Annotated in this window: 46 protein-coding genes (1 of these 46 running past the window's edge); 15 read left to right on the top strand and 31 right to left on the bottom strand. The window is 71.2% G+C overall.

The genetic code is table 11. From position 1 onward, the window contains the following. Window positions 1-138 precede the first annotated feature (138 nt). The 3 genes from ACWC2B_RS12800 to thyX all read right to left on the bottom strand — a co-directional run bounded on the left by ACWC2B_RS12800 (window position 139) and on the right by thyX (window position 3,804). Window positions 139-1,824: a ribonuclease J gene (locus ACWC2B_RS12800; RefSeq protein ID WP_189970733.1), complete on the bottom strand. Its 1,686-nt coding sequence runs from the start codon at window positions 1,822-1,824 to the stop codon at window positions 139-141. Between the two features lie 127 nt (window positions 1,825-1,951). Then, window positions 1,952-2,851, bottom strand: a complete 900-nt coding sequence (gene dapA / locus ACWC2B_RS12805; RefSeq protein ID WP_450716498.1) for a 4-hydroxy-tetrahydrodipicolinate synthase — start codon at window positions 2,849-2,851, stop codon at window positions 1,952-1,954. 212 nt (window positions 2,852-3,063) lie between these two features. After that, window positions 3,064-3,804 carry an FAD-dependent thymidylate synthase gene (gene thyX / locus ACWC2B_RS12810; RefSeq protein WP_450716499.1) on the bottom strand — a complete coding sequence of 247 codons (741 nt, stop codon included), beginning with the start codon at window positions 3,802-3,804 and terminating at the stop codon, window positions 3,064-3,066. 200 nt (window positions 3,805-4,004) lie between these two features. Here thyX and ACWC2B_RS12815 point away from each other — a divergent pair, with 200 nt between their 5' ends. Both ACWC2B_RS12815 and ACWC2B_RS12820 read left to right on the top strand, forming a co-directional pair. After that, on the top strand, window positions 4,005-4,244 hold the full coding sequence (locus tag ACWC2B_RS12815) for a hypothetical protein (protein ID WP_053728979.1): 240 nt from the start codon (window positions 4,005-4,007) through the stop codon (window positions 4,242-4,244). A 126-nt stretch (window positions 4,245-4,370) separates the two neighbouring features. Next, on the top strand, window positions 4,371-4,931 hold the full coding sequence (locus ACWC2B_RS12820; protein ID WP_450716500.1) for a hypothetical protein: 561 nt from the start codon (window positions 4,371-4,373) through the stop codon (window positions 4,929-4,931). A 27-nt stretch (window positions 4,932-4,958) separates the two neighbouring features. On the opposite strand, the gene ACWC2B_RS12825 is transcribed toward ACWC2B_RS12820, so the two are convergent. From ACWC2B_RS12825 to eccD, 6 genes are all read right to left on the bottom strand, one after another. After that, window positions 4,959-5,411, bottom strand: a complete 453-nt coding sequence (locus tag ACWC2B_RS12825) for a hypothetical protein (RefSeq protein ID WP_450716501.1) — start codon at window positions 5,409-5,411, stop codon at window positions 4,959-4,961. A 17-nt stretch (window positions 5,412-5,428) separates the two neighbouring features. Continuing rightward, on the bottom strand, window positions 5,429-6,181 hold the full coding sequence (dapB, locus tag ACWC2B_RS12830; RefSeq protein ID WP_450716502.1) for a 4-hydroxy-tetrahydrodipicolinate reductase: 753 nt from the start codon (window positions 6,179-6,181) through the stop codon (window positions 5,429-5,431). 19 nt (window positions 6,182-6,200) lie between these two features. After that, complete coding sequence (locus tag ACWC2B_RS12835; protein ID WP_053728975.1) at window positions 6,201-7,580, bottom strand: M16 family metallopeptidase; 1,380 nt, start codon at window positions 7,578-7,580, stop codon at window positions 6,201-6,203. Beyond that, window positions 7,577-9,796 carry a polyribonucleotide nucleotidyltransferase gene (locus ACWC2B_RS12840; RefSeq protein WP_450716741.1) on the bottom strand — a complete coding sequence of 740 codons (2,220 nt, stop codon included), beginning with the start codon at window positions 9,794-9,796 and terminating at the stop codon, window positions 7,577-7,579. Before ACWC2B_RS12840 ends, ACWC2B_RS12835 begins: the two co-directional genes overlap by 4 nt. A 325-nt stretch (window positions 9,797-10,121) precedes the next feature. Beyond that, window positions 10,122-10,412: a 30S ribosomal protein S15 gene (rpsO, locus tag ACWC2B_RS12845; RefSeq protein ID WP_344078972.1), complete on the bottom strand. Its 291-nt coding sequence runs from the start codon at window positions 10,410-10,412 to the stop codon at window positions 10,122-10,124. Window positions 10,413-10,612: 200 nt separating this feature from the next. Then, on the bottom strand, window positions 10,613-12,115 hold the full coding sequence (gene eccD / locus ACWC2B_RS12850; RefSeq protein WP_450716503.1) for a type VII secretion integral membrane protein EccD: 1,503 nt from the start codon (window positions 12,113-12,115) through the stop codon (window positions 10,613-10,615). A gap of 248 nt (window positions 12,116-12,363) precedes the next feature. Here eccD and eccCa point away from each other — a divergent pair, with 248 nt between their 5' ends. Continuing rightward, a complete protein-coding gene (eccCa, locus tag ACWC2B_RS12855) occupies window positions 12,364-16,329 on the top strand; it encodes a type VII secretion protein EccCa (RefSeq protein WP_450716504.1) in 3,966 nt (1,321 codons plus the stop codon). 194 nt (window positions 16,330-16,523) lie between these two features. After that, window positions 16,524-16,829 (top strand): DUF397 domain-containing protein, encoded by a 306-nt coding sequence (locus ACWC2B_RS12860; RefSeq protein WP_450716505.1) that lies wholly within the window; start codon window positions 16,524-16,526, stop codon window positions 16,827-16,829. 75 nt (window positions 16,830-16,904) lie between these two features. Here ACWC2B_RS12860 and ACWC2B_RS12865 read toward each other — a convergent pair whose 3' ends face one another. From ACWC2B_RS12865 to eccB, 7 genes are all read right to left on the bottom strand, one after another. Then, window positions 16,905-17,207 (bottom strand): WXG100 family type VII secretion target, encoded by a 303-nt coding sequence (locus tag ACWC2B_RS12865; protein WP_450716506.1) that lies wholly within the window; start codon window positions 17,205-17,207, stop codon window positions 16,905-16,907. 80 nt (window positions 17,208-17,287) lie between these two features. After that, entirely contained in the window at window positions 17,288-17,653 is a 366-nt protein-coding gene (locus tag ACWC2B_RS12870; RefSeq protein ID WP_450716507.1) for a WXG100 family type VII secretion target, read from the bottom strand. A gap of 68 nt (window positions 17,654-17,721) precedes the next feature. Next, window positions 17,722-18,981 (bottom strand): S8 family serine peptidase, encoded by a 1,260-nt coding sequence (locus tag ACWC2B_RS12875; protein ID WP_450716508.1) that lies wholly within the window; start codon window positions 18,979-18,981, stop codon window positions 17,722-17,724. A 24-nt stretch (window positions 18,982-19,005) separates the two neighbouring features. Continuing rightward, window positions 19,006-20,709 (bottom strand): hypothetical protein, encoded by a 1,704-nt coding sequence (locus ACWC2B_RS12880; protein WP_450716509.1) that lies wholly within the window; start codon window positions 20,707-20,709, stop codon window positions 19,006-19,008. Between the two features lie 2 nt (window positions 20,710-20,711). Beyond that, window positions 20,712-21,140 carry a hypothetical protein gene (locus ACWC2B_RS12885; protein ID WP_450716510.1) on the bottom strand — a complete coding sequence of 143 codons (429 nt, stop codon included), beginning with the start codon at window positions 21,138-21,140 and terminating at the stop codon, window positions 20,712-20,714. 345 nt (window positions 21,141-21,485) lie between these two features. Next, window positions 21,486-22,727, bottom strand: a complete 1,242-nt coding sequence (gene mycP / locus ACWC2B_RS12890) for a type VII secretion-associated serine protease mycosin (RefSeq protein WP_450716511.1) — start codon at window positions 22,725-22,727, stop codon at window positions 21,486-21,488. 14 nt (window positions 22,728-22,741) lie between these two features. Beyond that, on the bottom strand, window positions 22,742-24,268 hold the full coding sequence (gene eccB / locus ACWC2B_RS12895) for a type VII secretion protein EccB (protein WP_450716512.1): 1,527 nt from the start codon (window positions 24,266-24,268) through the stop codon (window positions 22,742-22,744). Between the two features lie 183 nt (window positions 24,269-24,451). Between eccB and eccE the strand changes: the two genes are divergently transcribed. The 8 genes from eccE (at window position 24,452) to ACWC2B_RS12935 (ending at window position 36,475) form a co-directional block, all read left to right on the top strand. Then, window positions 24,452-25,813, top strand: a complete 1,362-nt coding sequence (gene eccE, locus ACWC2B_RS12900; protein WP_450716513.1) for a type VII secretion protein EccE — start codon at window positions 24,452-24,454, stop codon at window positions 25,811-25,813. Continuing rightward, window positions 25,813-26,541, top strand: coding sequence for a hypothetical protein (locus tag ACWC2B_RS12905; protein ID WP_450716514.1), 729 nt, complete (start codon window positions 25,813-25,815; stop codon window positions 26,539-26,541). Before eccE ends, ACWC2B_RS12905 begins: the two co-directional genes overlap by 1 nt. A gap of 395 nt (window positions 26,542-26,936) precedes the next feature. After that, window positions 26,937-30,398, top strand: coding sequence for an SCO5717 family growth-regulating ATPase (locus ACWC2B_RS12910; RefSeq protein ID WP_450716515.1), 3,462 nt, complete (start codon window positions 26,937-26,939; stop codon window positions 30,396-30,398). Between the two features lie 219 nt (window positions 30,399-30,617). Continuing rightward, on the top strand, window positions 30,618-32,465 hold the full coding sequence (locus ACWC2B_RS12915) for an ABC transporter substrate-binding protein (RefSeq protein ID WP_450716516.1): 1,848 nt from the start codon (window positions 30,618-30,620) through the stop codon (window positions 32,463-32,465). 3 nt (window positions 32,466-32,468) lie between these two features. Further along, window positions 32,469-33,536: an ABC transporter permease gene (locus tag ACWC2B_RS12920; protein ID WP_450716517.1), complete on the top strand. Its 1,068-nt coding sequence runs from the start codon at window positions 32,469-32,471 to the stop codon at window positions 33,534-33,536. Window positions 33,537-33,612: 76 nt separating this feature from the next. Beyond that, window positions 33,613-34,521 carry an ABC transporter permease gene (locus ACWC2B_RS12925; protein ID WP_450716518.1) on the top strand — a complete coding sequence of 303 codons (909 nt, stop codon included), beginning with the start codon at window positions 33,613-33,615 and terminating at the stop codon, window positions 34,519-34,521. Next, a complete protein-coding gene (locus ACWC2B_RS12930) occupies window positions 34,518-35,486 on the top strand; it encodes an ABC transporter ATP-binding protein (RefSeq protein WP_450716519.1) in 969 nt (322 codons plus the stop codon). Before ACWC2B_RS12925 ends, ACWC2B_RS12930 begins: the two co-directional genes overlap by 4 nt. Continuing rightward, window positions 35,483-36,475 (top strand): oligopeptide/dipeptide ABC transporter ATP-binding protein, encoded by a 993-nt coding sequence (locus ACWC2B_RS12935; protein ID WP_450716520.1) that lies wholly within the window; start codon window positions 35,483-35,485, stop codon window positions 36,473-36,475. The genes ACWC2B_RS12930 and ACWC2B_RS12935 overlap by 4 nt, the downstream gene beginning before the upstream one ends. On the opposite strand, the gene ACWC2B_RS12940 is transcribed toward ACWC2B_RS12935, so the two are convergent. The 10 genes from ACWC2B_RS12940 to rimP form a co-directional block, all read right to left on the bottom strand. Next, the gene (locus tag ACWC2B_RS12940; protein WP_450716521.1) at window positions 36,462-36,899 is read right to left on the bottom strand and encodes a hypothetical protein; all 438 of its coding nucleotides are present in this window, start codon (window positions 36,897-36,899) and stop codon (window positions 36,462-36,464) included. The genes ACWC2B_RS12935 and ACWC2B_RS12940 overlap by 14 nt on opposite strands. 282 nt (window positions 36,900-37,181) lie before the next feature. Then, window positions 37,182-38,141: a bifunctional riboflavin kinase/FAD synthetase gene (locus ACWC2B_RS12945; RefSeq protein ID WP_450716522.1), complete on the bottom strand. Its 960-nt coding sequence runs from the start codon at window positions 38,139-38,141 to the stop codon at window positions 37,182-37,184. A gap of 75 nt (window positions 38,142-38,216) precedes the next feature. After that, window positions 38,217-41,789 carry a trypsin-like peptidase domain-containing protein gene (locus tag ACWC2B_RS12950; RefSeq protein WP_450716523.1) on the bottom strand — a complete coding sequence of 1,191 codons (3,573 nt, stop codon included), beginning with the start codon at window positions 41,787-41,789 and terminating at the stop codon, window positions 38,217-38,219. Window positions 41,790-41,997: 208 nt separating this feature from the next. After that, window positions 41,998-42,903, bottom strand: a complete 906-nt coding sequence (gene truB / locus ACWC2B_RS12955; RefSeq protein WP_450716524.1) for a tRNA pseudouridine(55) synthase TruB — start codon at window positions 42,901-42,903, stop codon at window positions 41,998-42,000. Next, window positions 42,900-43,343: a 30S ribosome-binding factor RbfA gene (gene rbfA, locus ACWC2B_RS12960; protein WP_450716525.1), complete on the bottom strand. Its 444-nt coding sequence runs from the start codon at window positions 43,341-43,343 to the stop codon at window positions 42,900-42,902. Before rbfA ends, truB begins: the two co-directional genes overlap by 4 nt. A gap of 33 nt (window positions 43,344-43,376) precedes the next feature. Continuing rightward, window positions 43,377-43,670 (bottom strand): DUF503 domain-containing protein, encoded by a 294-nt coding sequence (locus ACWC2B_RS12965; RefSeq protein ID WP_114041264.1) that lies wholly within the window; start codon window positions 43,668-43,670, stop codon window positions 43,377-43,379. A gap of 154 nt (window positions 43,671-43,824) precedes the next feature. Continuing rightward, window positions 43,825-46,962: a translation initiation factor IF-2 gene (gene infB / locus ACWC2B_RS12970; protein WP_450716526.1), complete on the bottom strand. Its 3,138-nt coding sequence runs from the start codon at window positions 46,960-46,962 to the stop codon at window positions 43,825-43,827. A gap of 148 nt (window positions 46,963-47,110) precedes the next feature. Then, the gene (locus ACWC2B_RS12975; RefSeq protein ID WP_078966750.1) at window positions 47,111-47,389 is read right to left on the bottom strand and encodes a YlxR family protein; all 279 of its coding nucleotides are present in this window, start codon (window positions 47,387-47,389) and stop codon (window positions 47,111-47,113) included. 125 nt (window positions 47,390-47,514) lie between these two features. After that, a complete protein-coding gene (nusA, locus tag ACWC2B_RS12980; RefSeq protein ID WP_053728946.1) occupies window positions 47,515-48,504 on the bottom strand; it encodes a transcription termination factor NusA in 990 nt (329 codons plus the stop codon). A gap of 2 nt (window positions 48,505-48,506) precedes the next feature. Further along, the gene (gene rimP, locus ACWC2B_RS12985) at window positions 48,507-49,055 is read right to left on the bottom strand and encodes a ribosome maturation factor RimP (protein ID WP_450716527.1); all 549 of its coding nucleotides are present in this window, start codon (window positions 49,053-49,055) and stop codon (window positions 48,507-48,509) included. Between the two features lie 225 nt (window positions 49,056-49,280). Here rimP and ACWC2B_RS12990 point away from each other — a divergent pair, with 225 nt between their 5' ends. Genes ACWC2B_RS12990 through ACWC2B_RS13000 form a run of 3 tightly spaced genes read left to right on the top strand, consistent with a single transcriptional unit; the run spans window position 49,281 to window position 51,166 of the window. Next, on the top strand, window positions 49,281-49,769 hold the full coding sequence (locus ACWC2B_RS12990) for a hypothetical protein (RefSeq protein WP_450716528.1): 489 nt from the start codon (window positions 49,281-49,283) through the stop codon (window positions 49,767-49,769). Further along, window positions 49,769-50,227, top strand: coding sequence for a ferritin-like domain-containing protein (locus tag ACWC2B_RS12995; protein WP_450716529.1), 459 nt, complete (start codon window positions 49,769-49,771; stop codon window positions 50,225-50,227). Before ACWC2B_RS12990 ends, ACWC2B_RS12995 begins: the two co-directional genes overlap by 1 nt. A 39-nt stretch (window positions 50,228-50,266) precedes the next feature. Further along, window positions 50,267-51,166 carry an aminoglycoside phosphotransferase family protein gene (locus ACWC2B_RS13000; RefSeq protein ID WP_450716530.1) on the top strand — a complete coding sequence of 300 codons (900 nt, stop codon included), beginning with the start codon at window positions 50,267-50,269 and terminating at the stop codon, window positions 51,164-51,166. Between the two features lie 528 nt (window positions 51,167-51,694). On the opposite strand, the gene ACWC2B_RS13005 is transcribed toward ACWC2B_RS13000, so the two are convergent. From ACWC2B_RS13005 to ACWC2B_RS13025, 5 genes are all read right to left on the bottom strand, one after another. Beyond that, window positions 51,695-53,395 carry a proline--tRNA ligase gene (locus tag ACWC2B_RS13005; protein ID WP_450716531.1) on the bottom strand — a complete coding sequence of 567 codons (1,701 nt, stop codon included), beginning with the start codon at window positions 53,393-53,395 and terminating at the stop codon, window positions 51,695-51,697. A gap of 73 nt (window positions 53,396-53,468) precedes the next feature. Then, window positions 53,469-54,032, bottom strand: a complete 564-nt coding sequence (locus ACWC2B_RS13010; protein WP_450716532.1) for a GNAT family N-acetyltransferase — start codon at window positions 54,030-54,032, stop codon at window positions 53,469-53,471. Between the two features lie 43 nt (window positions 54,033-54,075). After that, window positions 54,076-54,921: a GNAT family N-acetyltransferase gene (locus tag ACWC2B_RS13015; protein ID WP_450716533.1), complete on the bottom strand. Its 846-nt coding sequence runs from the start codon at window positions 54,919-54,921 to the stop codon at window positions 54,076-54,078. A gap of 520 nt (window positions 54,922-55,441) precedes the next feature. Beyond that, window positions 55,442-56,599 carry a flavodoxin-dependent (E)-4-hydroxy-3-methylbut-2-enyl-diphosphate synthase gene (ispG, locus tag ACWC2B_RS13020; RefSeq protein ID WP_450716534.1) on the bottom strand — a complete coding sequence of 386 codons (1,158 nt, stop codon included), beginning with the start codon at window positions 56,597-56,599 and terminating at the stop codon, window positions 55,442-55,444. A gap of 210 nt (window positions 56,600-56,809) precedes the next feature. Beyond that, window positions 56,810-57,671, bottom strand: the 3' portion of a protein-coding gene (locus ACWC2B_RS13025) for a M50 family metallopeptidase (protein WP_450716535.1). It continues 440 nt past the right edge of the window; only the last 862 of its 1,302 coding nucleotides appear in the window; the start codon falls outside the window, past its right edge; it ends in the stop codon at window positions 56,810-56,812.

The following is a 57,671-nucleotide window of genomic DNA, read 5'->3' on the forward strand; positions in this document are numbered from 1 at the left end:
AGGACCGAGCCGCCGGGCTGAAGAAGTCGGGCGCCGCGGTACGGGTGTCCTTCGGCGGGCAGGCCGGCAAGGAGCTGGCGCTCACCTGCACCCCGATTTGCATCGGGGCGCCCCGCTCCGAGTACAGACCTGTGGGCGTCAGACCTCGACGACCACGGGGAGGATCATCGGACGCCTGCGGTAGGTGTCCGAGACCCACTTGCCGACCGAGCGGCGGATCAGCTGCTGGAGCTGGTGGGGCTCGACGACGCCGTCCTGAGCGGACCGGTTCAGCGCTTCCTCGATCTTCGAGACCACCGGCGTGAACGCCGAGTCGTCGATGCCGGAACCGCGCGCCTGGATGTGCGGGCCACTGGTGATCTTGCCGCTGCTGGAGTCCACCACCACGTACACCGAGATGATGCCCTCGTCGCCGAGGATGCGGCGGTCCTTCAGGGAGGACTCCGTCACGTCGCCGACCGAGAGGCCGTCCACGTAGACATAGCCCGCCTGGACCTTGCCGACGATGCGCGCTGTGCCGTCGACCAGGTCGACGACCACGCCGTCCTCTGCGATGACGATGTGGTTCTTCGGGACGCCCGTGAGGGCTCCGAGCTCCGCGTTCGCCCGCAGGTGGCGCCATTCGCCGTGCACCGGCATGAGGTTCTTCGGCTTGCAGATGTTGTAGAAGTACAACAGCTCGCCGGCCGAGGCGTGGCCCGAGACGTGAACCTTGGCATTGCCCTTGTGGACGACGTTGGCGCCCCAGCGGGTCAGGCCGTTGATGACGCGGTAGACCGCGTTCTCGTTGCCCGGGATGAGCGACGACGCCAGGATCACGGTGTCGCCCTGGACGATCCGGATCTGGTGGTCGCGGTTGGCCATGCGGGACAGCGCGGCCATCGGCTCGCCCTGCGAACCCGTGCAGACCAGTACGACCTCGTCGTCCGGCAGGTCGTCCAGCGTCTTGACGTCGACGACAAGGCCGGCCGGGACCTTCAGGTAGCCGAGGTCGCGCGCGATGCCCATGTTGCGGACCATCGAGCGGCCGACGAAGGCGACCCGGCGGCCGTACTCGTGGGCCGCGTCCAGGATCTGCTGGATGCGGTGCACATGGCTGGCGAAGCTGGCCACGATGATGCGCTTGTCGGCGTTCGCGAAGACGTTGCGCAGGACGTTGGAGATGTCCCGCTCCGGCGGCACGAACCCGGGGACCTCGGCGTTCGTCGAGTCGGAGAGGAGGAGGTCGATGCCCTCCTCGCTCAGCCGGGCGAAGGCGTGCAGGTCGGTGAGGCGGCCGTCCAGCGGGAGCTGGTCCATCTTGAAGTCGCCGGTCGCGACGGCCATGCCCGCGGGGGTGCGGATGGCGACCGCGAGGGCGTCCGGGATGGAGTGGTTGACGGCGACGAATTCGCAGTCGAAGGGGCCCAGGCGCTCGCGGTCGCCCTCGGCGACCTCCAGCGTGTACGGGCGGATGCGGTGCTCCTGGAGCTTGGCCTCGATGAGCGCGAGGGTCAGCTTGGAGCCGATCAGCGGGATGTCGGGCTTCTCGCGAAGCAGGTACGGCACACCACCGATGTGGTCCTCGTGGCCGTGCGTCAGGACGATGCCCTCGATGTCGTCGAGGCGGTCCCGGATCGAGCTGAAGTCCGGCAGGATCAGGTCGATGCCGGGCTGCTCCTCCTCGGGGAAGAGGACGCCACAGTCGACGATGAGCAGGCGGCCGCCGAACTCGAAGACGGTCATGTTCCGGCCGATTTCGCCGAGACCGCCGAGCGGTGTGACGCGCAGGCCGTTCTTGGGAAGCTTCGGCGGGGTGCCGAGTTCAGGATGCGGATGACTCAAAAGACTCTCCTCACCACACGCGCCACGTACCTGTAGGGCACGTGGCGCGTATGTCATTCGTGCACTTGCTGTTGTGTATGGGTTTTCGCGCGTTCGTCTGGCGCGTATTCAGTTGTGAAGTCTGTGGTTAGAGCTGTACCCCACCGGCTGCCAGATCGAGCGCCAGCTGGCTGGATTCTTCCGCCGTGAGCTCGACCAGGGGCAGGCGCAGCGGCCCGGCGGGGAGGCCCTGAAGGGCGAGGGCCGCCTTGGTGGTGATGACTCCCTGGGTGCGGAACATGCCCGTGTAGACGGGGAGCAGCTGCTGGTGGATCTCGGTGGCCTTGCGCACGTCACCGGCGAGGTAGGCCTCCAGGAGGGCGCGCAGCTCGGGGGTGACGAGGTGGCCGACCACGGAGACGAAGCCGCAGGCGCCGACGGAGAGCAGCGGCAGGTTGAGCATGTCGTCGCCGGAGTACCAGGCGAGGCCGGAGCGGGCGATGGCCCAGCTGGCGCGGCCGAGGTCGCCCTTGGCGTCCTTGTTGGCGACGATCCGGGGGTGCTCGGCGAGCCGGACGAGGGTCTCGGTGTCGATCGGGACGCCGCTGCGGCCGGGGATGTCGTACAGCATCACCGGGAGTTCGGTGGCGTCGGCGATGGCCGAGAAGTGCCGGAACAGGCCCTCCTGCGGGGGCTTGTTGTAGTACGGCGTGACGGCGAGCAGGCCGTGTGCGCCGGAGCGTTCGGCCGTACGGGCGAGTTCGAGGGTGTGGCGCGTGTCGTTGGTGCCGATTCCGGCGACGACGTGGGCCCGGTCTCCAACGGCCTCCAGTACGGCTCGTACGAGCTGGTCTTTCTCCGCGTCGCTGGTGGTCGGGGACTCGCCGGTGGTGCCGTTGACGATGAGCCCGTCGTTGCCTGCGTCGACCAGATGGGCCGCCAGTAGCTGGGCGCCGTCGAGGTCGAGTGCGCCGTCCGCCGTGAAGGGCGTGATCATGGCGGTGAGGACCCGCCCGAAGGGGGTCTGCGGAGTGGAGATCGGAGCCATGGGTAACACGCTACTCGCTGCTCAGCGCCAGGTGCCCCCTCGGGGGCCGGTGGCTGAGGGAGCCCGGCACTGCCTGCTCGGGGGTTCAAGCAGTGCCGGGTCCGTTTGATCAGCCTAGATGAACTTCACGAAACGCCGCAATACGGACACTTTGCGCGGCCTATCCGCACATCTGTGCCGGTATGTGCGCGACGCCCGGCCGACTGATGCGGCTACGGGGCCACCCTGCCGTTGGTGTTGAACGCCGCGTAGGTGAGCGGCATCAGGCGGGCCCACTCCCGCTCCATCTTCTCGCCGACCATCTCGATCTCCCGCTGCGGGAAGGACGGAACCTTCGCGAGCTCGTGCTGGGTGCGCAGGCCAAGGAAGTGCATCAGCGAACGCGCGTTGCACGTCGCGTACATCGAGGAGAAGAGGCCGACCGGGAGGGTGGCGCGGGCGACTTCGCGGGCGACGCCGGCCGCCAGCATCTCCTGATACGCCTCGTAGGAGCGGCGGTAGGAGTCCTCCATGACGCGGGAGGTCAGCTCCTGCTGCTCGGCCGAGCCGTCGACGAACTCGTACTTGCCGGGGCGTCCCTGCTGGACGAGCTTGCGCTCGGCGCCCGGGACGTAGAAGACCGGCTGGAGCTCCCTGTACCGGCCCGACTCCTCGTTGTACGACCAGCCCACGCGGTGCCGCATGAACTCGCGGAAGACGAAGATCGGGGCGCTGATGAAGAAGGTCATCGAGTTGTGCTCGAAGGGGCTGCCGTGCCGGTCCCGCATCAGGTAGTTGATGAGGCCCTTGGAGCGCTCGGGGTCCTTCTGGAGCTCCTCAAGGGACTGCTCGCCCGCCGTGGAGACGCGGGCTGCCCACAGCACGTCCGAGTCGGATGCCGAGTGCTTCACCAGCTCGACGGTGACGTCGCTGCGGAAGCTGGGCTTGAGGTCTGGGGCGGGGGTGTCGGTCACCGGCGGGTCCTTCCAAATTTCGTCGCTCGGGCGGCGCCCACTCTACGGCCCGGCACTGACAACTCCGCCCCTGACGGGTCGTCACCATATTCTTCGGCCAATTCGGGGAATTCGGGCACCAATCGGCACTGCTGTGCGTCTGTACCAGTAAGCAGCAGTCAGTTCGACAGCCCCTCAAGTTTCCCAGGAGATGTGCCCCCATGTTCCGCCGGCGTGAGCCCGTTCCGTTCGCATTCGTCGCCGAGGCCGACCGCTACCGCAGCAATGTCGAGCCGCCGCCTCGCGAGCGTGCGAGCGCAGGTCAGCTCGTCGGGCGAACGCTGGTGGGGCTCACCGTCATAGCCGGGCTCACCGGTGCGCTGCTCTTCGGGCTGCCCGCCATGGAGAGCCCCCAGTCCCCCGCGCACAGCCAGCAGTCCGAGGCCTCCAACGGGCGTTGACGGCCGCTGACCGGCGTCGGACGCGCCGACGCGCGCCCGGACCCCCGGAGGTGGCCGCAGGGTGACCTCCTGGGTAGCCTCACCCCGCACAGCCCAATCGAGCGTGCTTGTGAGTGAGGATCAGTCGTGCCCCTGCCCTTCCTGACGGCCGACCGCGCAGTTGACGCACCCGGTGAGTACTCCGACGAGGTCGCTCTGCCCTTCGACGACCACGATCGCTGGCGGCGGCCCTACCGGCCGGGCCCGTGGCGGGTCGGCGTGGCGGCCGTGCTGCTGCTCCTCGCCTCGTTCGTGCTGCTCGCCGCCGTGATCATCGCCGCCGCCGGGGAGCCGACGGGCGCGGTCGTCGTCCTGTTCATCGCCGTGCTGGTGATCGCCTCGTCGCTGCGGCTGCTCAGGCTCGGCGTCTGGGTGAGCAGGGCCGGGCTGCGGCGGGTCGCGTTCTTCTCCACCACCACCGTGGCGTGGCCGCGGATCCGCGGCGTACGCACGGTGCAGCAGCCGGTGCGCTGGCTCGGGCTGCCGCGGACCGTGCAGGGGCAGGCGTTGATCGCCGAGCGCCAGGGCGGTGAGGCGCTCGGGGCGCTGCTCACCGACCACAACGCGGACTTCCTGGGGCGTGGCGAGGCTTTCGACCGGGCCGCCGATCTGGTGGAGGCCTGGGGCGACGAGTACCGCCGCGGCTGACCGGGCTCCCGGCGCCCCACCGGCGCTCTAGACGCCGGCGGGCTTGTTCTCGTGCAGGGCGATCGCCCGCTGCATCGCCTTGCGGGCCCGCGGGGTGTCGCGGGCGTCCTGGTAGGCGATGGCGAGGCGGAACCAGCAGCGCCAGTCGTTCGGGGCGTCCTCCGTCTCCTCCTTGCGGCGGGCGAAGACGGCGTCGGCCGAGTCGCGGTCGATGCGGCCGCCCTCGGTGCGGACCAACTCGTCGACGGGCAGGCCCCCTTCGGCGTCCAGCTCGGCCGCGAGCTTGTTGGCCTTGGTCACGAAGCGGGTGTTCGCCCAGAGGAACCAGATGCCGATCAACGGCAGGATCAGCACGGCCGCGCCCATGGTGACGGTGATCCAGGTGCCCTGTTCGAGGAGCAGCACGCCACGGCTACCGGCCAGGACGAAGTAGAAGACCAGGACGGCGGCCGTGACGAGATAGGTGATTTTTGCGCGCATGAGGCCGACGGTGCCGCTCAGTTGAGGTCGAGGAAGTGTTCCAGGCCGAAGGTGAGGCCCGGGGTGGTCACCACACGGCGGGCGCCGAGCAGGATGCCCGGCATGAAGCTGCTGTGGTGCAGGGAGTCGTGGCGCACGGTCAGGGTCTCGCCCTCGGCGCCGAGCAGCACTTCCTGGTGGGCCAGGAGGCCGCGCAGCCGGACGGCGTGCACCGGGATGCCGTCCACGTCGGCGCCCCGGGCGCCGTCGAGCGCCGTGGTCGTGGCGTCCGGGGCGGGGCCGACCCCCGCCTCGGCGCGGGCCGCCGCGATCAGCTGGGCGGTGCGCGTCGCGGTGCCGGAGGGGGCGTCGACCTTGTTGGGGTGGTGCAGCTCGACGACCTCGACCGACTCGAAGTACGGGGCCGCGAGCTGCGCGAACTTCATCGTCAGGACGGCGCCGATGGAGAAGTTCGGGGCGATGAGCACGCCGGTCTCCGGGGAGGCGGAGAGCCAGGAGTTCAGCTGCGCGAGGCGGTCCTCGGTCCAGCCCGTGGTGCCGACGACCGCGTGGATTTTGTGGCGTACACAGAATTCCAGGTTGTCCATCACCGAGGCGGGGGTGGTCAGTTCGACCGCGACCTGGGCGCCCGTCTCGACGAGCGTCTCCAGCTTGTCGCCGCGGCCCAGGGCCGCGACCAGCTCCATGTCCTCGGCGGCCTCCACGGCCTGTACCGCTTCGGAGCCGATCCGGCCCTTGGCACCGAGGACCGCCACGCGCAGCTTGCTCATTCGCTTGTTTCCTTAGGGGTTACGAGACCGCTTCGTGGAGGCGGTCGGCCTGCTTGTCCTTCAGCGGGCCGATGACGGACAGCGAGGGACGCTGCCCCAGGACATCACGTGCCACCTCGCGGACGTCGTCCGGGGTGACCTCGGCTATCCGGGTCAGCATGTCGTCGACCGACATCTGCTCGCCCCAGCACAGCTCGCTCTTGCCGATGCGGTTCATCAGCGCGCCGGTGTCCTCAAGGCCGAGGACGGTGGAGCCGGAGAGCTGGCCCACCGCGCGCCCGATCTCGTCGTCCGAGAGGCCCTCGTTCGCGACCCGGTCCAGTTCGTCCCGGCAGATCTTCAGGACGTCGTGGACCTGGCTGGGGCGGCAGCCCGCGTACACGCCGAACAGTCCGCAGTCGGCGAAGCCCGAGGTGTACGAGTACACGCTGTAGGCCAGGCCGCGCTTCTCGCGGACCTCCTGGAACAGCCGGGACGACATGCCGCCGCCCAGTGCCGTGTTCAGGACGCCCAGCGCCCAGCGGCGCTCGTCGGTGCGGGCCAGGCCCGGCATGCCGAGGACCACGTGGGCCTGTTCCGTGCGGCGGTTGAGGAGCTCCATCCGGCCGGCGGCCTTCAGGGTGCGGGCTCCGCTGCGCGGGGTGAGGGGGACGGCGTCCGTGCGGGACAGCGCGCCGGCCTTCTCGAAGGCCTTGCGGACCTGGCGTACGACGGTGGCGTGGTCGACGTTTCCGGCGGCCGCGACGACCAGGTGGCGCGGGTCGTAGTGCTTCTTGTAGAAGCGCGAGATCTGCGCCTGGGTAAGGGAGTTGATCGTGTCCACGGTGCCCAGGACCGGGCGGCCGAGGGGGGTGTCGCCGAGCATGGTGTGCGCGAACAGGTCGTGCACGCAGTCGCCCGGGTCGTCCTCGGTCATCGCGATCTCTTCGAGGATCACGCCGCGCTCCGCGTCGACGTCCTCGGCGAGGATCAGCGAGTCCGTCAGCATGTCGCACACGACGTCGATCGCCAGCGGCAGATCGGTGTCGAGCACCCGCGCGTAGTAGCAGGTGTACTCCTTCGCCGTGAAGGCGTTCATCTCCCCGCCGACCGCGTCGAGCGCGGAGGAGATGTCGAGGGCACTGCGCTTCTTGGTGCCCTTGAAGAGGAGGTGCTCCAGGTAGTGCGTCGCGCCGTTCAGCGTCGGCGTCTCGTCGCGCGAACCCACCTGGACCCAGATGCCGAAGGTCGCGGACCGTACGGAGGGAAGGGTTTCGGTGACGACCCTGAGGCCGCCGGGGAGGGTCGTACGGCGGACGGTGCCGATGCCGTTCTGACCCTTCAGAAGCGTTTGGGTACGGGCGACGGCCCGCCCCTCCGAAGAGGGGCGGGCCGTCGTCGCGGAACTACGGGACGTCACTTGGCAGCGTCGTCCTTGTCACTCTCGGCGGCCTCTTCACCCTCGACCACGGGGATCAGGGAGAGCTTGCCGCGGGAGTCGATCTCGGCGATCTCGACCTGGACCTTGGAGCCCACGGCCAGGACGTCCTCGACGTTCTCCACCCGCTTGCCACCGGCGAGCTTGCGGATCTGCGAGATGTGCAGCAGACCGTCCTTGCCCGGGAGCAGCGACACGAACGCGCCGAAGGTCGTCGTCTTCACGACGGTGCCCAGGTAGCGCTCGCCGACCTCCGGCATGGTCGGGTTGGCGATGCCGTTGATCGTGGCGCGGGCGGCCTCGGCCTGCGAGCCGACCTGGGCACCGATGTAGATGGTGCCGTCGTCCTCGATCGTGATCTCGGCGCCGGTGTCCTCCTGGATCTGGTTGATCATCTTGCCCTTGGGGCCGATGACCTCGCCGATCTTGTCCACGGGGATCTTGACGGTGATGATCCGCGGGGCGTTGGGGGACATCTCGTCCGGCGTGTCGATCGCTTCCATCATCACGTCGAGGATGTGGAGGCGGGCGTCGCGGGCCTGCTTGAGGGCGGCGGCCAGGACCGAGGCCGGGATGCCGTCGAGCTTGGTGTCGAGCTGGAGCGCGGTGACGAACTCCTTCGTACCGGCGACCTTGAAGTCCATGTCGCCGAACGCGTCCTCGGCACCGAGGATGTCGGTGAGGGCCACGTAGTGCGTCTTGCCCTCGATCTCCTGGGAGATCAGACCCATGGCGATACCGGCGACGGGGGCCTTGAGCGGCACACCGGCGTTCAGGAGCGACATGGTGGAGGCGCAGACCGAGCCCATGGACGTCGAGCCGTTGGAGCCGAGGGCCTCGGACACCTGACGGATCGCGTAGGGGAACTCCTCGCGCGTCGGCAGGACCGGCACGATGGCGCGCTCGGCGAGCGCGCCGTGGCCGATCTCGCGGCGCTTGGGCGAGCCCACGCGGCCGGTCTCGCCGACCGAGTACGGCGGGAAGTTGTAGTTGTGCATGTAGCGCTTGCGGGTCACCGGGGAAAGAGTGTCCAGCTGCTGCTCCATGCGGAGCATGTTGAGGGTGGTGACGCCCAGGATCTGGGTCTCGCCACGCTCGAACAGCGCCGAGCCGTGCACGCGCGGGATGGCCTCGACCTCGGCGGCCAGCGTACGGATGTCCGTGATGCCACGGCCGTCGATGCGGACCTTGTCCGTGATGACGCGCTCGCGGACCAGCTTCTTGGTCAGCGCGCGGTACGCGGCGGAGATCTCCTTCTCGCGGCCCTCGAACTGCGGGAGCAGCTTCTCGGCGGCCAGACCCTTGACGCGGTCCAGCTCGGCCTCGCGGTCCTGCTTGCCGGCGATCGTCAGCGCCTGGGCGAGCTCGCCCTTGACGGCGGTGGTGAGCGCCTCCAGGACGTCGTCCTGGTAGTCGAGGAAGATCGGGAACTCGCCGGTCGGCTTGGCAGCCTTGGCGGCCAGGTCGGACTGGGCCTTGCAGAGCACCTTGATGAAGGGCTTCGCGGCGTCCAGACCGGAGGCGACGACCTCCTCGGTCGGCGCCTCGGCGCCGCCCTTGACCAGCTGGATGGTCTTCTCGGTGGCCTCGGCCTCGACCATCATGATCGCGACGTCGCCGTCCTCCAGGACGCGGCCGGCGACCACCATGTCGAAGACGGCGTCTTCGAGCTCGGTGTGCGTCGGGAACGCGACCCACTGGCCGTTGATCAGCGCGACGCGGACGCCGCCGATCGGGCCGGAGAAGGGCAGGCCGGCCAGCTGGGTGGACGCGGACGCGGCGTTGATCGCGACGACGTCGTACAGGTGGTCGGGGTTGAGCGCCATGATCGTCGCGACGACCTGGATCTCGTTGCGCAGGCCCTTCTTGAAGGACGGGCGCAGCGGGCGGTCGATGAGGCGGCAGGTGAGGATCGCGTCCTCGGAGGGCCGGCCCTCGCGGCGGAAGAAGGAGCCGGGGATCTTGCCGGCTGCGTACATCCGCTCCTCGACGTCCACCGTGAGGGGGAAGAAGTCGAGCTGGTCCTTGGGGTTCTTGGACGCCGACGTGGCCGAGAGGACCATCGTGTCGTCGTCCAGGTACGCCACGGCGGAGCCGGCGGCCTGCTTGGCCAGGCGGCCCGTCTCGAAGCGGATGGTGCGGGTGCCGAAGGAGCCGTTGTCGATGACGGCCTCGGCGTAGTGGGTCTCGTTCTCCACTAGCGTTTTCTCCATTTACTTGGATGCAATGTCGTCTTTTCGTCCGCGGGCCCGTGTGGCCCGGGGACGGTGGGGTGACGGCGGAGAAGCGCTCCTGGGGGCGGGCCGGTCTTCGATCGAAGCACCCGGTCTTCGTTGCGTTCCGGGGGCCACTACCGAGGACCGGCGGCGGTAGGAGGGCTTCTGCTCGCTCGTCGCGGTGAAGCGTCTTCGGTGAAGCTTGTTCTGTTGTGCGTACCAGACTACTGAGCGTTCGGTACGTCTCGCATGTACAGCAAAGGGAGCGGCCCCCTAATAGGTGGGAACCGCTCCCTCGACAGCATGCTTACTTGGCGCCGCCGGCCGCACCGCGGCGGATGCCCAGGCGGTCGACCAGCGTACGGAAGCGCTGGATGTCCTTCTTGGCCAGGTACTGCAGAAGGCGGCGGCGCTGGCCGACGAGGATCAGCAGACCACGGCGGGAGTGGTGGTCGTGCTTGTGGGTCTTGAGGTGCTCGGTCAGGTCCGAGATGCGGCGGGAGAGCATGGCGACCTGAACCTCGGGGGAGCCGGTGTCGCCCTCCTTCTGGCCGAACTCGGACATGATCTGCTTCTTCGTAGCGGCGTCGAGAGACACTCGGTACTCCTCGGTGGTGTTCGTGCGCCCACGAGTGCCCCTGGTCTGGATCTCAGGGGAGCTTCCGTGACTCGGAGGCGAAGGTCCGATGAGCGCAGCTCCCAGATGTTCCGGAAGCGCGTACACAAACGGCCGTCACACAGCGTACCAGTACGCCGGGTGGCGGTTGACCCGCGGTGAACGGGGGCGGCGAAGGCGGCTCAGCTGGTCAGGGCGCGGGCCCGGGCGTACACGTCGAAGACGGCGAGGGTCAGCGGGAGGAGCGTGAGCAGGACGAATCCCTCGGCGATCTCCAGGAAGCGGCCCCAGAACGGGGTGACGCCCCGGTTCGGCACGATGAGCGCGATCGCGGTGACCAGCGCGCCGGCGACGGCGATCGCGGCGACCAGCCACAGGGTGCGGATGTCCAGGGGCGCGGTGTCGCCCTTGAGTGCGTCGGCCATCAGGCCGCGCGGCGCGTTGATGCACAGTCCGAGGCCGAGCAGGACGAGCGCGCCGAGGCCCGCGGTCAGGATGGCGGCGACCTGTGCGGTGTAGCGGAAGAGGTGGGCGCGCATCAGCAGGGCGACGCCGGTGGCCAGGGCGAGCAGCCGGCCCCAGTGGTTGTCGCCGAAGCCGAGTACCGCCGAGCCCGCGACGGCGAGCAGGGCGCAGCCGCCGACGAGGCCGACGAGCAGTTCGTGGCCGCGCCGGGCCTGGGCGGCGATGCGCTCGGCGTCGACGGGCTGCGGGGCCACGTCCTCGCCGAGGTCGCGCTGGGCGGAGTGCGGCGCGTCGAAACCGATGGGCAGCCGGGCGAAGCGCATGGACAGGCCGGGCAGGAAGGCGAGCGCGCCGACGGCGAGCTGGGTGCAGACCGCGGCGGTCTCGGTGGGCTTCATGCCGGTCAGGATCGAGACGAACACGACGAGCGCGCCCACCGCGGAGGCCAGCACGAACGCGACGAAGGGCCCGTCGCCGCGGGGCGAGAGCAGGGTGAGCACCAGCGAGGCGGTCAGGACCGCGGCGCAGGCGAGCAGCATCTGGAGCCGGCCGATGCCGTGGTGGGCGGCGAGCGGCAGCAGCCCGGAGCCGGCCACCGCGATGTTGGGCAGCGAGCCGAGGCCGAGGGCGACGGCGGAGAGCTGGTCGTCGTAGATCCGGGCGCGTACGGCCGCGAGGGTGAGCAGGAGCACACCGGCGACGGCGGCGAGGATGCCGGGCAGGCCGTGCATGTCGTGGCGCGGGTCGCCGGTCCAGGCCGCGAAGGCGAGCAGCGCGGGCAGCACGCCGCCGCCGATGAGGCCGGCGGCCCGGGTGAGCTCGGTGTTCCACAGGGTGCGGTCCTGGGTGACCGCGGAGGCGACGGCCTCGGACACGTCGTCGAAGACGGCGGGGGGCAGCGACTCGGAGAACGGGCGCAGGGTGAGCAGCTCGCCGTCGAGGATCGACTGGGCGGCGAAGGAGCGGGCGCTGTCGAGGACGGTGCCGTCGCGGCGCACCAGCGAGTAGCCGACGGGGGCGCCTTCCTCGGGGCTCTGCTGGGAGAGCCGCAGGATCTCGGGGTAGATGTCGGCGACCGGGATGTCGTCGGGCAGCGCCACGTCGATGCGGCCGTCCGGCGCGACGATCGTCACCCGGCAGAAGCCGAGGCCCGCGGCCCCGGTTGTCTGGCCGGGCCGGTTCGGCTCGGCGGCCGTCGTCGCGGTGGTCGTCGTGCTCACCCTCGGCTCCCCCTTCGTCTGGCTTCACTGGTTGTGCTCGCGGTGCCCGGTCGCCCGGTGCCGGGCGGCCCGCCGTCGCGTCAATTGCCCGGTTTTCTTCGCTCTGTTCGCGGGTGCTTACGCGAACAGACGGCACCTTATCGCCAGCCGATCACATCGGATGTCAGTAGGATCCCACCGCGGTCGGCGTTCGCCGGACACGGGGCGGCGGGCTGAACTTCTTCGACTGCCAAAAGAATTGGTGCGTTGTGAGCCACATCATCGTCAAGCGCCCGCCACGGGCTCTGCCGTCCGAGGTGCCCACGGAGGAGGTCGTTCTCCAGCCTCCGCCGGAGCTGCCGCGCGGACAGCAGGAGGGTGCGCTGATGCAACTCCTGCCCATGCTGGGCATGGGCGGCTCCGTGGTGTTCTTCTTCATGCCGAATTCGCAGCCGTTCATGAAGGTCATGGGCATGGTGATGGTCGCCTCGACGGTGGCCATGTCGGTGGCGATGATCGTGCGTTACCGCAAGGGATCGCAGGGTCAGTTGGGGGACCTGCGCCGTGACTACCTGCGCTATCTCGGCCAGACCCGGCGCTCGGCCGCCGAGGCCGCGCGCAGGCAGCGCGACGCGCAGTACTACCTGCACCCCTCCCCCGAGCAGCTGTGGGCGCTGGTCGCCGAGGGCAGCCGGGTGTGGGAGCGGCGGGCGGGCGACGAGGACTTCGGGCAGGTGCGCATCGGGCTCGGTCCGCAGGCGCTTGCCACCCCGCTGGTGCCTCCGCAGACCGCGCCGGTCGACCAGTTGGAGCCGCTGACGGCGGGCGCCATGCAGCGTTTTCTGGCCACCCACCAGACGGTGGAGGACCTGCCGATGGCGGTCTCGCTGCGCGCCTTCTACCACCTGACGGTCAGCGGCGAGGCGCAGACGGTACGCGCCTCGGCCCGCGCGCTGACCGCCTCGCTCGCCTCCCTGCACTCCCCCGAGGACCTGGTGATCGCGGTCGCCGCGTCCGCGTCCGCCTCGGCGCACTGGGAGTGGACGAAGTGGCTGCCGCACACCCAGGCGGCGGGCCTCAGTGACGGCGCGGGCAGCCGGCGTCTGATCAGCCGCAGCGCGGCCGAACTCGAAGAGTTGCTCGCGGCCCGCCTCACCGGCCGCCCCCGCTTCCATCCGGAGGGCGCGCCGCTGCCGGAGGAGCCGCACATCGTCGTCGTACTCGACGGCGCTTCACCGCCCCCGATGTCGGTCCTCGCCTCGGCCGAGGGCCTGCAGGGCGTCACGGTCGTCGAGGTCGTCCCCGGTGAACTCACCGGCGCCCGAGGCGACTTGGCGATCGTCGTGCATCCCCGCACGCTGCGCCTGGAGTCGGGCCACGGCCTCGTGTACGAGGGCACGCCCGACCTCCTCTCCTACGAGTCCGCCGACGCGCTGGCCCGTCAGCTCGCCCCGCTGCGCATGGCCTCCGGTGGGGACGACGACGAACCGCTGCTCGCCAACCTGGAGTTCACCGATCTGCTGAGCCTCGGCGACGCGGACTCGGTGGACACCGCCCGCACCTGGCGGCCACGTTCCGCCTCCGAGCGGCTGCGGGTGCCGATCGGTGTCGGCGAGGACGGCCGTCCCGTCATGCTCGACCTGAAGGAGGCCGCGCAGGACGGCATGGGCCCGCACGGCCTGTGTGTCGGCGCGACCGGTTCCGGCAAGTCGGAGCTCCTTCGCACCCTGGTCCTCGGCCTCGCGGTGACCCACTCCTCCGAGACGCTGAACTTCGTCCTCGCCGACTTCAAGGGTGGCGCGACCTTCGCCGGCATGGCGCAGATGCCGCACGTCGCGGCCGTCATCACCAACCTGGCCGACGACCTCACGCTGGTCGACCGCATGGGCGACTCGATCCGCGGCGAGCTCAACCGCCGCCAGGAGATGCTGCGCGACGCGGGCAACTACGCCAACATCCACGACTACGAGCGGGCCCGGCTCGCCGGCGCCCCGCTCCAGCCCGTCCCCTCGCTCGTCCTGGTCATCGACGAGTTCAGCGAACTGCTCACCGCCAAGCCGGACTTCATCGAGATGTTCGTGCAGATCGGCCGCATCGGCCGGTCCCTCGGCGTGCATCTGCTGCTCGCGTCCCAGCGCCTGGAGGAGGGCCGGCTGCGCGGCCTGGAGACCTACCTCTCCTACCGGATCGGTCTGCGCACCTTCTCCGCCGCCGAGTCGCGCGCTGCCCTCGGCGTCCCCGACGCCTACCACCTGCCGAGCATCCCGGGCTCCGGCTACCTCAAGTTCGGCACCGACGAGATGACCCGCTTCAAGGCTGCGTACGTCTCCGGCGTGTACCGCACCGGCGCCGACCGGTCCGCCGCGCTCGGCGGCCCGGTGCCCGTCGACCGGCGCCCGGTGCTGTTCACCGCGGCCGAGGTGCCGGTGACGTACGCCCCGCAGACCGTGCCGGGGCCGCGCGCCGAGACCGGGCCGCGCACCGACGACGCGCTCGCCGACACGGTGCTCGACGTCATCGTGCGCCGCCTCGAAGCGCGCGGCCCGGCCGCCCACCAGGTGTGGCTGCCGCCGCTCGACAGCCCGCCGGCGCTCGACACGCTGCTGCCCGGCCTCGCGCCGGTGGAGGGCCGCGGGCTCACGCAGCCCGGCTACGAGGGCGCGGGGCGGCTCGTCGTGCCGCTCGGCCTCGTCGACAAGCCGTACGAGCAGCGCCGCGACCCGCTGTGGTGCGACTTCTCGGGTGCGGCCGGCCATCTGCAGATCCTGGGCGGCCCGCAGTCCGGCAAGTCGACGCTGGTGCGCACCCTGCTCGCGTCGTTCGCGCTCACGCACACTCCGCAGGAAGTGCAGTTCTACGGGCTCGACTTCGGCGGTGGCGGCATGGCCGCGGTCGCCGGTCTGCCGCACGTCGGTGGCGTCGCGTCCCGTCTGGATCCCGAGCGGGTGCGGCGTACGGTCGCCGAGGTGTACGGCGTGCTGACCCGCCGCGAGGAGTACTTCCGCTCGGCGGGCATCGCCTCGATCGCCGACTTCCGGGCCCGCCGGGCGCGCGGCACCATCTCGGTCGCCGACCAGCCGTGGGGCGACGTGTTCCTCGTCATCGACGGCTGGGGCAACTTCCGTACCGAGTACGAGGGTCTGGAGCAGGTCGTCCTGGACATCGCGGCGCGCGGCCTCGGCTACGGCATCCACCTGGTGCTGACCGCGTCGCGCTCGATGGAGGTCAGGGCCAACCTCAAGGACCACCTCATGAACCGCCTGGAGCTGCGGCTCGGCGACACCATGGACTCGGAGTTCGACCGCAAGGTCGCCGCCAACGTGCCCGTCGGCGTGCCCGGACGCGGCCAGTCCCCGCAGAAGATGCACTTCATGGCGGCCGTGCCGCGCATCGACGGCCTCCAGTCCGACACCGACCTCGCCGAGGCCACGGCCGCCCTGGCCACCGAGGTCTCCCGGCACTGGACGGCCCCGGGCGCACCAGCGGTACGCCTGTTGCCGCGCGAACTCCCGGCATCCCAACTCCCGCCGGGCTACGCCTCACCCGACCGCGGCATCGCCTTCGCACTGGACGAGAACAACCTGGAGCCGGTGTTCGTCGACTTCGAGCAGGACCCGTTCTTCCTCATCTTCGGCGAGGGCGAGTCCGGCAAGTCGAACCTGCTGCGCCTCCTGATCACCCAGCTCACACAGCGGTACGAGGGTGACGCGTGCAAGCTGTTCGTGGTGGACAACAGGCGCGCCCTGCTGGATGTGACCCCGGCCTCGCACCTGGCCGAGTACATCCCGATGTCCAACGCCATGGACCACCACATGGACGCCCTGGCCGACCTGATGCAGCGCCGCGCGCCCAGCGCGGAGGTGACCGCGCAGCAGCTGAGGGACCGCAGTTGGTGGCGCGGCCCCACGGTGTACGTGGTGGTCGACGACTACGACCTGGTGTCGACGTCGAGCGGCAATCCGCTGGGCAAGCTGACAGAGCTCCTGCCGTTCGCCCGCGACGTCGGCGTCCGCTTCATCATCGCCCGCTCCACGGCGGGCGCGGGCCGCGCCGCGTACGAGCCGTTCATCCAGCGCATGAAGGAACTGGGCGCCCAGGGCGTGGTGCTGGCCGGCGACCCCGGCGAGGGCGACATCCTGGCCGGCGTCCGCCCCCGCCCGATGCCGACGGGCCGCGGCACCTTCGTCTCCCGCAAGCGGGGGAAGCCGCTGGTGCAGACGGGGTTGATGGAGTAGGGACTGCGGGAGGGACGCGCCCGTATCGGACCGGACCGGACTGGACTGGGCGCCCCCTCCTTCGTACTCGTGAATCCTGCCGGGCCCCCTGCCCATCGGGCGGCGCCAAGTAGGCTGAGCGGACAGCTGGTTGATGTCGTATTGGCTGCGCTTGGCACGTCCGGGTCGGCACGTCTGGAAGGAATCGCTCCGTCATGGCTGAGGAACAGGACAGGGAACTCCAGGAGCGCAAGGAGCGCGAGAAGAACGAGCTGTACGCCCTCGACATCTCGGGGGTCGAGTGGCACAGCGCCCCGGGCACGTCCGAGGACGAGGAGCGCGTCGAGATCGCCTATCTGCCGGCCGGCGCCGTGGCGATGCGGTCCTCCGTGGACCCCGAGACGGTGCTGCGGTACACCGAGGCGGAGTGGCAGGCGTTCGTACTGGGCGCGCGGGACGGGGAGTTCGACCTGGAGCCGTCGGTGCGCAACGGCGGTATCGAGGCGGGCTCGGCGCAGTAGTCACCGCTCGCGGAACGCAGAACGGGGTGGGCGCCTCCCGCGCGCGCCCACCCCGTTCGCCGTTGCCCGGAACTCCTACTGGAAGTAGCCGGCCGCCTTGCGGTCCCCGGCCCGGTAGATCGGGCCCGCCTCGGCTACGGCGTCGCCGATCTGCTTCAGGGAGTTGTGGACGCTCAGGGCCCTCTTGTCCCATTCCTGCTGGCTCGCCTCGTAGACCTGCTTGGCCTCGCCGTGCCAGTCTTGGGCCGCCGTCTTGACCAGGTTCTTGATCTCTTCGAGGTCCCTGTCCAGCTTGGCGGCCTGGCTCCTGATGGCGAGAACCGCCTCGTCGAGACTGCCGTACGTTACTCCGAGGACATCACCGCTGTAGTCGGGCATGGCTTCCCCTGTCTCCTTGCTGAATGAGCGTGTGGTGGACTTCGCTGCGCTGCGGGCCCCTGCGGAGCCCGTTCGACCTGCTAGTACGTGCTGAGGTTCGAGGTCATCGCGGCCGTGGCTGCCGCGTCGCCGCTGTAGCCGTCCACGACGTCGATGCCCATGAGGGCCTTGCGGACTTCTTCGTCGATGTCGCCCTTGCCCGTGCGCGTCGCCTTCATCGCCTCAAGGAACGTCAGCAGTTTGTTGCCGATGACGACCATGTTCTCGTTGATGCTCGTCTGCTTACGGTTGAACGCACCGGCACCGATGCCGTCCCAGTGGCCTTCGAGTCCGTCGATCACACCCTGCAAGCTCTTGAGCTGGCCCTTCACCGACTCGAATTTTTCCAGGATCTTCAGCTCAAGATGGGCCATCTCGCTGTCTGATACCCGCTGGTCCTTCGACATGTCGCGGTTCCCTTCGTGGTGGTGATGGTGGTGGTGGTGCGAACGGTTGTGGCTGGATGCGGGCCGGGCTAGGTCGCGCGGCGCCGCGTTCTGATCAAGGCGAACACGCCGCCTCCGATCACGACGAGGCCGGCGACGACTCCGCCGACGGCCCACAACTGGGTGTTCCCGCCCCCGCCGTTCCCCTTGCCCTCCGCCTTGGCAACGGCCTCGCCCTTCGCGGACGGCGAGGAGTTGGGCGCGGCCGGGGTGACCGAGGGCGCGCTGCTCCCCCCGTTTTCCTGCGCAAGGGGGTCGACGTTGGGGGGGCCGGGGTTGATGTTCGCCTGTTCCAGGACGAGGCGGGGCCGGATGAGGCCGTAGCCGAGGTATTTGCTGGGCGTGTCCTTGTCCCAAGTCCGGCCCGCCGTGTCGATCAGCGTGTGAAGGACCTGGTTGGCCGTCCAGGCGGGGTGGGCTGACCAGATCAGGGCGGCTGAGGCGGAGGCGATGGCTGAGGCGGCGCTGGTGCCTGATGCGTTGCAGTACTTCTGGAAGGTGGTGTCACACCATGCCGGGACGTTGAGGCCGGGAGATGCCAGATCGACATAGTTGCCCGATTGCGAGAACTTTCCGACGGTACCGCTGGCGTCAGCTGCGCTGACCCCGACGACTCCGGGGAAAGCAGCGGGAAACTCAAGAATCCCCCCACCCGCCTCCTCATCGTTTCCGGTTGCCGCGAACACCAACTTCCCCTTGGACAAGGCGTACTTAATCGCTTCGCCTTCACCCGGTTCCTGGGTGGCCCCACCGAAGGACAGGTTAATGATCTTGGCATCCGAGTCGGCTGCCGCTCGGATTCCGACTGCTGCCAAAGGCGTCAGCTTGCGCTCAGCTGAATCCTTCATCGTTTTCATCGCGACCCGGAAAGGGATGATCTTGGCGTCCGGGGCTAGCCCCTTGATTCCCCCTCCATTTCCCGTACCGGCAATCAGCTCGGCCATCGTCGTCCCGTGGCCCACATAGTCCTTCGTGGCGCCATATGCAGCCGCCTGCGGAACCTCCTGGCTGAGCACCTGCCCTCGCAGGGAAGGCGTGTCGAGGTTGACGCCAGTGTCCACAACAGCAACCTTGATGCCTTTTCCGGTGCTGGTCTTCCACATTTCCGACGCATGCATGGAGTCCAGATACCACTCCTGAGGTGCGGCATCGTCAGCAAAGGCATGGGAGGCCAGCCCTCCGGACACAAGAGCCAAAGCACCAACCGCTGCGCAGACTGATACCGCTCGCCTCCGGTTACGCACCCCGATCATCAGGCTGGGCTTACCCCGGCTCATTCCTGCCTTCATGCCTTCGTACGTCCTTGCCTACGCCTAGTTGATCACTGGTGGTACGTGGCCCTGCCCGGTCGGCAAGGGAGACTCGCCGTCCTCGTCCAGATGGCGACGGGGCCGATCAGTCTCCTCTCGCCCGGGCTCCTGGCTCCCCTCGTTTCCTGATCCCCTCACAAGTCCAGTGCCACCACGGCTGAACCCGTTACGGCTTGCGCGGGCACCTGCCGTTTTCCCCTGTGGTTTGCCGGTCACGCCATCGGCATTACTCAAAGAACGTGCCCCGCTTGCAGCTGGGGGGCTGGCAGCGCCCACAACGCCACGCTGAGACGAACGTCCGGTGGGCGTGGAGGAGCCTGACGTTCCTCCACCCCCGACGACAGTTCCCTTCCCAACTCGTGAAGTGGGGGAAGCCGAAGGTGACGCGTTGGGGCGGCCTCCAACGATGCCGCCGCGTCCCGCCGCCGAGGGACCGGTCGATCCGAGGCGTGGAGAACCCGCACCACCGGTCCGCGGGCTTCCTCCTGAGACCCCGCGTCCCATCGGCACTTGGCCCGCCGAGGAAGCGTCGCCCCTGGCGACCCCCTGTTCTGCGGCCCCGGTACGGCCCATAGGTCCCGTCACTTCTCGTGCTGGGGTGCCACTCGGGCCACTGACGGACTGCGCGGGTGACCGGAAACCAGCCCCCACTGGTCCAGTGGGCCTCATCGAACCACCAGCGATGGGGGCACCAAACTCTCCGATAGGCGGCAGGAAACCGTTACCACCAGCAGGAGTTGGGCTGACAGGCGTCATCTGGGGCGCCGGCACTGGGCTTGCCGTCGGCGCGGGCGGCGTGATGACGCTGCTGAGTTCAGTGCCCACAGCCCGCTCGGCCGGCAGATTGACTGAGGGACCTGTCGCCTCGGCCGAATGCACAGGCTGACCAGTGACATCGGAACGGCCCCGCACCGTAGTGCGCTCGTCCGAGTGACGGACTGTCGCTGATGCATCTACCGAATGGCGGGCGCTCGTATCCGTTTGGATCGGTTCCCGCGGCTCGATCCCGTAGCCAGGCAGCGGCTGAGGCACCCCCACCGGAGGCATTGCCTCAAACACAGGCGGCTGCTGTGCGGCCAGGGTCTGTTCCGATACCGAGTAGAAGGACGACAGGCGGTTCATCTGGTTGATCGCCTCTTGGCGGTCCTTCTCGACCTTCACCGCCGCCTCGTACTCCGCATTCCCCGCAATCCGCTTCGTCGGCGGAATGTCGGCGACCTTCACGGGCTCCGTCCGGTGGTCCCGCGGCGGCATCGCGCCCTTCACGGACACGAGGCCCTCGCCCGCCGCGCCGATCTGAACACCCGCTGTTTCAGCGAAATCCGCCAGCTTCCTGGCATGGCCGACGAGGTTCTTGCCCCAGGTGCGGAAAGCCTCGCCGGACTCTCCTTCCCACTGGACTCCGCCGATGTGCCCGTCGAGTTCGGTCGCCGCTGTATTGATCGCTTCCTTGGCGGCGAAGAGCGCATCCCCGGCGTCGATCAGGTGGCTCGGATTCGTGTCGTGGACCAGGTCGAGCATGGCGTTCAGCTGGTGATTCTCGAAGTCCGTCTTCCCGAAGAAGCGGACGTTCCCCCCGAACATGCCGGTGAGCGCTTGCGCCGCCTCCGTGGTCATGTCGGTGACGCCGACCTGTTGGGTGACGCGCTGCTTGTCCGTCAGCTGGGGAGCCGCGGGCTGGGAGGGCTGAGGCTTCTTGTCGGTCATCGCTACCACCCCGTCCCGGAGGACTTGTCGTCGGTGCGCTGCGGCTCCGGCTTCCCGTTCTTCTCGCGCTGCGCCTGCTCGGCGTCGTAGTCGATCACGGCCTGGATCGCCCAGAACCGCTGCCGCATCTCCTCATCCAGGTTGTCGAACCCGATGTCCGCCCCGAGCACGGCGATCCCCATCGCCTCGATCTGGTGGCCGAGCGACCTCGACAGCGACGTCAGTCGTTCGTGTACGCGGTGGTACTGGGTGAAGAGGCCGTCCGCCTCGGGGAACGCGGCGGTTCCGGCGCTGAAGGACGTGCGGGAGATCTGCTGGGCCGCCAGCTTCGTGGGGCTGGCGTGCGAGCCCTCAAGGCCGGTGAGCACCGCGTCCACCTTCTTCTTGAAGATCGTCAGCGCCTCCAGGCCCTTGCTGAGGTCAGCGCTCATCGCCGCCGCCTTTGCCCAGGTAGGCGGGACGCCCCATGACAACCCTCCCCGTAAACCGATTGCCGTTCACCCGCGTTGTGATCCCGCGTGCCGCATCGTTCGCGATCCGCCCTATTGACACCGCTTATCGCACCGCGGTCACTCTAGCCATCTCCAGCCGCTTGCCCAACGGACTATCGGTGGCGCCGAGTTGCCCCGGTCACCTCGACACTACGAGGACTCACCTCACGCCACATGAGTACGTCTACTCAGTTCTGCTCAACTCTCATCAGCATCCGCCACTCTTCGGCACACGGAGAGCAGCAGTAGAACGCTCTTGGCCCGTTCTGTACGAACCCCTCGCATTCATCCCGCTCCAGCCACCCTCCGGCGTCGCCGCCGCGCATCCCGGATCGTCACTGCCGCCCCGCCCAGCACCGCCGCCAGTACAGCCACTCCGACCGCCACGTACGTGGCAAGGCGTTGCGTGCGCTGCTCGTCCGTCTCGCCCAGGTGCAGGGCCGCGGGGGTCGGGGCCTTCGCCGGAGTGACGCCCTCGTGGGCCGCCGGGGTCTCGATCGGGTGGTCGTCCTCGGTGAGGGCGCGGACCGGGTCGATCACGCCCCAGCCGACGAGGCGGTCGTGGCCGGACACCGAGCGTTCGGCGGTCTGCTCGATCTGGGCGACCACCTCGCGCTGGGTCCAGTTGGGGTGCTTGGCCTTGATGAGGGCCGCCACGCCCGCGACGTACGGGGCCGAGAAGCTCGTACCGTTGTCGGCGCAGTGGCCGCCGCCGGGCACCGTGGAGACCATGTCGACACCGGGCGCGGCCACGCCCACGAACTCGCCGGACTGCGAGAACGCCGCCCGTTCGTTGTTGCGGTCCGAGGCCGCGACCGCCAGGACGCCGGGGTACGAAGCCGGGTACGTCGGCTTGACGTTTCCGCCGAGGCCGTCGTTGCCGGCCGAGGCGACCACCACGATGTTGTGTGCGAGGGCCGTGTCGACCGCCTGCTTCAGGGTGGGCGCCGGTTCGACCGCGTTCGCCGTGTCCTGGGAGATGTTGATGACGTCGGCGCCCGCGTTGATCGCGTAGCGGATGGCGTCGGCCAGGGTCTGGGCCGTGCCGTGGCCGTAAGCGTCGTTCTGCTCGACGGGGATGATCGTGGCGTCGGGGGCGAGGCCCACGAAGCCCGTTCCCTTGGCGGGGCGCGCTGCGATGATCCCGGCGACTTTCGTGCCGTGGCCGACGGTGTCCGTCGTGCCGTTCTCCGCGCCGCGCGGGAGCGGCTGACCGCTCGGGTCCTTGAGGTCCTTCTGCATGAGGTTCTTGCCCTTGGCCGCGTCCACCGCGTCCTTGAGCTGGGCGTTCTTGATGTCGACGCCCGTGTCGATCACGGCGACCTTCTTGCCCCTGCCGGTCGACTGGCGCCACAGCTCGTCCAGGAGCACGCGCTGGAGCGCCCAGGGGCGGCCCGCGTACGGCTTGGACGGGAAGGTGCACTGGTTGCTGCCGCCGTCGTCGGCCGGGGCGGCGGCCGCCGGGGTCGCGAGCACCGTGAGGGCCGCCGCGGCCGAGAGGGCCAGGGCCTTGAGTGCGTACGCCATGGTGGTGCCGCCTCTCAGGAGCCCTGGGGCTGGCGGGCCGCCCCGGTGGACAGGCGGGGGCCGGTCGGCAGGAACGTGGACCAGCTGATCGGGATCGGGGCCGGCTCGGACTTGGCGTAGCCGAGCCGGGTCTGGGCCTGCTGGGCCTCCTGGTCCGCCTGCTTGCGCTGCTCGGCGGTCAGGCCCGTCGCCGCGTCGCCGTCGGCGCTGTCGCTGTTGGACTGCATCGCGTAGCGCAGCCCCGTGTCGGTCACCAGGAAGACTCCGCCCGCCTTGGTTTCGGAGCCCTGGACCTGGCGGAAGAGCTGGCCGGAGCCGGGCGTCACGTACGCGCTGCTCGAACCGGTGGGCAGTGGCGCCGGGAAGTCGGTGCCGGCCCATGTGCTCATGGTGGTCTCGCCGTTGTCCTTGTTGACGTCGCGCAGCACGTTGCACACCGTGTTGCGGCTGCCGTTCGCGGTGCCCGCGTCGTTGACGGCCACCGGCATCTGGTGCGGCCAGTTCTTCTTGCCCTCGAACTCGGTGGCCTCGGGCGTGAACGCGGCGGCGTTGGTCTCCGTCGCATGGCCGGTGTCCATGAGCTTGCCGAGCTCATGGCTGTTGAGGAGCAGCTTCGCGGTGAAGTCGGAGACCGGCGCGACCTTGCCCTGCTGGACCAGGTAGTACTGGGTGCCCGCGCCGTTGGGCGCCTTGAGGACCATGCCGATCCGGTTGGCCTCGGGGGCCAGGGTGCCGGGCACCGAGGCGGGGGTGCCGATCTTCCCGCCCACCGTGGGGAAGGCGACCGGATCACCCGAACGGAGGGTCTCCAGCCACTCCTTGGACACCCGCTCGGGCTGGCGGCCCGCGCCGACCAGGGCGCGCAACAGGAGTTCGTCGGAGCCGACCTGGTACTTGGTGCCCTGCGCGTCGACGACGTAGCGGGTCTTGTTGTCGGGCCCCACGACGTACATCAGCTCTCCGCCGGTCAGCCGCCCGGAGCCGTCCGTCCGGCTCTTGTCGCGGTCGGCGAAGACGAACGCGGCCTTCTGGATGGCTCGGCCACCGTCGCCGGGGCGCTCGCACACCGCCCAGCGCTTGGCGGCCCCGGCCTCCTCGGGAGAGGGCAGCCGGTCGGGCGCGTACGGGATGCCGAGGGTGGCGCCGTGCGGCAGGGAGCCCTTGTCCAGGACGGACTCGTCCACGTTGACGACCTGGCCCTTGTCCGGGGCGAGCAGGAGCTTGGCGGACGCCATGTTGAGGACCGGGTGCAGTTCCTTCCTGCCGTCGGTGGTCAGCACGACGTAGCGGGTGGTGGACTTGCTGGCGATGATCACCTTCTCGCCCGGGGTGTCCCAGCCGGGCGGCGCGGTGGGTTTGAACATCCCCCACGCCCCGAACGCGGCGAGCAGCACCACCGCCACGATGCCGCCCGGCAGCACGGCCCGCAGGGGGCGCGGCGCCCCCTCTTCCGAGCCCGTCGGAGAGGGCTGGATGAACGACGCGAGCGTGCGACGCTTCGCGAAGGTGTACGCGTTGAGCTCGTCCCGGCGTGATGCCATGAGTGTCCGTGTTTCTCCGTTGTCCCCGTGCGGAGCCCCAGGAGCCCCGTCCCCCGCCCGCCGTTGTCAGACCGGCCCCCTACTATGCCTGTTACGTGATCGTACGCCCGGGGCGGGTAGGGTGGACGGGTCCTCAACGGCCCTACTGGCCAGGGGTTTTCGAGGAGTTCGGGGGGTTCAGGGATGGTTTCGTCGACTGGGACGCGGACGCGCTCCCGTGAACGATCCGGCGCGCCGAGCGGCGCGGTCCCCGGCTCCGCGGTGCGTACGGAGCCGTCGCCTCCGGTTCGCCGGGCACCGGCGCCCGCGGCCGTCGGGCCGGTGACACCCCACCTCAAGTCCCGTTCCGGACGCTTCGGTTCGTTTCGTCTGCAACAACTCGTACTGATCGAGTCGGCCGCGGCCCTGCTGCTCGCCGCGTGGGTCGTCGACATGATGGCGCTGGTGCCCGCGGGCATCGTCGCGGTGACCCTCGTGCTGCTCGCGGTGGTACGCCGCCGGGGGCGCTCGCTGCCCGAATGGCTGGGCACCGCCTGGGCGCTGCGCGCGCGACTGAAGCGTGCGAGCAACGCCGTTGTGCCGCCGGGCACCCTGCCGGGCCTCGCCCCGGCCGTGGAGTGCGATCCCACGCTGCGCACGTACAGCCACGGCGACCGCGACCAGCGGCCGATCGGGATGATCGGCGACGGCGGCTTCCTCACGGTCGTCCTCCAGGTCGAGTCGGACGCTACGGCGCTGCGGGCCGACCGGGGTCAACGCCCGCTCCCCATAGGGCTGGTGCGCGACGCCCTGGAGGTGGACGACATCCGGCTCGAATCGGCGCAGATCCTGCTGCACACCCAGCCGGCGCCCGCGCTGCGGCTGCCCCAGCAGTCGTTGGCCGTCGCCAACTACGCGCCGCTGCACGCCCAGACCGCCTCGCCCGCCGTCCGCATCACCTGGATCGCGCTGAAGCTGAACCCGGAGCTGTGCCCGGAGGCGGTGGCCGCGCGCGGCGGCGGCATCGAGGGTGCCCAGAAGTGCGCGGCGCGCACCGCGCTGCACCTGGCGAGCCGGCTGACCGGCGCGGGCCTGAACGCCACGGTGTTGACCGAGGAGGAGCTGGCGGACGCGGTAGCCACGTCGGCCTGCGCCAACCCGCTGGTCACGGCACAGGCGGGCCGCACGGAGACGCCGCAGCGACGTACCGAGGAGTCGATCCGTTCCTGGCGCTGCGACAACCGCCGCCACACCACGTACTGGGTACGGCGCTGGCCGAGGATCGACGCGGGCTCCGGGACCGGCGGGCTGCCGCAGCTCGTGGCGCTGCTCACCGCGGTTCCCGCGCTCGCGACGACCTTCAGCCTCACCATCGCCCGTGCCGGCGCCCAGGAGAGCGGCATCAGCGGCCACCTCAGGGTCACCGGCCGCAGCGAGGCCGAACTGGCCGCGGCCCGAGAGGCGTTGGAGCGCTCGGCGCGCGAGGCGAAGGCGGGGATCGTGCCGCTGGACCACGAGCAGCTGCCCGGCATGCTCGCCACCCTGCCGTTCGGAGGCGCCCGCTGATGGCCACGACGACTTCGGGCCCGCCCCGCGAGCCGCGCACCGGCTTCGGCCTCATCGGCCCCCGGCATCGCCGTCACACGCTGCCCGCCGAGCAGTTGGACACCCTGGCGCTGCCCATCGGGGACGACGGGGTGGTCATCGGGGTGGACGCCGGGGGCCGGCCCGCCGTGCTCGGGGTGAGCAGGCCGACCGCGTACGACATCGTGCTCATCGGCGGGCTGTGGACGGCTCAGGTACTCGCGCTGCGGGCGGCCGCGACGGGCGTACGGGTCGCGGTGGAGACCGGGCGGCCTCAGGCCTGGGCGCAGTTGGTGCACGCGATCGCCAGCCAGAGCGGCATGACCGTGCACGACGTGGGCCGGGTGCCCCCGCTCGGCGCCTCGGCCGGTGAACCGGTCCTTGTCGTGCGGGACTGCGGGATGCGTCCACCGCGCGGCCGGGTGGTGTCGGCGCCCTGGCAGGCGGTGCTCACGCTGCTCCCCTATGTCAGCCCGGTCGCACCGCGGCTGATCCGGCAGGCGCGGCTCGTCGGCGTGCAGCGGGTGTCGCCGGACGAGGCCGCGCAGATAGGCCGCATCATGAACCTGCCGCGCACGGAACAGGAAGGCCTGTCGACGCTCGCGGACGGCGTCACGCTCTGGTGCAACGAGCGCGACCGCTCCTTCGCGATGACGCAGGCGACCGACACCGAGACCGGATTGTTGGGGAACGCCCGACGCGTCGACTGAACCGACTGAACAAAGAGGCAGTGGCGAAAGTTGACCTGATCTGACCGTTTCGCCCCGCACGCTCCGCCCCCGGCCGGTCACTTCGACGTCACTCATGAGGCGAGGGTGACGAAAGGGACAGGCGATCGGGGCGACCGGGCCTGCCCCGGCGGTATTGACGACGATTAGGGTGGGACGGACCGGGGGCAGGGACTCCACGGCGAGGTTGCGTCTTCCGTACGGTGCGAGGTTGCGTCGTCCGTACGTTCCGGATGCCGCGGCGCTCGCGGTGGAACAGGGGGCGGGCGACTGCGCTCGACTCCGCACCCACCGCACGGGGGCTGCCCCGCCCCGGCCCGTACATGCCAATGAACCTCACGGCCTACACCCGGTCACAGGCGAACGAAAGGAAACCGGTGAACAGCGACCAGGACCAGTTCCGCACCGGCGGGAGCGCGCGCGACGAGAATCGGTCCGACGCCGATCCCGAGACCACGGGTGAGTTCACCATCGACTACACCCCGCCCGCCTGGTACACCCAGGGCGCGCAGGACACCCCGGCCGCTCCGACGCCCCCGGCTCCGCCCCCGGTCCCCGAGCAGAGCGGCGGCACGGGAGTTCCGCTGCCGCCGCCCCCGCCGCCGCACGGCCAGCCCCTCAACGTGCCCGGGCTGCCGCAGGCCGGCGGCTTCCAGCCGAACTGGAGCCCCACGCCGCCCCCTCCGGGCCCGGCCCCGACCCCGGCGCCCAGCGCGTCGGCCACACCCCCGCCCGCCTTCCCCGCGCCCGCACCCCCGGCGCCCGCGCCCGCCGCCCATCGCCCGGCGGACGAGGGCCAGGCCTTCGGCGGCGGCGACATCGAGAGCGGCGCGACGATGCGCTTCTCTCCCTCGGCGCTGAAGCGGGAGTTCGAGCAGCTCGAAGCGGCGGCGGCCGAGGCTCGCGGCGAGTCGGCGGGCGCGTCGGCGCCGGTGCCGGATGTGACACAGGGTGCGGTTTCTGACGACTCGTCAGCCGGAACCCCGGACAGCGATGCGATCGCGTCGTCCCCTGCGGAGGACTCCGAGGGCGAGGCGGTCGACACGGCGGCAGGTCAGCGCACTGACGCCGAAACCCCCGAAACCACCGAACCCACCGAACCCACCGATGCCCCCAACACTTCGGACGCTTCGGACTCCGGGGACTCTGCGAGCCTGACCGGCTCCGACGACTCTGGCGACGACTCCGCCGACGCTCCCGGCAAGCCCTTCGACGCCACGTCCATGGCGTCGGGCGAGACGGCCGACGCGGAAGGGGCCCCCGAGGCTGCCACGGCCCCCGAGGTACCCGAGGCCACCCCCAGCGAGGAGGACGCCTCCCCGTCTCAGGGCGCCGGGGCGACGGACACCGCGCCCGCTCCCGCGGACGCCGTTCCCGCCGACGCCGTCCAGGACGCCGTTCCCCATGACGCCGCCCCCGCCGCCGACTCGGCTTCCAGCGCCGTGCACCCGGAGCCCGCCCAGCCCGGCCCCGCGCCGATTGCGGACGCCGTGCCGTCGGACGCCCCCGCCCCCGAGCCCCAGGACGCGCTCCCCGCCGATCAGCCCTGGGCCGCATCCGCCGGTTCGCAGCCGGGACTGCCTCCGCTGCCGCCCGCGTTCCAGCCCGCCGCACCTACCGCGGCACCGCAGTGGCCGGTGCAGGCGCAGCCGGGACCGTTCCCGGACCCGGCCGCCCAGGGCGCCCCGGCACCCGCATGGCCCCAGCCGCCCCAGCCGCCCCAGCCGCAGAACGGGTACGGCTTCCCGCAGCAGGCTCAGCAGCCCCCGCAGGGCGCCACCCCGCCCGCGCCCAACTCCCCCGCACCACAGGGCAGTTATGGCTTCCCGCACCAGGGAGCCGCTCCGGGCGACACCTCCGGCCAGCAGGGCGGCTACGGCTTCCCCCACCAGGGAGCCGGCCCGAACGACGCCCCCGCCCAGCAGGGCGGCTACGGCTTCCCCCACCAGGGAGCCAACCCCCCGGCCGCGCCGAACCCCGAGCCGAACCTGCCCGCCCCGCAGACACCCGCCCCGTTCGGTACCCCCAACTCCCCTGACCAGCAAGGCGGTTACGGCTTCCCGCACCCCGCCGCCAACCCCCCGGCCGCGCCGCAGCCCCTGCCGCAGCCCATGCCGGGCCCCGCCCAAGGCGGCTTCCCCCAGCAGGGACAGCCCGGCCCGCAGGGACAGCCCGGCCCGCAGGGGCAGCCGGGTCAGCAAGCGCAGCCCTTCGCGTACGACCCGGCGAACCCGCAGGCTCAGCCCGCACCCCCCGCCGACCCGCGGGCCGGCGCCGCCTGGCCGTCGCCCGTGACGCACGACCAGCGCGAGCGCTCCATGCCGGGGGCTCCGCTCGGGTACACCGCCGCCGTCGAGCTGTCCTCCGACCGGCTCCTTCGCAACAACAAGCAGAAGGCGAAGAGCAGCCGGGGTCCGGCCGCCGGGGCCTCGCGCTTCAAGCCCGGGGCCAAGAAGGAGGAGGCCGCGCGGCAGCACAAGCTCAACCTCATCCGCACACCGGTCCTGTCCTGCTACCGGATCGCGGTCATCTCCCTCAAGGGCGGCGTCGGCAAGACGACCACGACGACCGCGCTCGGCGCGACCCTGGCCACCGAGCGGCAGGACAAGATCCTCGCGATCGACGCCAACCCGGACGCCGGAACGCTCGGCCGCCGGGTGCGCCGCGAGACCGGGGCCACCATCCGCGACCTGGTCCAGGCGATCCCGTACCTCAACTCGTACATGGACATCCGCCGGTTCACCTCGCAGGCGCCGTCCGGGCTCGAAATCATCGCGAACGACGTCGACCCGGCCGTGTCCACGACGTTCAACGACGAGGACTACCGGCGCGCGATCGACGTCCTGGGCAAGCAGTATCCGATCATCCTCACCGACTCGGGTACGGGTCTGCTGTACTCCGCGATGCGCGGCGTGCTCGACCTCGCCGACCAGTTGATCATCATCTCGACGCCGTCCGTGGACGGTGCGTCCAGCGCCTCGACCACCCTCGACTGGCTCTCGGCGCACGGCTACGCCGACCTCGTCCAGCGTTCCATCACCGTCATCTCGGGTGTCCGCGAGACCGGCAAGATGATCAAGGTGGACGACATCGTGCAGCACTTCCAGACGCGCTGCCGCGGGGTGGTCGTGGTGCCGTTCGACGAGCACCTGTCGGCGGGCGCCGAGGTGGACCTCGACATGATGCGGCCCAAGACGCGGGAGGCCTACTTCAACCTCTCGGCGATGGTGGCCGAGGACTTCGTACGGGCGCAGCAGCAGCAAGGGCTGTGGACGGGCGACGGTCTCAACCCGCCGCCCGTCCAGGCTCCGCCGATGCCGGGCCAGCAGGGCGCACCCGGCCAGCCGTTCCCCGGCCAGGGCCAGCCCGGTCAGCCCTTCCCCGGTCAGCCGCAGCCCGGCGCGGCCCAGCCGCACCCGGGCCAGCCCTACCCGGCGCAGGGCCAGCCCGCCCCGGGTCAGCCGTTCCCGAACCAGGCCCAGGCGCCGCAGCCCGGCCAGCCGTTCCCGCATCAGGCGCAGCCCAACCCCGCCCAGCCGCAACCCGGTCAGCCGTACCCGGGTCAGCCGTACGGCGCTCAGCCGGGCCAGCCGGGCCAGTTCCCTCCGGCCCAGCCCGGGCAGCCCGGTCAGCTCCCCCCGGGGCAGCCCGGTCAGCCCTACCCCGGCGCCCCGCAGCCGCCCGCCGGGTGGCAGCTCCAGCCGCCGCAGCCGCAGCCCCCGGCGGGTGAAGGCGCCCCCGGGCAGCCGGAGTCGCAGGGGCCCGTGCCGCCGGCCGGGTGGCCCGGGCAGGAGGGGGGCGGACACGCTCCGCAGCCGCCGTCAGCCCCTCAGCAGTAAGGCGTCAGAGGACTGGACCAATGAGGGCCCGCACTGTTCGAACGGTGCGGGCCCTTTGGCGTTTTCGCAGACCAAATGGCCTGCGATGCGCCGTTGACACGTCTAGACCACCGCTGGTAGACCTGCGCCCACACCGGCCGCCACCTCCTGTTCAACCGGCGCTCAACCTGCGATCAACCCTGCTTTTCCGTGCGAGTGATGACGCGAGGTCACCGTCCCATGGCAAGAACAGTTCCATCGCGCAAGTCCCTGCGACCGTCCGGGCCCCGCCGGCTCTTGGCCATGGGGGCCGCCGCCCTCGCGCTGACGGCCGGCGCGGTGTTCCCCTCCCAGGGCGCGGCGGCCGACGACGCCAAGGGCGGGGAGAAGGTCCTCACCGTCGCCGTCTCCCAGAGCGTCGACTCCCTGAGCCCCTTCCTCGCCCAGCGGCTGATCAGCACCAGCGTGCACCGCCTGATGTACGAGTACCTGACGAACTACGACGCCAAGGACGGCCACGCGATCCCGGGCCTGGCCACCGCGTGGAAGACGTCGCCGGACAAGCTGACGTGGACGTACACGATCCGGGGGGATTCGAAGTGGTCCGACGGGCAACGGGTGACGGCGGGCGACGCGGCCTGGACGTTCAACAAGATGATGACCGACAAGGGCGCGGCGACCGCCAACGGCAGCTACGTCGCGAACTTCAAGAAGGTCACCGCCCCCGACCCGGCGACGCTCGTCGTCGAACTGAAGCAGCCCCAGGCGACGATGACGGCCCTGGACGTCCCGATCGTGCCCCAGCACGTGTGGGAGAAGGTCGGCGACTTCACCAAGTTCAACAATGATCAGCAGTTCCCCGTCGTCGGCAACGGGCCGTTCGTCCTGACCGACTACAAGGTCGACCAGTACATCAAGCTGAAGCCGAACAAGAGCTTCTGGCGGGGTGCGCCCAAGTTCGACGAGCTGGTCTTCAAGTACTACAAGGACAATGACGCGGCGGTCGCGGCGCTCCGCAAGGGCGAGGTGTCCTTCGTCTCCAACTTGACGCCCGCGCAAGCCGGTTCACTGGGTGCCGCGCCCGACATCAAGGTGAACGACGCCCCCGGCCGGCGCTTCTTCGCGCTCGCCACCAACCCGGGCGCGCAGTCCAAGGACGGCCAGAAGTTCGGCGACGGCAACCCGGCGGTGCTCGATCCGAAGGTGCGCCGGGCGCTGTTCGCGGCCGTCGACCGCAAGACGCTCGTCGACAAGGTGTTCCAGGGCCACGCCGTCGAGGGCGAGGGCTACATCCCGCCCCGGTTCGCCGAGTACTTCTGGAAGCCCGCCCCGGACCAGAAGATCGCGTACGACCCGGCGAAGGCGGCCGCGCTGCTCGACGAGGCCGGCTACCGGACCGGTGCCGACGGGAAGCGGCTGGGCAAGGACGGCAGGCCGCTCGACCTGCGGCTGCTCTGCCACGCCACCTACCCCGACGACAAGGCGGTCAGCAAGTACCTCCAGGAGTGGTGGGGCAAGCTCGGCATCGGCCTGAAGGTGGAGTGCGTCGACAACGTCACGGACCCGTGGGCGGCCGGCGAGTACGACCTGGCCCTGGACGGATACTCGGTCAGCCCCGACCCGGACTACGTCCTGTCCATCCACACCTGCGCGGCGCTGCCCGCGACTCCCAAGACGACGGGTCCGACGGACAACTTCATCTGTGACAAGCGGTTCGACGAGCTGTACGCGAAGCAGTTGGCCGAGTACGACACCGCCAAGCGGGCGGACCTGATCAAGCAGATGGAGTCGCGGCTGTACGACACCGGGTACATGAACGTCATGGCGTACCCCAACGCGGTCGAGGCGTACCGCACCGACCAGATCAAGTCGATCACGACGATGCCCGAGGCCGCGGGCAACATCTACGGCCAGGACGGCTACTGGAGCTGGTGGTCGGCGGTCCCGGCGGCCGGCTCGTCCGCGAAGTCGGGCGGCGGCTCCTCGGGGGTCGTGGTCCTCGGCATCGTCGCTGGCGTGGTCGTGCTCGCCGGGATCGGCTCCTTCCTCGTGCTGCGCCGCCGCGCCGGCGCCGACGACCGCGAGTAGGCCATGACGACAGCGAGTTCGGCCGACACCCCCGCGGTGGTCGCCGAGGCGCGCACCGAGCCGCGCGGCCGCCGCTCCGCGGCCGCGAGCCCGGTGCTCACCTATCTGCGCTATGTGGGCGGCAAGCTGGCGGGGGCGGTGGTCTCGCTGTTCGCCGTCCTCGTCACCAGCTTCTTCCTGTTCCGGATCATCCCCGGCGACCCGGTCCGCACCATGACCCACGGCCGCCAGGTCTCCGCCGATCAACTCGCCGCGCTGAGAAGCCAGTTCGGGCTCGATCTGCCGATGTGGCGCCAGTTCACGGACTACTGCGGCAAGGCGCTGACCGGAGACCTGGGCACCTCGTACCAGTTCCACGCGCCGGTCGGCTCGCTCATCGCCGAAAAGCTCCCGGCGACCCTGCTCCTGACCGGGACGGCCGTGGTCATCTACTCGGCGCTCGGCATCTGGCTCGGCACCCGCTCGGCCTGGCGCCGCGACGGCCTCGGCGACCGGTTCAACACGGGTCTCGCCCTCACCCTCTGGTCGGTGCCCTCGTTCTGGCTGGGCCTTCTGCTCATCATCACGTTCTCGGTGGGCGCGGGCCCCGTCCCGGGCCTGTTCCCGACCGGCGGCATGGAGTCGGGCGACACCGCGGGCTTCGCGCACGTCCTGGACGTGGCGCACCACATGGTGCTGCCGGTGCTCACCCTGGTCGCGGTGCAGTACGCGCAGACCCTGCTCGTCATGCGGTCCTCGCTGCTCGACGAGATGGGCGGCGACTATCTGACGACGGCCCGCGCGAAGGGCCTGCGCGACGACGCGGTGCGCCGCCACCACGCGGTGCCGAACGCGCTGCTGCCCACGGTCACGATGCTGTTCATCAACCTGGGTCATGTGGCGGCCGGTTCGATCCTGGTGGAGACCGTCTTCTCGTGGCCGGGCCTGGGCGGGCTCTTCTATCAGGCGCTGAGCGTGCCCGACCTCCCGCTGGTGCAGGGCCTGTTCGTGGTCTTCGCGGGGGCGATGATCCTGATGAACCTCCTTGCCGACCTGCTCTATCCGCTGCTCGATCCCAGGGTGGGCCGATGACGACGACCACGTACGGGCCGCCCGGGCCGGTGGGCCGCCCGATGACCACGACCGCGTACGGGATCGGGGCGGCCCGATGACCACGACCACCGCCCCCGACAAGGCGGGCTCGCTCGCCTGGGCACGCCGCCGCGACTCCCTCGCCCGCTTCTGGCGCTCCTACCGCACGCACCGGGCCGGCCTGTACGGTCTGGCGGGCCTGGCCGTCATCGCGCTGATCGCGCTCACCGCGCCGCTCACCGTCGGCGGGGACGTCCAGAGCGTGACCAGCGCTCCCGGCACCGCCCTGGAGTCGCCGAGCGGCCAATTCCCGCTGGGAACGGACCAGTTCGGCCGCTCGCTGCTCGGCCTGCTGATCTGGGGCGCCCGGATCTCGCTCGCCGTCGGGCTGCTCGCGGCCGCGCTGAGCGTGGCGATCGGCACGCTGGTCGGGATCCTCGCCGGGCACTACGGCGGCTGGCTCTCCACGGCCTTGATGCGGATCACCGACTGGTTCCTGGTGATGCCGACGCTGGTGCTAGCGATCGTGCTTGCCACCGTCATGTCGCACAGCCTCTGGACGGTGATCCTGGCCATCGGCGTGACGTCCTGGCCGACGACGGCCCGCCTGGTGCGGGCGCAGACCATCGCGGTCGAGTCGCGCCCGTACATCGAGCGGGCCCGAGCGCTCGGCGGCGGCCACGGCCACATCATGACCCGGCACGTGCTGCCGAACGTGATGCCGCTGGTCCTCGCGCAGACCACGCTGGGCATCTCCAACGCCATCCTCACCGAGGCCACCCTCGCGTTCCTGGGTCTGGGCGATCCGACGGTGGTGTCCTGGGGCGGCATGCTCCAGGACGCCCGCGAGGCGGGCGCGGTCTCCTCCGGCCACTGGTGGTACCTGGCCCCGCCCGGCATCGCGATCGCACTGGTGGCGCTCTCCTTCACGCTCTGCGGCCGCGCCGTCGAGGCCGTCCTCAACCCGAAGCTGGGGGCCCGATGAGCCTGCTTGAGATCAGGGACCTGTACGTCACGTACGGGACCGGGGCGGCGGCCGTGCGCGGCGTCGACCTGACGATCGCGCCCGGCCAGAAGCTCGGCATCGCGGGCGAGTCGGGCTGCGGGAAGTCGACCCTGGCGATGGCGCTGCTGAGGCTGCTTCCCTCGTCGGCGAAGCTGACGGGGTCGGTGCTGCTCGACGGCGAGGACGTCCTCACCATGAAGTGGGGGCGGCTGCGGGCGGTGCGCTGGGCGGGCGCGTCCATCGTGTTCCAGGGCGCCATGCACTCGCTGAACGCCGTGCACCGCATCGGCGACCAGATCGCCGAGCCGATCCTGCTGCACGGTCTCGCCACCCCGGCCGGGGCCCGCACCCGCGTCGGCGAACTCCTCGAACAGGTCGGCCTGCCCGCCTCCCGCGCGGACGCCCACCCGCACGAGCTGTCCGGCGGCCAGCGCCAGCGCGTCATGATCGCGATGGCGCTCGCCTGCGCCCCGGACCTGATCGTCGCGGACGAACCGACGACCGCCCTCGACGTGATGATCCAGGCCCAGATCCTGCGTCTGATCGAGCGGCTCGTCGCGGACCAGGGCATCAGCCTGCTGATGATCAGCCACGATCTGGCGGTCCTGGCCGACACGTGCGACCGGCTCGCGGTGATGTACGCGGGCCGCATCGTCGAGGAGGGCCCGGCCCGCGAGGTCTACGCGGCGGCCCGGCACCCGTACGGCCGGGCGCTGTCAGCCGCCTTCCCCCGCATCGGCGACCCCGCCTCGCGCCGCGCGCCCCGTGGTCTGCCGGGCGATCCGCCCGACCCGTCCGCACTGCCCGCGGGTTGTACCTTCCATCCGCGCTGCCCGGTCGCGATCGGCGTCTGCGCCGTTGACGACCAGCCTCTGCGCGACGCCGGCCCGGACCACCGGGCGGCCTGCGTGCACGCCGGGACCCTGTCGAGGAGCACCGCATGACCACCACCACGGCCCCCCTCCTCAGCGCCGCCGGCCTGCGCGTCACCTTCCCCGGCCGGCGCGGCGCCCCGCCCGCCCGCGCCGTCGACGGCGTCGAACTCACCGTCGGTGCGGGCGAGATCGTCGCCCTGGTCGGCGAATCGGGCTGCGGCAAGACGACGCTCGCCCGAACCCTGCTCGGCCTGGTCACCCCGACCGGGGGCACGGTCGCCTTCGACGGCAGCCCGCTCGACCACCACGCGCGCGCCCTGAAGGCGTACCGCAAACGGGTCCAGCTGGTCCTGCAGGACCCGAGCGGCTCGCTCAACCCCCGGCACACGGTGTACGACGCGGTCGCCGAGGGCCTGCGTATCCACCAATCCCCGGGCGACGAGCGGGAGTTGGTGGCCCAGGCGCTGTCCCGGGCGGGCCTGCGCCCGCCCGAGCGGTTCTTCCTGCGCTACCCCCACGAGCTGTCGGGCGGCCAGCGTCAGCGCGTGGTGATCGCGGGCGCGCTCGTCCTGGACCCCGAACTGATCGTCGCCGACGAGCCGGTGGCCTCCCTGGACGCCTCCGTACGCGGCGAGATCCTGGCGCTGCTGCTTCGCCTGCGGGACGAGCTGGGTCTGTCCGCCCTTGTCGTGACCCACGACCTCGGGCTGGCTTGGAACATCGCGGACCGGGTGGCGGTGATGTACCTGGGCCGCATCGTGGAGACGGGCCCCGTCGAGGACGTCCTGACGCGCCCTCAACATCCTTACACCCAGGCCCTGTTGTCGGTGCTTCCCGAGTCGCCCGGCGAACCGGTGGTCCTCACGGGCGAGCCACCGGACCCGTCCCGCATCCCGTCCGGCTGCCGCTTCCACGCCCGCTGCCAGGTCCTCGCGTCCGGCGAGGCGGACCGTGCGGGCGTGGCGGAGCGCTGCCGCACCGAGGACCTCCCGGTCCTGGCGGGCGGCACGGCGGCGCAGGTCGCCTGTCACTGGGCCGCGGCGGTCAGGCCTGGTTGAGGGCTTTGCGGGCGCCGGCTTCGGCGGGGAGTTCGCGTACGAGGAGGGTTCCGCAGGTCATTCCGATCCACCAGGCGACGCACGGCGGGAAGAACGGGGCGAAGAACAGCAGCGGCCCGCCGCGCCTGCCGAAGTCCGGGTCCGCGCTGCCGCGCCCGCGCCGTGCCTGGCGGTGCCGGATCCAGGCCTGCTCGGGGGTGGGCGGATCGGCCAGCTCGGCCCGGATGGTCCGCCGCCCCCAGATCCATCCGCGTACGAACCCGACGAGGCCCAGTGCTCCCACGGCCACGTCGACGACCCGGTGCCAGCCGGCCGGCAGGCCCGATTCGATGCCCTGCCAGATCGCCACGGAGAGCCACCCGAACAGGGCGCCGAAGCCCAGCAGGACCACCCCTTGCCGGACGCGGCGGAGCCAGTAGCCCACGCCCCGCCGATACCAGGAGGTGCCCAGGAGAGGGAGCTTCGCGGGCCCCGCGCTCTCAGAAGAGACCCTCGAACCCATTCCACGCCTTCTTCCCCGGGCCCGCCGCGTCGTCGCCGAGCCGCTTCAGGTCGTCTCCGGCCCTACGCGCGGCGCAGCAGTCCCAGTACGCCGAAAACCGCCCATACCCTGCCCCCATGCGCAATGGATGCCGGGTCTTGGACGGTTTCAGGCCACTGATTGACCGGTGCTTGACCTGATCAAGTGGCATCGGCCGAAAGGGGGCTAGTCCCGCCCGGCCTCGTACGCCTCGATCAGCTCGGTGGACCGCTTCACGTCGTTGCCGATCGCTTCCAGCAGGTCCTCGATGGAGTCGAACTTGGCCATGCCCCGCACATAGGCGAGGAAATCGACGGCGACGTGCAGCCCGTACAGGTCGAGCCCGACCCGGTCGATGGCGTACGCCTCGACCGTCCGCTCGGTGCCGTCGAACTGCGGATTGGTGCCGACCGAGATCGCCGCGGGCATCCGCTCGCCGTCGGCGGTGAGCCAGCCCGCGTACACGCCGTCCGCGGGGATCGCGGTGTGCGGCAGCGTCTCGACGTTCGCGGTCGGGTAGCCGAGCTCGCGGCCGCGCTGGGCGCCGCGCACGACGACGCCCTCGACGCGGTGCGGGCGGCCGAGGATCTCGGCGGCGCCCTCGACGTCGCCCTCGGTGACCAGGCGGCGGGTCAGCGTGGAGGAGAACGGCTCGCCGCCGCCCGCCTCGCCGCGCACCCTCAGGTCGATGACCTCGACGTCGTAGTCGTAGGTGCGGCCGAGCTCGGCCAGGACCTCGACGTTGCCCGCGGCCCTGTGGCCGAAGCGGAAGTTGGGGCCCTCGACGACGAGCTTGGCGTGCAGCTTGTCGACCAGGACCTTCACCACGAAGTCGGCGGCCGACAACTTCGAGAACTCGCTGGTGAAGGGGAGGACGAGGACCGCGTCCACGCCGAGCTGCGCCATCAGTTCGGCGCGCCTGTGGTGCGGGGCGAGCAGCGGCGGGTGGCTGCCGGGGCGCACGACCTCGCTGGGGTGGGGGTCGAAGGTGACCACGACGGAGGGCACGCCCAGCTCGCGGGCGCGCTCCACGGCCCGCCCGATGATCAGCTGGTGTCCGCGGTGCACCCCGTCGTAGGAGCCGATGGTGACGACGCTGCGTCCCCAGTCCTGGGGGATGTCCTCCAAGCCACGCCAGCGCTGCACTGTGACCGCTCCTCGAACCTGTTTACGTCGTTGACCCTGAGAGCCCGCGTCAGTTCAGACACAGGTTCTTATGCGTTATGCAGGTCTAAGACTGCCATGCCCGGCCGCCCGGGATCGCATCGGCATGGGGGAGCCCAGCGTCTCCACCGTGCGGCGGGCGCTCGGGCCGACCACCGCGGCCCACTCCTGCGGCGCCTGGAGGAGCCATCCGGCGACCTGCGCGGCGAAGCCCGGGACCTCCTGGCACAGCTCGACCAGGTGCCGGTCGAAGCGGGCCGCGCCCTCGGGCGTCCGGACGAAGAGGAGCCCCGTGCGGTGCACGAGGTCGCGGGTGCGCGCCTCGGCCCGCTCCGCCGAGCCGGTCGCCGCGGCGCCGAGCAGCGCGTCGAGGACGGCCAGGTCGCGGGATTCGTACCGCTCGAATTCCAGGAGTACGTCGAGCAGCTCGGAGCGCAGCGGGCGCGAGGCCCGGGTGCCGGGGGCGGCCAGGACGGGGGCGAGCGCGGATCGGACGGGATGGGCGCGGCCGCGCAGCAGGCTGGTGACCATGGGGAAGAGCACCGCGCGGGCGGCGGGGCCGTGTTCCAGGCGCCGGTCCACGAAGTCCGCCGCGTGCCCGGCCGCCTCGGGGTGGTGCTCGACGTGGTCCTGGACTAGGGCGGCCGCGCGCCGGGCGAGGGCCGGGGTGTTGATCTCCGCGAGCGCGTCGAGGACGTCGGCGGCCCCGGCGCCGCCCCGGTGGAGCCGCGCCTGGAAGGCGGCGAGGACGGGCTCGGGATGGGTGGTGAGGGCGGCGGCGAGCGCGGACGCGGGGAACCTGGCGTCCCCCGCGGTGTACACGGCGAGCGCCTCGTCGAGGTGGCGCCCGCGGGTGCGCGGGTCGCGGACCAGGAGGGCGAGCGCGGCGCCGTGCAGTGCGGTGTCCGTCGGGCGGGCGAGCAGGGCGAGGGCCGCGTAGCGGAGCAGCTCGCGGTCGGCGGCGGTACGGATGCCGAGGGCGACGCGCGGCCCGTAGGTGGCGGCCGCGGCGCGCCGCTCCGGCCGGTCGTCGTGGGCCCAGCGGTCCACGGCCCGGCAGAGCGCGGACGGCTCGTCCTCGGCGAGCTGGGTGAGGAGTTCGTCGGCGCGGACGTGGGCGGTCGCCACGAGCGCCTCGGTGAGGTCGTCGACGGCCAGCGCCCGCCTCGCATACAGCAGGGCCTGTGCCGCCCGCGCGACGGTGGGCCGCACATCGGTCCCGGGCGCCACGGGCAGCGGCCGCTCGTCGGTGAACCAGCGGCAGAGCAGCGGCTGTACGGTCCTGGGCTCGACGGCGAGCCGCCGGTCGACGGCGTCGAGGTAGCGCTCCCAGCCGGGCGAGGCCCCCGGCACCCCGTCGGCGGGCACCAGCCGGCGCAGCAGTTCGAGCCTGCGGTCGTCGCTGAGCCGCAGCCGCATCCAGAACCAGGGCCCGAACTCCCCCAGCGCACCGAGGTGCGCCGGGCCGCCCTCCCGTACGGAACGGCGGCTGATCCGGTCCGCCAGCAGGCGCAGCACCTCTTGGTAGGGCCGTACGTCGGGAACCCTCAGCAGGGTCTCGGTGAGGAGGCGGACCGCCCACCACTGGGCGTCCGCGAACCGGTCGTGGCCGGCGCCCGCCGCCGGGGTGCGGTCCAGGACTTCCACCAACTCCTTGAGTTTAAGGGCGAGTTGAGTGGAGCCCTGCTGGCTGCCGAGCAGCAGCAGGGCTTCGAGGACGGGCCCGATGCGGTGCCGCGGCACCGGCAGGGAGCGCCCGGCGGGGGCGGGTCCCGAGCCCGGCGGGGGCGGTACGTGGCCGTGCGGCACGGCGCTGAGGGCGGGGCGCGAGGGGAGCCGTACGACGGTCCCTGGGTCGCTCTCGTCGTACCAGCGGTGCACCAGGGCGTACAGCGCGGCGTCCAGGTCGAGGTGGGCCGCCTGCACCCAGTCGGCGAGCTCCTCGTGCGCGAAGCGGTAGCCGGACCCGGCCGGCACGAGCAGGCCCTCGGTGAGCACCGCGGAGGCCGATCCCGTACGCCAGGGGAAGATCTCCTCGAACGACTCGCGGTCCAGCTCGCCCTGGCCGGGACCGAGACAGCGCCGGGCCGCCTCGTGCACCTGCCCGGCGACGCGTGCCGCGAGTCTGCGCACCGCGCTGCCGCGCACCGGCGGGCGGGCGGAGGCGGCGACGCGTACCGCGATCCGCAGGCACATCAGGTCCAGGTGGGCGGAGAAGACGTCCTCGCGGTCCGGCTTGCCGTCGACCTCGCCGGGCAGCGCCGCCCGCACCTCGGCGAGCAGCCGCAGCGTGAGCGGGTGGCGGGCGTCGCGGTCGGGGAGCGCGCCCTCGGGGATGCCGTAGCGCTCGCGGGCCCGCGCGGCCTCCTTGCGCCCCAGGTCGCCGATGCGCACGGCGTCCGGAAGGCGGGGCAGCGGGGCGGGGTGCAGGACGCCCCGGGGGTAGTGCGCCCCGGCCTGTTCCCAGTGCTCGGGCCGGCAGGCGACGACCATGCGCGCCCCGACCGCCCCGAGCCAGTCCACGGTCCCGGCGGTCCATGCGGCCAGCCGGTGGGCGAGCAGGGGCGGCATCTCCTCCGGCCCGTCGAGCAGGACGAGCAGGGGCCGCCCGGCCTCGCGGGCGAGCCGCGCCACCCGGTCGGGGGTGGCCGCCTCCTGGCCGCCGGGCGGGGAGGCGGCGACGATCCGGGCGGCCTGGGCCAGTGCGCGGTCGACCGCGTCGGCCACCGAGGCGTCGTCGGCGCGCAGGTCGGCGCCGCGCAGCCACAGCGTGGGCGCGGGCTCGTCGCCGCGCGCCCGGCGGCGGGCGAACGCGGCGAGCTCGGTGGTGCGCCCGGTGCCGGGGTCCCCGACGAGACCGAGCACGAGGGCGTCGCCGGTGGAGAAGGACCCGAACTCCCTGAGCGTGGAACGTCGTTCAACGGGGTCCTGCCACCCGCCGGGGCCGCCTACGGAGCCCACGGAGGTGGCGGTGAGCTGGAGCGCCCCTGCCAGGTTCAGATCGCGACCGTAGGCGGGCACAGTGGCGGCGTTGCGCCGCAGCAGCTCGGCGAGCGGCCCCTGCGCGGCGCGCAGCGGCACCGCGAAGCCGGAGGCCTGGTGGGCGGCGTGCAGCGCGGTCCCGACCACCCCGAGGACGGCCCCGGTGACGGTATCGACGACGGGCCCACCGCTGGCTTCGCCGCCGAGCCGCATGGCCTCACTGCCGGCCGTCCCGATCGCCAACTCCAGTACGCCGCCCAGGAGATGGAAGCGATCGGTGGCGGTGTAGGTGACGGGAGAGGTGCCGAGGACCCGCGCCTCGCGCCACCCGTGGGCGGCGACCCGCACATAGGTGCCCGTACGGATGTCGGCGCGCGCGGAGATCGGCAGCGGGCGCACCCCGAGCCCGTCGGTGCGCACCAGGGCGAGGCCGGCCTCGGGCAGGGAGGTGAGGTCGTCGGCCTCGGCCAGCCAGGTCCGCTCGCCGGGGGCGTGCAGCACCACGCGGGTCAGCCCGTCGACGGCTTCGTGGCTGGTGACGACGGTCCCCCGGTCGTCCGCGACGAACCCCGTCCCGCGGGTCCGCCCGGCCAGATCACAGATCCGTACGAGCGTCTCCCCGCCCTCTCCCCCAGCCCCGCGTTCCATGTCCGAAACGGTAGTTCTGGGGTGATCCGCCCGAGAAGAACGTCGAGGGAAAGCGCCCCCCTGCGCTCCCGTGGTTCACTCCGAGCGCCTGCTCGTAGGGGTGAATCCCCCAGGCGGTGCGGATAGACCCCTTGCGAGGGGGATCGTGGAGCGGGCCGCCCCGCCCGCTCCACGGTGGGTGTCGGAACTGTGTCTCAGCGCCTGTGTCTCAGCCGAACACGGCGAGGCTCTTGGCCTTGCCCTTCTGGCTCTCGACCAGCGCCAGGAACTTACCGTCGGGCCCGAACACCCCGACCGCCTTCCCGGTCTCGTACTCGTCCGGCATGTCCAGGCGTACGCCGTTGAGCAGCAGCGAGCCGCGCCGGGCATCGACGTCCCAGCGGGCGAACGCGGCCGCCGCGGCCTCGGCCACCGGCATCACGGTGAGCGACTCCTGGAGCTGGTCCAGGGTGCGGGCCGCATCGAGCCCGTAGGGGCCGACGCGGGTGCGGCGCAGCGCGGTGAGGTGGCCGCCCACGCCGAGCCCGGCCCCGAGGTCACGGGCGAGCGCCCGGATGTAGGTGCCGGAGGAGCAGACGACGGAGACCACCAGGTCGATGACGGGGGTGCCGTCCTCGGCGACGGCCTCGCGGACGTCGTACACCCGGAACGAGGAGACGGTCACCGGGCGGGCCGGGATGTCGAACTCCTCGCCGCCGCGCACCCGCGCGTAGGACCGCTTGCCGTCGATCTTGATCGCGGAGACCTTGGACGGCACCTGCATGATGGCGCCGGTCAGCGCGGCGACGCCCGCGTCGATGCCCTCGCGGGTCACCTTGGACGCGTCGGTCGACGAGATGATCTCGCCCTCGGCGTCGTCCGTGATGGTGTCCTGGCCGAGCCGGATCGTACCGAGGTACTCCTTCTCGGTCAGGGCGAGGTGACCGAGGAGCTTGGTGGCCCGCTCCACGCCCAGGACGAGCACGCCGGTCGCCATCGGGTCGAGGGTGCCCGCGTGGCCCACGCGGCGGGTCTTGGCGATGCCGCGCATCTTGGCCACGACGTCGTGCGAAGTGAAGCCCGACGGCTTGTCGACAATGACCAGGCCGTCGGGCGTCTTTGCTGCGGTGCTCATGCGGAGGCGTCGTCCTCGTCGCCGGGCTTCTTGTACGGGTCGGCGTCACCGGCGAACTTGGCGCCCGAGGACACCTCGCGCACCGCGGCGTCCGAGGCCCGCGCCTTGTCGAGGAGGTCCTCGATGGTCTTGGCGTTCTCGGGGAGCGCGTCCGCGATGAACGTCAGGGTGGGCGTGAACTTGGTGCCGGCGGCGGAGCCGACGGCGGAGCGCAGGATGCCCTTGGCGCTCTCAAGTCCCGCGGCGGCGGCCGCCCGGTCCTCGTCGTCCCCGTACACCGTGTAGAAGACCGTGGCCTCCCGCAGGTCGCCGGTGACCCGGGTGTCGGTGATGGTGACGTGCGTTCCCAGGCGCGGGTCCTTGACGCCACGCAGCAGCTTCTCGGCCACCACCTCCCGGATGAGGTCCGCCAGCTTCTTCGCCCGCGCGTTGTCGGCCACTGGTCCTTCTCCTTCTCAAGCCTTGCTCGGTGTTCAGTCTTCGTCGCTGTGGAGCCTGCGTCTCACCGACAGCAGCTCCACCTCGGGCCGGCCGGCGACGAGCCGCTCGCACCGGTCGAGTACGTCTGTGAGGTGCCCCGTGTCCCCGGACACCACCGCGAGGCCGATCTCGGCCCTGCGGTGCAGATCCTGGTCGCCGACTTCGGCCGCACTCACCGCGTACTTGCGCTGGAGTTCGGCGACTATCGGCCGGACGACGGAGCGTTTCTCCTTCAGCGACCGTACGTCGCCGAGGAGCAGGTCGAAGGACAGCGTCCCCACATACATGTATGTCCGGATGTCCCGCCGGTACGGGTTAGAGGACCCCGCCAAAAGCTTGGCAGGGACATCAAGAACCGTACCGGAACGGCCGGGGCCGATCGACGGAAATATCTTCCCGCCGATCGGCCCCGACTGCTGAGGTACGGGTCAGCCTCGCGGACTAGCCGCGCGGCTTCTCGCGCATCTCGTACGTCGCGATGACGTCGTCGATCTTGATGTCGTTGAAGTTTCCGAGGTTGATACCACCCTCGAAGCCTTCGCGGATCTCGGTGACGTCGTCCTTGAAGCGGCGCAGCCCGGAGATGTTGAGGTTCTCCGCGATGACCTTGCCATCGCGCAGCAGGCGCGCCTTGGTGTTGCGCTTGACCTCGCCGGAGCGGACCAGCACACCGGCGATGTTGCCCAGCTTGGACGAGCGGAAGATCTCGCGGATCTCCGCCGTGCCGAGCTCGACCTCTTCGTACTCCGGCTTGAGCATGCCCTTGAGGGCCGCTTCGATCTCCTCGATGGCCTGGTAGATCACCGAGTAGTACCGGACGTCGACACCCTCGCGCTCCGCCATCTGCGCCGCGCGGCCCGCGGCGCGGACGTTGAAGCCGATGACGATGGCGTCGGAGCCGGTCGCCAGGTTGATGTCGGACTCGGTGACCGCACCCACACCGCGGTGCAGGACGCGGATGTCGACCTCGTCGCCGACGTCGAGCTGGAGCAGCGAGGCCTCAAGGGCCTCCACCGAACCGGACGCGTCGCCCTTGATGATGAGGTTGAGTTCCTGCACCAGACCGGCCTTGAGGGCCTCGTCCAGGTTCTCCAGGGAGAACCGCACGCCCTTGCGGGCGAAGCGGACGTTGCGCTCACGGGCGGCACGCTTCTCGGCGATCTGACGGGCCGTACGGTCCTCGTCGACGACCAGGAAGTTGTCGCCGGCGCCCGGGACGTTGGTGAGACCGAGGACGAGGACCGGGGTCGAGGGACCCGCCTCTTCCACGTTCTCGCCCTTGTCGTCGAGCATCGCGCGGACTCGGCCGTACGCGTCGCCGACCACCATGGTGTCGCCGACCCGCAGGGTGCCTCGCTGGACCAGGACGGTCGCGACGGCGCCGCGGCCGCGGTCGAGGTGGGACTCGATCGCGATGCCCTGCGCGTCCTGCTCCGGGTTGGCCCGCAGGTCGAGCGAGGCGTCGGCGGTGAGGACGACGGCCTCCAGGAGGGACTCGATGTTGAGGCCCTGCTTGGCGGAGATGTCGACGAACATCGTGTCGCCGCCGTACTCCTCGGCCACCAGACCGAACTCGGTGAGCTGACCGCGCACCTTGGTCGGGTCGGCGCCCTCGACGTCGATCTTGTTGACCGCGACCACGATCGGCACGTCGGCCGCCTTGGCGTGGTTCAGCGCCTCGATCGTCTGGGGCATCACACCGTCGTTCGCCGCCACCACGAGGATCGCGATGTCGGTGGACTTCGCACCACGGGCACGCATGGCGGTGAACGCCTCGTGACCCGGGGTGTCGATGAAGGTGATCTTGCGGTCTTCACCGTTGACCTCGGTGGCGACCTGGTACGCACCGATGTGCTGCGTGATGCCGCCGGCCTCGCCCGCAACGACGTTCGTCTTGCGGATCGCGTCCAGAAGGCGGGTCTTACCGTGGTCGACGTGACCCATGACGGTCACGACCGGCGGACGCGCGACGAGAGCCTCCTCGCCACCCTCGTCCTCACCGAACTCGATGTCGAAGGACTCAAGCAGCTCGCGGTCCTCCTCCTCGGGGCTGACGATTTCGAGGATGAAGTTCATCTCGTCGGCGAGGAGCTTCAGCGTCTCGTCGGAGACGGACTGCGTGGCGGTGACCATCTCGCCGAGGTTCATCATCACGCCGACGAGCGACGCCGGGTTGGCGCCGATCTTCTCGGCGAAATCGGTCAGCGAGGCACCGCGCGACAGGCGGACGGACTGTCCGTTGCCGCGGGGCAGCATGACGCCGCCCACCGACGGGGCCTGCATGGCCTCGTACTCCTGGCGCCTCTGACGCTTCGACTTGCGACCACGACGGGCGGGCCCGCCGGGACGGCCGAAGGCACCCTGCGTGCCACCGCGGCCACCCGGGCCACCGGGACGGCCCTGGAAACCGGGACGACCGCCGAAGCCGCCGCCACCACCGGGAGCGCCGCCACCCGGACGGGGGCCGCCGAAGCCGCCGCCGCCACCGGGACGACCGCCGCCACCGGGACCGGCCGGACGGCCGGCGAAGCCGCCGCCACCACCGGGACGACCGGCACCGCCGCCGCCACCCGGACGGCCACCGGGACCACCGGGACCACGGCCACCGGGGCCGCCGCCGGGACGCGGGCTCGCGGCCGGACGCTGCGGCATCATGCCGGGGTTCGGACGGTTACCGCCCGGGGCGCCACCAGTCCCGGGACCGGGACGTGCGCCGCCCTGCGGACGGGGCATGCCGCCCGGGCTCGGACGGGCGCCGCCCTGACCCTGCGGACGCGGAGCGCCGCCGGGGCCACCCTGCGGACGCGGGGCGCCACCGGGCGCACCGGCACCGCCGGGACGGGGCGCGCCGCCGCCGGGACGGGGCGCCTGCGGGCGCGCCATGCCGGTGGAGCCACCAGAGGTGAAGGGGTTGTTGCCGGGACGCGGACCGGCCGGACGGGCACCGCCCGGACGGGGAGCGCCCTGACCCGCGGGGCGGGCCGGACGGTCGCCGCCGCGCTGGCCGCCATCGCGCTGGCCACCGTCACGCTGACCGCCGGCCGGAGCCGGACGGGACGCGGGGCGGGGACCGGGGGTGGCGCCGGCGGGACGCGGGGCCTGGGGCGCCGCGGGCTGGGCCGGAGCCGGAGCCGAGAACTCGGCGGCGGGCACCGGGGTGACCGGGGCCGGCTTGGCCGGGGCGGGCTTCGGACCCGGGCGCGGGCCCGAGGCGGCCGGAGCCTGAGAGGGGGTGCTGCTCACCGGGGCGGCCGGGGTGACCGGGGCCGCAGGCGCGGCGGGGGCCGGCTTGGGGGCCGGGGCGCCGGGCTTCGGGGCAGCGGGACGTGCCGCAGCGGCCGGGGAGGGCGCCGCGGGCTTGGCCGGCGTCGCCTTGCGGGGCGCGCCGGGCTTGGCAGCGGACTTGCCGGCGTTGCCGCCGGGCCCCTGCAGTGCGTCAGTCAACTTGCGTACAACCGGCGCCTCGATCGTCGAGGACGCCGAACGGACGAATTCACCGAGTTCTTGGAGCTTGGCCATCACGACCTTGCTCTCAACCCCGAACTCCTTGGCGAGTTCGTATACCCGGACCTTAGCCACTTCGCTCCTTTTAGGTCCGGGTTACCGCCGGACCGTCGCTACTTCATGGGCGTACTCATCGCGTACTCATCGAGTGCTCATCGCAATCTCGACCTACTTCCAACTCGCGAGGTACCTGACCGCACGGGATTCCGTGCCGTACTTCTTCTTACGTTGCTGCCTGCTCGACGTACTCCCGCAGTGCCGCGGTGTCGAGCGCTTCCTTGACCTTGAAGGCCCTGGAGAACGCCCGGCGGCGGACCGCCTGGTCGAGACAGACCGAGGCGGGGTGTACATATGCACCCCGGCCGGGCAGCGTACCGCGAGGATCAGGGGCGCAAGCACCCTCGACCGCCACGATGCGCAGCAGATCGCTCTTGGCCGCTCGCTCCCGGCATCCCACACAGGTTCGCTCAGGGCAGGCGCGGGCGTGCGTCCGGCCAGACACGTTTAAGTCTACCTCCCCGTACCGACCTCACCCCTTTGGGGCAAAAATCGAACGGTTGTTGTCCAGAAAGCTAACCCTGCCCCCCAGAACGGGGTCAGGGCCACTTCTTATTCCCGTCGGGCCGGTCAGTCCTCGGTGGGCTGCTCGGTGTCCGGGCGGATGTCGATGCGCCAGCCGGTGAGGCGGGCGGCGAGCCGGGCGTTCTGCCCTTCCTTGCCGATGGCGAGCGAGAGCTGGTAGTCCGGCACGGTCACCCGGGCGGAACGGGCCGCGAGATCCACGACCTCGACCTTGGAGACCCGGGCCGGGGACAGCGCGTTGGCCACCATCTCGGCCGGGTCGTCCGACCAGTCGACGATGTCGATCTTCTCGCCGTGCAGCTCGGCCATGACGTTGCGAACTCGGCCGCCCATCGGGCCGATGCAGGCGCCCTTGGCGTTGAGGCCGCTGCGCGTCGAGCGCACCGCGATCTTCGTACGGTGACCGGCCTCACGGGCGATCGCGGAGATCTCCACCGAACCGTCGGCGATCTCCGGGACCTCAAGGGCGAACAGCTTCTTGACGAGGTTCGGATGGGTGCGCGACAGGGTCACCGAAGGACCGCGCACACCCTTCGCCACCCGTACGACGTACGTACGAAGGCGCAGCCCGTGCGTGTACTCCTCGCCCGGCACCTGCTCCTGCACCGGCAGCATGGCCTCCATCTTGCCGATGTCGACCAGCACGTTCTTGGGGTCCTTGCCCTGCTGGACGACGCCGGTGATGACGTCGCCCTCGCGGCCGGCGAACTCACCGAAGGTGATGTCGTCCTCGGCGTCGCGCAGCCGCTGCAGGATGACCTGCTTGGCCGTGCTCGCCGCGATGCGGCCGAAGTCCGACGGGGTGTCGTCGAACTCCTTGGCCTCCTGGCCCTCTTCGAGGTCGGCCGGGTCTTCCTTCGCCCACACCGTGACATGACCGTTCTCACGGTCGAGCTTCACGCGCGCACGCCGGAAGCTGCCCTCGGTGCGGTGGTAGGCGATGAGGAGCGCCGACTCGATCGCCTCGACCAGCAGGTCGAAGGAGATCTCCTTCTCCCGGACCAGACCCCGCAGGGCACTCATGTCGATGTCCACGGCTACGCCTCCTCTTCGTTCTGAATGTCGTTCAGGATGTCGTTCTTGCTGTCTTCGGCGATCTCGTTCTTTCCGTCCTTGCGGCTGAACTCGATCTCGACCCGCGCCTTGGCGATCTCGGCGAAGGCGATCCGGCGGGCGGTGGGCTTGCGCCCCTTCACACCCGGGATCTCGGCGTCGATGCCGTCGTCGTCGGCTTTGAGGATCCGCGCGACCAGCTCGCCGCCGTCGTGCAGCTGGAGCCGGGCGAGCCGGCCGGTGGCGCGCAGGTAGTGGCGGAGTTCGGTGAGCGGGCGCTCGGCGCCCGGAGACGTCACTTCGAGGACGTACTCCTCATCGCCCATCACGTCGCTCTCGTCGAGCAGCTCGGAGACCGCCCGGCTCAGCTCGGCGCAGGTGTCCAGCTCCACGCCCTCGTCGGAGTCGACCACGATCCGCAGCACCCGCCGGCGGCCCGCCCGGGACACCTCGATCTCGTCGAGGTCCAGATCCTTCGCGCTGACGAGCGGCTCAAGGAGACCGCGCAGCCTGTCGCTCTGGGTCGTGCTCATCCGGGTGACTCCTCGGCCGCGTCTGCTGTTGTGGGGATCGTCGTCGCGTACGGCGGCCGTCATGGGACCGCCGCCGTCAGATCAAAGGGTATCCGGTCCCGGAGGGTGTTGCCGTCCACGGCCCGGGGCCCGCGGGTACGCTCGCCTGCGGTGATCACTCGGTCACCGGCGGACCGGCACACAGGGGAGAGACACGTGCGGCACCCGGGGACCACGCGGAGGCGTGTGCTGGCCGTGACGGGAGCGGCGGCCGCGGGCGTGCTGGCCGGCTGCTTGGGCGACGGCTCCGAAGTCGGTACGCGCGGCTCGGCGACCGAGGCGAGCGAGACGGCTGCCCGCGCGGAGGCCGCGCTGCGCGCCACGGCCTCGGCCACGAGCCGGGCGCTTGTCACCCAGTACGACGCGGTCCTCGCGATGCATCCGACGCTGCGGGACCGGCTCGCCCCGCTGCGCGACCAGGCGGCCCAGCACACCACGGCCCTCGCGCCGGCTTCGACCGCCGCCCCCTCCTCGTCCCCCGCCGCCCCGGCCGCGGTCTCGACGTCCGCGTCCGACGCGGACGAGGCCCTCAAGCAGCTCGCGGAGGCCGAACGGCGCACCTCCGACGCCCAGTTGGCGGCCCTGGCGACCGCGCCGCCGGAGCTCGCCCGGCTGCTCGCCTCGGTCGCGGCGGCCAACGCGGGGCACGCCTTCCTCCTCGGCGGGGGCGCCTGATGGCTCAGGCCCCGCACGCGACACAGACCGCGGCACAGGCCGCGCTGGCCGCCGAACACGCGGCGGTGTACGGGTACGGGGTGCTCGGTGGCCGGCTCTCCGATGCCCGCGCCGCCGAGGCCCGCGACGCCTACACCGCGCACCGCTCCCGCCGGGACTGGCTGGCCCGTACGGTACGTGACCTGGGCGGATCGCCGGTGGCGGCGGCCGCCGCGTACGCCCTGCCGTTCGCCGTGCCGGACGCCGCCGCCGCGCTGCGCCTCGCGGCGGACCTGGAGGACCGGGTCGCCGACGTCTACTCGGACCTCGTCCGGGCCGCCCAGGGACCGCTGCGCCAGGAGGCGGCCGGTGCGCTGCGGGAGGCGGCGGTGCGGGCCGTTCGCTGGCGGGGCGGGAGCGTAGCCTTTCCTGGGCTCGCGGAACGCCCGAGCGCACCGGTTCCACCGGCCAGTACCTGAGTTCCACCGGCTAGTACCTGAGCAAGGGGCAATACACGCATGGCTTTCGAACCGCCTGAGCGGCTGGTACGCGCGCTCGGCGAGACGTACGGGGACACGCTGGCCGGGCCCTGGCTCGACCGGTTGCCGGAGCTGGCCGAGGAGTCGGCGGCCCGGCGCGGGCTCGCCGTAGACCGGGTGCAGGCGCCGGGCGGCCGCTCCAGTCTGGTCATCCTCGTACGCCGTCCGGACGGCACGCCGGCCGCCCTCAAGGTCGCCCCCGCCTTCGCCCGCCCGGACCTGGAGCGCGCGGCGCTGGCACACTGGAACGGCTGGGGCGCGGCCCGGTTGATGGAGGACGAGGCCCCCGACGACGCGCTGCTCCTGGAGCGGCTGCACCCCGAGGTGTCGCTGCGCTCGCTGCCCGAGGCGAAGGCGCTGCTCGAAGCGGCCGGGACGGTGCGGCGCCTCTGGGTCGAGCCGCCGGGCGGCCACGCCTTCGAGACGGTGGCCGAGCGCACCGAGCGCCAGAGCGTGCCGATGCGGGCGCGGCAGGACGCCGAACTCGCCCCGCTCGTCTCGGCGGCGCTGGCGTCCCGCGACGAACTCGCCGCATCGGAACCGGAGTTGGTGCTGTTGCACGGCAACTTCCGGCAGAGCAAGGTGCTTTCGGGCGAGCGGGCGCCGTGGCTGACGGTGGGGCCCGAGCCGCTGGTGGGTGAACGGGCCTATGACCTGGCCCGGTTGGTGCGCGACCGTGTCGAGGACCTGATCGCGGCGCCGAGCGGGGCGTCCGCGGCCCGCCGCCGCGTCAACAAACTCGCCGACTCGCTGGACGTCGATCCCGCGCGGCTGCACGGCTGGACGCTGTTCCGGGCCGTGGAATCGGGCCTGCGCGCCCGTGCGGCGGGCCGCGACCGGGACGCGGAACTACTCCTGGAATTCGCGGGCTGGCTGTAACCGGCCCGCCCGGCAGCGGGGGTGTGGCCAGGGGGGGTGCGCTGGGGCTCCGCCCCAGACCTCGAAGGCGCCCCACCCCGCCCCTTCCCGAAAGCCTCCGGCGGATGGGGGGGTGGAGTGGGTGTGCCGTCGGTCGCGCGGACCGTGGGTGGCTGGTCGCGCAGTTCCCCGCGCCCCTAGCGGTGCCGTGGCTGGTCGCGCCCGCGCGGCGCAGCCGCACGTGTCACAGCCCCGCGCCCCCTAGCAGCGTCCATGCTGGCCCACATCGGGGCATTTCAGCCCGTCCGGCGTTTGAGGACGAGCGCCCTTCAGGCGCGAACGGGGTCTGGGGCGGAGCCCCAGGGAACGACCACCGGGCCGCACGCGGACATCTCACCCCCCGGCGGGTTTCGGGAAGGGGCGGGGTGGGGCCACCGGGGGCTGGGGCGGAGCCCCAGCGCACCCCGCCGCCCCTCCCCCCCGGGAGGCCACGCGGCGGAGCCGCAGAGTGTCACAGCGGGAAGGGGCGGGGTGGGGAAGACCCGGCCGTCAGGACCTCAGGCGGGCGATCGCCTCGGCCAGCGGGAGCTCCTCGCGCTCCCCCGTCCGGCGGTCCTTCAGCTCGAAGACGCCCTCGGCCACGCGACGCCCGGCCACCAGGATCTTCGGGACGCCGATCAGCTCCGCGTCGGTGAACTTCACGCCGGGCGAGACGCCGGCCCGGTCGTCGACCAGGACCCGCAGCCCGGCGGCGCGCAGCTGCTCGGCCGCGTCGAGAGCGGCCTCGGTCTGGACCGCCTTGCCCGCGGCGACGACGTGCACGTCCGCCGGGGCGATCTCGGCCGGCCAGCACAGACCCTTGTCGTCCGCGCTCTGCTCGGCGAGGGCTGCGACGGCGCGCGAGACACCGATGCCGTACGAGCCCATCGTGACCCGGACCGGCTTGCCCTCCTTGCCGAGGACGTCGAGCTGGAAGGTGTCGGCGTACTTGCGGCCGAGCTGGAAGATGTGGCCGATTTCGATCGCCCGGTCGAGCTTGAGCCCCGCGCCGCAGGACGGGCAGGGGTCGCCCTCCTCGACCACGACGACGTCGAGGTAGTCGTCGACCTCGAAGTCGCGGCCGCAGACCACGTTGCGGGCGTGGGTGTCCACCTTGTTGGCGCCGGTGACCCAGGCCGTGCCGTTCGCGACGCGCGGGTCGGCGATGTAGCGGACCTTCTCCAGGCCCTGCGGGCCGACGTAGCCGCGTACCAGGTCGGGGCGGTCACCGAAGTCCTCGGCGGTCACGAGCTCCACGACGGCGGGCGCCAGGTGCTCGCCGAGCTTGCCGAGGTCCACCTCGCGGTCGCCGGGCACGCCGACGGCCACGATCTCACCGTCCACCTTGACCAGGAGGTTCTTGAGCGTGGCGGACGCCGGGATGCCCAGGTGGGCTGCCAGGGTCTCGATGGTGGGGGTGTCGGGCGTTGCCAGCTCCTCGACGGGGCCGTGCGCGGAGCCGTCGACCGCGGCGGCCACGAACGTCACGGCCTCGGTGTTCGCCGCGTACTCGCAGGCCGGGCAGTCCACGAAGGTGTCCTCGCCCGCGGCGGCCGGGGCCAGGAACTCCTCGGAGGCGGAGCCTCCCATGGCGCCGGAGACGGCGGACACGATCCGGTAGTCGAGGCCGAGCCGCGCGAAGATCTTCTGGTAGGCGGCGCGGTGCAGCGCGTACGACTCGGCGAGGCCCTCGTCGGTGGTGTCGAAGGAGTACGAGTCCTTCATCTGGAACTCGCGGCCGCGCAGCACGCCGGAGCGCGGGCGGGCCTCGTCGCGGTACTTGGTCTGGATCTGGTAGAGCATCACCGGCAGGTCCTTGTAGGACGTGCACTGGTCCTTGACCGTCTGCGTGAAGATCTCTTCGTGCGTCGGGCCGAGCAGGTACTCGCCGCCCTTGCGGTCCTTGAGCCGGAACAGCAGGTCGCCGTACTCCTCCCAGCGGCCGCTCGCCTCGTACGCGTCCTTGGGCAGCAGCGCGGGCAGCAGGACCTCCTGCGCGCCGATGGCGTCCATTTCCTCGCGTACGACGGTGGTGATGTTGTCCAGGACCTTCTTGCCGAGCGGCAGCCAGGTCCAGATGCCGGCGGCGTTGCGGCGCACGTATCCCGCGCGGACCAGGAGCTTGTGGCTGAGCGTCTCGGCGTCCGCCGGGTCGTCGCGCAGTGTCTTGGCCATCAGACGGGACATGCGCTGAACCTGGGCGGCTGCCATGGATTTCTCTCCTGTACGTGCACGGGGTGATGCCTGGAGGTTAGCCGGGCGGCCCGAGTGCGCGGTAATCCATTCAGCGGAATTCCGTTTGGCCGTGCCTCAGCAGGGGGAGAGGCGCGCCCATCACGGCGTACGGCCGGGCCGCGCTCGGGAAGTGCACCTGGCCGGCCAGATCGACGTAGCCGAGCCCCCGGTACAGGGCGCGGGCGGGGCTCTCCGTGTCGATCGCGGAGAGGATCGAGCGGGGTTCGGAGGCGGTGTCGGTGATGGTGGTGATGAGCGCGCGGCCCAGGCCCCGGCCCTGGAAGGCGGGGTGGACGTGCAGCTCGGTGATCACGAAGGAGTCGTCGAGCCACCACTCGGCACCGTTGTTGCGCAGATACGGCTCGACGACGGTGGACCACCAGTGGGCCCGGTCGTTGGGCATGCCGTACACGAAGCCCACCAGGCGCCCGTGGGAGGTGGTGGCGCCGAGCGCCCTGGCTCCGGGGTAGGACAGGTGCCGCAGCACGATGTGGCGGCGCACTCCTACCTCTTCGGCACTGAGCCCGAAGGCGACCGCCTGTACGGCGAGGGCCTCGTCCACGCGGGCCGCGAGGTCGAGCGGTCCGACCAGTACGTCAGAGTCAGCAGGCATGGGCGCACCCTAACCTCAGAGCCGGGCCCTCAGCCCCGGGCTCTCAGAACAGGACGCTCATGAACGCCCCGGTCTCACGGAAACCGACCCGTCGGTAGCAGGCCCGGGCCGGGGCGTTGAAGTCGTTCACGTACAGGCTCACGAGGGGGGCGACGTCCGCGAGCGCGTAGCGCAGGACGGCTGCCATGCCGGTGGCCGACAGGCCCTTGCCGCGGTGTTCGGGGGCGACCCAGACGCCCTGGATCTGGCAGGCCTGGTTGGTGGCGGCGCCGATCTCGGCCTTGAAGACGACCTTGCCGTCCTCGATACGGGCGAACGAGCGCCCGGAGCCTACGAGTTCGGCGACCCGGGCCTGGTAGAGCAGTCCGCCGTCGCCCGCGAGCGGGGAGACGCCGACCTCTTCGGTGAACATGGCGACGCAGGCCGGCATGATCACGTCCATCTCGTCCTTGCGGATCCGGCGGACGTACGGGTCCGGGGCGATGTCCTCGGGCATCTTCTCGGCGACCATCAGCGGCTGGTGCGGGCGTACGTCGCGGGCCGGGCCCCAGTGCGGTTCGAGGTGGCGCCACAGCTGGGCGGTGGGTTCGGCGGGGCCGACGATCGAGGAGCAGCGGCGGCCGGTGCGGCGGGCGCGGTCGGCGAAGGAACGTACCGCCTCGGGCGTCGCGCAGATCGGTACGAGGTTGGCGCCGGAGTAGCAGAGGGAACGCAGGTGGCCGTCGGCGTACCAGCCCCACATCTCGCCGCCGAGGCGCCAGGGGTCGAGGCCGGCGATCTGTACGCGGGAGGTCACGAAGGCGTTGGCGACCGGGTCGCTCTCCAGGATGGCGAGCGCCGCGCCGAGGTCGCCGGGTTCGAGGACCCGGGTGGTGGTCTGCATCAACACGAGGGGGCCTCACGGTACGGTCTGCTGATCTCCGCACTGTACCTGCCACCCTGCGCCCCGCGCCCGTACACCCGGGGCTCCGCCGGGGAGCGGGGGCAGGTGCTGAACTCCTGGGGCTCCGCCCAAGACCCCGGGGGTTTCCACCCGCCCGCCCGTGCAGGGGGTTGGCCGGTTCAGCTTCTGGGGCTGCGCCCCAGATCCCCATCGCGCCTGAACGGCGCTCGTCCTCAAACTCCCCCAAGGCCTTAAGGGCCAGGGGGGACCCCCATGACGGGCTGAAGATGCCTGTGCTGGCCAGGATCAACCCTGCTAGGGGCGCGGGGCTGTGACATGTGCGGCTCCGCCGCGATGGGGGTCCCCCTGTTCATGGGGGTCCCCCCTGTTCGAGCGAAGCCGAGAACTTGGGGGAGAAGCCGAGAACTTGGGGGAGCGACCAGCTACCCGCGGCCCGCAGCCGACACAAATCCGCCCCTCCCCCCAACCCCCGGAGGGTCTAGGGAAGGGGCGGGGTGGGGGAAACTCAGCCCGCCACCGACACCTGCGGCTCGCCCGACGTGATGCCGTCCTTCTCCATCTGCTCCGCGATCTTCATCGCCTCGTCGATCAGCGTCTCCACGATCTTCGACTCCGGGACCGTCTTGATGACCTCGCCCTTCACGAAGATCTGCCCCTTGCCGTTGCCCGACGCCACACCCAGATCGGCCTCACGCGCCTCGCCCGGACCGTTCACCACACAGCCCATCACCGCCACCCGCAGCGGAACCTCCATGCCCTCCAGGCCCGCCGTGACCTCCTCGGCCAGCTTGTACACATCCACCTGGGCGCGCCCGCACGAAGGACACGACACGATCTCCAGCCGGCGCTGCCGCAGATTCAGCGACTCCAGGATCTGGATACCGACCTTGATCTCCTCGGCGGGAGGCGCGGACAGCGAGACCCGGATGGTGTCACCGATGCCCTCGGCGAGCAGCGCGCCGAAAGCCACCGCCGACTTGATCGTGCCCTGGAAGGCCGGGCCCGCCTCGGTCACGCCCAGGTGCAGCGGGTAGTCGCACTGCGCGGCCAGCTGACGGTAGGCGTTGACCATCACGACCGGATCGTTGTGCTTCACCGAGATCTTGATGTCGCGGAAGCCGTGCTCCTCGAAGAGGGACGCCTCCCACAGCGCCGACTCGACCAGCGCCTCCGGCGTCGCCTTGCCGTACTTCTTCAGCAGCCGCGCATCCAGCGAGCCCGCGTTCACACCGATCCGGATCGGCGTGCCCGCGTCCTTCGCAGCCAGCGCGATCTCCTTGACCTTGTCGTCGAACTGCTTGATGTTGCCCGGATTCACCCGCACCGCCGCACACCCCGCGTCGATCGCCGCGAACACGTACTTCGGCTGGAAGTGAATGTCCGCGATCACCGGGATCTGCGACTTCCGCGCGATCGTCGCCAGCGCATCGGCATCGTCCTGCGTCGGACACGCCACCCGCACGATCTGACAGCCGGACGCCGTCAGCTCGGCGATCTGCTGCAACGTCGCACCGATGTCCGACGTCCTCGTCGTGGTCATGGACTGCACCGAGACGGGTGCGTCCCCGCCGACCGCCACGGAACCGACCTGGATCTGGCGGCTCTTGCGACGCTCGGCCAGCCTGGTCGGTACGGACGGCATTCCCAGTGAAATCGCAGTCATCTGCTGTGCAACCCCAAGGTGTGGATCAAGGTCCCGAGATCGGCGGGCTCCAGCCTTCGAGGTTACGTCACCCTGAGGGCCCCGAGCACACGGTGCCCCCGGAGTTCACGCGAAGGGGCGGCCCGGGCACGCTGTGCACCCGGCCGCCCCTGTCTGCGTACGACAACTCGTACACCACCGGCGTACGGCAGACCTCTCCCCCGCGACCGGCTAGGTGATCTTCACCGGGTTCACCACGTCCGCCACGAGCACGAGCAGCGTGAAGCAGATGAAGATTCCGGCCACCACGTACGCGACCGGCATCAGCTTCGCCACGTCGAACGGGCCCGGGTCGGGGCGCTTGAGGACGCGGGCGAGGTTGCGGCGCACCGACTCCCACAGGGCGCCCGCGATGTGGCCGCCGTCCAGCGGCAGCAGCGGCAGCATGTTGAACAGGAACAGCGAGAGGTTGAAGCCCGCGAGCAGGAACAGGAACGTCGCGATGATGTTCTGCGTCGGGGCGTCCAGGTTGAGCACCTCGCCGCTGAGGCGGGCCGCGCCGACCACGCCGACCGGGGAGTCGGCCTTGCGCTCGCCGCCGTCGAAGGCAGCGTTCCACAGGTCCGGGATCTTGCCGGGCAGGGCGACGATCGAGTGCACGCCGTTCTCGACCATGTCGCCCATGCGGTTCACGGACGCGCCGAAGCTGAGCGGCTGGATCTCGGTCTTGGCGGCGAAGCCCAGGTAGCCGGCCGGGACGTACTGATCGGGGACGACCTGGCCGTCGGAGTCCTTCTTGGCCACCATGTTCTTGGCGAGCGTGGGGTGCAGGACGACCTGTTGGCCCCCCCGCTCCACGGTGATCGTGGCCGGGCCGATGGTCTCGCGGATGCGGTCCGAGAGGTCGGACCAGTCCTTCACGGGCTTTCCGTTGAACGCGACGATCTTGTCGCCGGTCTTCATGCCCGCGGCCTCGGCGGGCGAGGCCGCGTCGCCCGGCTTGCAGGTCTCGCGCTTCTCGCTCTGCGCGATCACGCACTTCTGGACGCCCGCGACCTGGGTGGTCTGGGTCGCCATGCCGAAGCCCATGAGG

It is taken from the genome of Streptomyces sp. NPDC001415 (assembly GCF_053597395.1).

Excerpts from the sequence above, each read along its gene's own strand:
- ACWC2B_RS12930 (WP_450716519.1), top strand. The coding sequence starts at position 34,518 with ATGAGCCTGCTTGAGATCAGGGACCTGTACGTCACGTACGGGACCGGG.
- ACWC2B_RS12995 (WP_450716529.1), top strand. The coding sequence starts at position 49,769 with ATGGCTCAGGCCCCGCACGCGACACAGACCGCGGCACAGGCCGCGCTG.
- eccB (WP_450716512.1), bottom strand. The coding sequence starts at position 24,268 with ATGGCATCACGCCGGGACGAGCTCAACGCGTACACCTTCGCGAAGCGT.
- ACWC2B_RS12875 (WP_450716508.1), bottom strand. The coding sequence starts at position 18,981 with ATGAAGGCAGGAATGAGCCGGGGTAAGCCCAGCCTGATGATCGGGGTG.
- dapB (WP_450716502.1), bottom strand. The coding sequence starts at position 6,181 with ATGAGCAAGCTGCGCGTGGCGGTCCTCGGTGCCAAGGGCCGGATCGGC.
- ACWC2B_RS12935 (WP_450716520.1), top strand. The coding sequence starts at position 35,483 with ATGACCACCACCACGGCCCCCCTCCTCAGCGCCGCCGGCCTGCGCGTC.
- ispG (WP_450716534.1), bottom strand. The coding sequence starts at position 56,599 with ATGACTGCGATTTCACTGGGAATGCCGTCCGTACCGACCAGGCTGGCC.
- ACWC2B_RS12815 (WP_053728979.1), top strand. The coding sequence starts at position 4,005 with ATGTTCCGCCGGCGTGAGCCCGTTCCGTTCGCATTCGTCGCCGAGGCC.
- rimP (WP_450716527.1), bottom strand. The coding sequence starts at position 49,055 with ATGAGCACGACCCAGAGCGACAGGCTGCGCGGTCTCCTTGAGCCGCTC.
- ACWC2B_RS12885 (WP_450716510.1), bottom strand. The coding sequence starts at position 21,140 with ATGAGCGCTGACCTCAGCAAGGGCCTGGAGGCGCTGACGATCTTCAAG.
- ACWC2B_RS13005 (WP_450716531.1), bottom strand. The coding sequence starts at position 53,395 with ATGGCAGCCGCCCAGGTTCAGCGCATGTCCCGTCTGATGGCCAAGACA.
- mycP (WP_450716511.1), bottom strand. The coding sequence starts at position 22,727 with ATGGCGTACGCACTCAAGGCCCTGGCCCTCTCGGCCGCGGCGGCCCTC.
- ACWC2B_RS12920 (WP_450716517.1), top strand. The coding sequence starts at position 32,469 with ATGACGACAGCGAGTTCGGCCGACACCCCCGCGGTGGTCGCCGAGGCG.
- ACWC2B_RS12860 (WP_450716505.1), top strand. The coding sequence starts at position 16,524 with ATGGCTGAGGAACAGGACAGGGAACTCCAGGAGCGCAAGGAGCGCGAG.
- ACWC2B_RS12880 (WP_450716509.1), bottom strand. The coding sequence starts at position 20,709 with ATGACCGACAAGAAGCCTCAGCCCTCCCAGCCCGCGGCTCCCCAGCTG.
- ACWC2B_RS12965 (WP_114041264.1), bottom strand. The coding sequence starts at position 43,670 with ATGTATGTGGGGACGCTGTCCTTCGACCTGCTCCTCGGCGACGTACGG.
- eccE (WP_450716513.1), top strand. The coding sequence starts at position 24,452 with ATGGTTTCGTCGACTGGGACGCGGACGCGCTCCCGTGAACGATCCGGC.
- ACWC2B_RS12870 (WP_450716507.1), bottom strand. The coding sequence starts at position 17,653 with ATGTCGAAGGACCAGCGGGTATCAGACAGCGAGATGGCCCATCTTGAG.
- ACWC2B_RS12865 (WP_450716506.1), bottom strand. The coding sequence starts at position 17,207 with ATGCCCGACTACAGCGGTGATGTCCTCGGAGTAACGTACGGCAGTCTC.
- ACWC2B_RS13010 (WP_450716532.1), bottom strand. The coding sequence starts at position 54,032 with ATGCCTGCTGACTCTGACGTACTGGTCGGACCGCTCGACCTCGCGGCC.
- ACWC2B_RS12925 (WP_450716518.1), top strand. The coding sequence starts at position 33,613 with ATGACCACGACCACCGCCCCCGACAAGGCGGGCTCGCTCGCCTGGGCA.
- ACWC2B_RS12825 (WP_450716501.1), bottom strand. The coding sequence starts at position 5,411 with ATGCGCGCAAAAATCACCTATCTCGTCACGGCCGCCGTCCTGGTCTTC.
- truB (WP_450716524.1), bottom strand. The coding sequence starts at position 42,903 with ATGAGCACCGCAGCAAAGACGCCCGACGGCCTGGTCATTGTCGACAAG.
- ACWC2B_RS12905 (WP_450716514.1), top strand. The coding sequence starts at position 25,813 with ATGGCCACGACGACTTCGGGCCCGCCCCGCGAGCCGCGCACCGGCTTC.
- ACWC2B_RS12950 (WP_450716523.1), bottom strand. The coding sequence starts at position 41,789 with ATGGAACGCGGGGCTGGGGGAGAGGGCGGGGAGACGCTCGTACGGATC.
- ACWC2B_RS12915 (WP_450716516.1), top strand. The coding sequence starts at position 30,618 with ATGGCAAGAACAGTTCCATCGCGCAAGTCCCTGCGACCGTCCGGGCCC.
- ACWC2B_RS13000 (WP_450716530.1), top strand. The coding sequence starts at position 50,267 with ATGGCTTTCGAACCGCCTGAGCGGCTGGTACGCGCGCTCGGCGAGACG.
- dapA (WP_450716498.1), bottom strand. The coding sequence starts at position 2,851 with ATGGCTCCGATCTCCACTCCGCAGACCCCCTTCGGGCGGGTCCTCACC.